Annotated in this window: 39 protein-coding genes; 23 read left to right on the top strand and 16 right to left on the bottom strand. The window is 50.8% G+C overall.

The genetic code is table 11. The features are described 5' to 3' along the window. From GX117_15295 to GX117_15285, 3 genes are all read left to right on the top strand, one after another. Positions 1-747: hypothetical protein (locus tag GX117_15295; GenBank protein ID NLO34693.1), on the top strand; the 747-nt coding region annotated here is incomplete at its 5' end. A 784-nt stretch (positions 748-1531) separates the two neighbouring features. Then, a complete protein-coding gene (locus GX117_15290; protein NLO34692.1) occupies positions 1532-2530 on the top strand; it encodes a hypothetical protein in 999 nt (332 codons plus the stop codon). 188 nt (positions 2531-2718) lie between these two features. Beyond that, positions 2719-4191, top strand: a complete 1473-nt coding sequence (locus GX117_15285) for a sulfatase-like hydrolase/transferase (protein NLO34691.1) — start codon at positions 2719-2721, stop codon at positions 4189-4191. Positions 4192-4219: 28 nt separating this feature from the next. On the opposite strand, the gene GX117_15280 is transcribed toward GX117_15285, so the two are convergent. From GX117_15280 to GX117_15270, 3 genes are all read right to left on the bottom strand, one after another. Then, positions 4220-4906, bottom strand: coding sequence for a DUF3299 domain-containing protein (locus GX117_15280; GenBank protein NLO34690.1), 687 nt, complete (start codon positions 4904-4906; stop codon positions 4220-4222). Positions 4907-5030: 124 nt separating this feature from the next. After that, positions 5031-6287 carry an ABC transporter permease gene (locus GX117_15275; protein NLO34689.1) on the bottom strand — a complete coding sequence of 419 codons (1257 nt, stop codon included), beginning with the start codon at positions 6285-6287 and terminating at the stop codon, positions 5031-5033. After that, complete coding sequence (locus GX117_15270; GenBank protein ID NLO34688.1) at positions 6284-6946, bottom strand: ABC transporter ATP-binding protein; 663 nt, start codon at positions 6944-6946, stop codon at positions 6284-6286. Before GX117_15270 ends, GX117_15275 begins: the two co-directional genes overlap by 4 nt. A gap of 328 nt (positions 6947-7274) precedes the next feature. On the opposite strand from GX117_15270, the gene GX117_15265 reads away from it, so the two are divergent. The 11 genes from GX117_15265 (at position 7275) to folE (ending at position 16957) form a co-directional block, all read left to right on the top strand. Next, positions 7275-7868, top strand: coding sequence for a DUF177 domain-containing protein (locus tag GX117_15265; GenBank protein ID NLO34687.1), 594 nt, complete (start codon positions 7275-7277; stop codon positions 7866-7868). 6 nt (positions 7869-7874) lie between these two features. After that, a complete protein-coding gene (rpmF, locus tag GX117_15260; GenBank protein ID NLO34686.1) occupies positions 7875-8057 on the top strand; it encodes a 50S ribosomal protein L32 in 183 nt (60 codons plus the stop codon). An 81-nt stretch (positions 8058-8138) separates the two neighbouring features. Continuing rightward, positions 8139-9230 (top strand): phosphate acyltransferase PlsX, encoded by a 1092-nt coding sequence (gene plsX / locus GX117_15255; protein ID NLO34685.1) that lies wholly within the window; start codon positions 8139-8141, stop codon positions 9228-9230. Positions 9231-9259: 29 nt separating this feature from the next. Then, a complete protein-coding gene (locus GX117_15250; GenBank protein NLO34684.1) occupies positions 9260-10159 on the top strand; it encodes an ACP S-malonyltransferase in 900 nt (299 codons plus the stop codon). Positions 10160-10168: 9 nt separating this feature from the next. Continuing rightward, positions 10169-10897, top strand: a complete 729-nt coding sequence (fabG, locus tag GX117_15245) for a 3-oxoacyl-[acyl-carrier-protein] reductase (protein NLO34683.1) — start codon at positions 10169-10171, stop codon at positions 10895-10897. A gap of 72 nt (positions 10898-10969) precedes the next feature. Continuing rightward, positions 10970-11950 carry a polyprenyl synthetase family protein gene (locus tag GX117_15240; GenBank protein ID NLO34682.1) on the top strand — a complete coding sequence of 327 codons (981 nt, stop codon included), beginning with the start codon at positions 10970-10972 and terminating at the stop codon, positions 11948-11950. Positions 11951-12082: 132 nt separating this feature from the next. Further along, positions 12083-14731, top strand: a complete 2649-nt coding sequence (locus GX117_15235) for a tetratricopeptide repeat protein (GenBank protein ID NLO34681.1) — start codon at positions 12083-12085, stop codon at positions 14729-14731. 13 nt (positions 14732-14744) lie between these two features. After that, a complete protein-coding gene (locus GX117_15230) occupies positions 14745-15491 on the top strand; it encodes an SDR family oxidoreductase (protein NLO34680.1) in 747 nt (248 codons plus the stop codon). Continuing rightward, positions 15484-15861 (top strand): dihydroneopterin aldolase, encoded by a 378-nt coding sequence (folB, locus tag GX117_15225; GenBank protein ID NLO34679.1) that lies wholly within the window; start codon positions 15484-15486, stop codon positions 15859-15861. The genes GX117_15230 and folB overlap by 8 nt, the downstream gene beginning before the upstream one ends. Before the next feature lie 14 nt (positions 15862-15875). Continuing rightward, positions 15876-16391 carry a 2-amino-4-hydroxy-6-hydroxymethyldihydropteridine diphosphokinase gene (gene folK / locus GX117_15220; GenBank protein NLO34678.1) on the top strand — a complete coding sequence of 172 codons (516 nt, stop codon included), beginning with the start codon at positions 15876-15878 and terminating at the stop codon, positions 16389-16391. After that, complete coding sequence (folE, locus tag GX117_15215; protein ID NLO34677.1) at positions 16388-16957, top strand: GTP cyclohydrolase I FolE; 570 nt, start codon at positions 16388-16390, stop codon at positions 16955-16957. The genes folK and folE overlap by 4 nt, the downstream gene beginning before the upstream one ends. A 2-nt stretch (positions 16958-16959) precedes the next feature. Here the strand turns inward: folE and cysA are convergent, their stop codons facing one another. The 5 genes from cysA to GX117_15190 are packed head-to-tail and all read right to left on the bottom strand — an operon-like array spanning position 16960 to position 21314. After that, on the bottom strand, positions 16960-18036 hold the full coding sequence (gene cysA, locus GX117_15210) for a sulfate ABC transporter ATP-binding protein (protein ID NLO34676.1): 1077 nt from the start codon (positions 18034-18036) through the stop codon (positions 16960-16962). Further along, entirely contained in the window at positions 18033-18899 is an 867-nt protein-coding gene (gene cysW / locus GX117_15205) for a sulfate ABC transporter permease subunit CysW (protein ID NLO34675.1), read from the bottom strand. Before cysW ends, cysA begins: the two co-directional genes overlap by 4 nt. A gap of 1 nt (position 18900) precedes the next feature. Then, positions 18901-19740, bottom strand: coding sequence for a sulfate ABC transporter permease subunit CysT (gene cysT, locus GX117_15200; GenBank protein ID NLO34674.1), 840 nt, complete (start codon positions 19738-19740; stop codon positions 18901-18903). A gap of 24 nt (positions 19741-19764) precedes the next feature. Then, positions 19765-20871, bottom strand: coding sequence for a sulfate ABC transporter substrate-binding protein (locus tag GX117_15195; GenBank protein NLO34673.1), 1107 nt, complete (start codon positions 20869-20871; stop codon positions 19765-19767). A 20-nt stretch (positions 20872-20891) separates the two neighbouring features. Further along, positions 20892-21314 carry an Rrf2 family transcriptional regulator gene (locus GX117_15190; GenBank protein ID NLO34672.1) on the bottom strand — a complete coding sequence of 141 codons (423 nt, stop codon included), beginning with the start codon at positions 21312-21314 and terminating at the stop codon, positions 20892-20894. Positions 21315-21575: 261 nt separating this feature from the next. On the opposite strand from GX117_15190, the gene GX117_15185 reads away from it, so the two are divergent. The 6 genes from GX117_15185 (at position 21576) to GX117_15160 (ending at position 30554) form a co-directional block, all read left to right on the top strand. Beyond that, positions 21576-23765: an aminotransferase class I/II-fold pyridoxal phosphate-dependent enzyme gene (locus tag GX117_15185; protein ID NLO34671.1), complete on the top strand. Its 2190-nt coding sequence runs from the start codon at positions 21576-21578 to the stop codon at positions 23763-23765. Between the two features lie 65 nt (positions 23766-23830). Then, on the top strand, positions 23831-26236 hold the full coding sequence (locus tag GX117_15180) for a hypothetical protein (GenBank protein ID NLO34670.1): 2406 nt from the start codon (positions 23831-23833) through the stop codon (positions 26234-26236). Next, positions 26229-27875, top strand: a complete 1647-nt coding sequence (locus GX117_15175; GenBank protein ID NLO34669.1) for a hypothetical protein — start codon at positions 26229-26231, stop codon at positions 27873-27875. Before GX117_15180 ends, GX117_15175 begins: the two co-directional genes overlap by 8 nt. Then, a complete protein-coding gene (smpB, locus tag GX117_15170; protein ID NLO34668.1) occupies positions 27872-28330 on the top strand; it encodes an SsrA-binding protein SmpB in 459 nt (152 codons plus the stop codon). The genes GX117_15175 and smpB overlap by 4 nt, the downstream gene beginning before the upstream one ends. A 91-nt stretch (positions 28331-28421) precedes the next feature. Beyond that, positions 28422-29792 carry a dipeptidase gene (locus GX117_15165; GenBank protein ID NLO34667.1) on the top strand — a complete coding sequence of 457 codons (1371 nt, stop codon included), beginning with the start codon at positions 28422-28424 and terminating at the stop codon, positions 29790-29792. A 45-nt stretch (positions 29793-29837) separates the two neighbouring features. Then, complete coding sequence (locus tag GX117_15160; GenBank protein ID NLO34666.1) at positions 29838-30554, top strand: TlyA family RNA methyltransferase; 717 nt, start codon at positions 29838-29840, stop codon at positions 30552-30554. Here the strand turns inward: GX117_15160 and GX117_15155 are convergent. The 7 genes from GX117_15155 to GX117_15125 form a co-directional block, all read right to left on the bottom strand. Continuing rightward, complete coding sequence (locus tag GX117_15155) at positions 30551-31039, bottom strand: hypothetical protein (GenBank protein ID NLO34665.1); 489 nt, start codon at positions 31037-31039, stop codon at positions 30551-30553. The genes GX117_15160 and GX117_15155 overlap by 4 nt on opposite strands. 198 nt (positions 31040-31237) lie before the next feature. Then, on the bottom strand, positions 31238-32359 hold the full coding sequence (locus GX117_15150) for a hypothetical protein (protein NLO34664.1): 1122 nt from the start codon (positions 32357-32359) through the stop codon (positions 31238-31240). Further along, positions 32356-32649: a hypothetical protein gene (locus GX117_15145; protein ID NLO34663.1), complete on the bottom strand. Its 294-nt coding sequence runs from the start codon at positions 32647-32649 to the stop codon at positions 32356-32358. The genes GX117_15150 and GX117_15145 overlap by 4 nt, the downstream gene beginning before the upstream one ends. Positions 32650-32725: 76 nt before the next feature. After that, positions 32726-34408, bottom strand: coding sequence for an AarF/ABC1/UbiB kinase family protein (locus tag GX117_15140; GenBank protein ID NLO34662.1), 1683 nt, complete (start codon positions 34406-34408; stop codon positions 32726-32728). Between the two features lie 80 nt (positions 34409-34488). Beyond that, positions 34489-35394, bottom strand: a complete 906-nt coding sequence (locus GX117_15135; GenBank protein ID NLO34661.1) for a hypothetical protein — start codon at positions 35392-35394, stop codon at positions 34489-34491. 189 nt (positions 35395-35583) lie between these two features. After that, positions 35584-37755, bottom strand: coding sequence for a hypothetical protein (locus tag GX117_15130; GenBank protein ID NLO34660.1), 2172 nt, complete (start codon positions 37753-37755; stop codon positions 35584-35586). A 57-nt stretch (positions 37756-37812) separates the two neighbouring features. Beyond that, complete coding sequence (locus GX117_15125; protein NLO34659.1) at positions 37813-38895, bottom strand: NAD(P)H-binding protein; 1083 nt, start codon at positions 38893-38895, stop codon at positions 37813-37815. 401 nt (positions 38896-39296) lie between these two features. Between GX117_15125 and GX117_15120 the strand changes: the two genes are divergently transcribed. From GX117_15120 to GX117_15110, 3 genes are all read left to right on the top strand, one after another. Continuing rightward, the gene (locus tag GX117_15120) at positions 39297-40619 is read left to right on the top strand and encodes a hypothetical protein (GenBank protein NLO34658.1); all 1323 of its coding nucleotides are present in this window, start codon (positions 39297-39299) and stop codon (positions 40617-40619) included. Positions 40620-40693: 74 nt separating this feature from the next. Beyond that, positions 40694-41329, top strand: a complete 636-nt coding sequence (locus GX117_15115) for a class I SAM-dependent methyltransferase (protein NLO34657.1) — start codon at positions 40694-40696, stop codon at positions 41327-41329. Positions 41330-41409: 80 nt separating this feature from the next. Continuing rightward, positions 41410-42534, top strand: a complete 1125-nt coding sequence (locus tag GX117_15110; GenBank protein ID NLO34656.1) for a DUF1624 domain-containing protein — start codon at positions 41410-41412, stop codon at positions 42532-42534. A gap of 95 nt (positions 42535-42629) precedes the next feature. On the opposite strand, the gene GX117_15105 is transcribed toward GX117_15110, so the two are convergent. Further along, entirely contained in the window at positions 42630-45533 is a 2904-nt protein-coding gene (locus GX117_15105) for a hypothetical protein (GenBank protein NLO34655.1), read from the bottom strand. Positions 45534-46725 lie beyond the last annotated feature (1192 nt).

The following is a 46725-nucleotide window of genomic DNA, read 5'->3' as shown; positions in this document are numbered from 1 at the left end:
GATAAGCCCAATGGTTTTATTATTCGCGATAGAGAGTACAAATATGAATATGATCCTATTGACGGATATGAAGCGCTTTTTCGTGTGCCTGATCGTTTGGCAAATCGTCTTGAATGCACTTCTGAAGAAAAAGATAAAGTCCACTACTTTCGTGAATTACGAAAAAATATTTTTGAGCCCCGCTGGAATGCCTATGATGCTCTGGAAAAGTTATATCATGATTTCCTTTTTACCGAATCTTTCTTATCTGCTGACCTTGCCAATGCTGACGCGGTAGAACCGGTGCCCGTAGATAATTTGACTACTGACTTGGTATGGGGCGATAAATGGAGAAAAATAAAAGCCTATCTTTGGGCTGCGCCTTGGATAAGTGAACCCAAACCCTTGCATTTCAGCTGTGAAGTGCGGCCCGGTCGATACTTGTTGGCACTGCATCTTTTTTCCAACACGGACGTTTTAGATCATCCATCCTCCATGGTGCGTGTTCGTGTTATGAAAGAGGAACACGCGCGTGATGTTCACTATACGACCGATAAAGATTGGGGTGTTCCCTATGGTCTCTCTGAAGTGGGAGTTGTAGATGTGCCTGACGGTAAATTTGAAATAGAAGTACATGCCGGTGACGCTCCTTACTGGAGTGTTATCGGCGGTTTTCGCTTGACCTTGGCAGAAACTGTTGAAGCCACGGCTGATTTGCCCGACGATGAACAGTTGCAAGATCAATTGCGCGCTTTGGGATATTTGTAAACTGTGCGGTTATCACAATTGATTTGCTATAAGTTCAATTGACAAAAATCCTAAGGAACAAGTGACCTTCATCGTTTCGTATCAGCCGTGAGGGGTTTATATGAATATTTTCTTTAAGCCATATATCATTCTTTTGCGATCAATGATTCTCCGACTCCTCTTATCCTCTTTTCTACTCTTGTCTACGTATTATTTGCTGCCATCTTCGAAGTATATTTTCGTTGTGCTTGTAGTGGTGTTGTTTTCATCAGTGTCTGTGCTTTTGCATTATACGGTGCTTCTTGTTGCTTGGATATTGCTTTGGCTTTTGCTTTCTAGTCGAGTTGCTGTTACGCCGGCGGCGCAGGGCTATATTCTCTTAGTCCTGTGGTGTTTTGCGCTATGGCTTGTCTATAGAAAAAAAGAAGTGCTCGTTGTTCGGACTTCCGAATACCCCGTTCTTTTCAACGGGATGAACATGATTGTGTATATTGTTTCTATTGCCTTGATGTTTTCTTGCTGCTTTCGCAGTACATCTCTCTTTTACGGTGGTTATGGTGTCTTATTATTTTTATATGCACGTGTGCTTCAATCTCTGTCCTTGAAATTTATTGTGAAAAAATACCTTCTCCTTGGTCTTTTTGTAGCCTTGCCCTTCCTAGTCTTTGAGGTTGGTGCTTTTTTATTTGTTTCCCCGGAACTCGGGTGGTTTGAATATGATCCTGAACTGCTCTTTCGCTTGCGACCTAGAGGATCATTTGAGGGTATATATACAGACAATTCCGGTAACATTGTAAGGTGGAATATGACAAGTTCCTCTCTGGGGATTCGTGACCGTGAAAATGGAGAGAAAAAAGAGAATGAGTATAGGATTGTGACGCTAGGTGATTCTTTTACTATGGGACAAGCCTTACAGGAAGAAGACACATTTCAAAGAGAACTGGAACGCCTGCTTCGCGTTAATAATTGCAACAAAGAAGTGCATGTAATCAATTGCGGTATTGGCGCCTATGCGCCATGGCAAGAACGGTTGTTGTTGCAAAAAGTTGGTTTTTCCCTTGACCCTGACTTGGTTGTGCTTCAGCTCTTTCCTGCCAACGACATTGAAGGCGATTATCTTGAAATCAATCGCTTCCTGCCTTGTTTTAATCGAGAAATGATGCGACAAGGGATGAGTTTTAGAAATTATGACAGATTGCCCTTTCTTTTGGATCGTTTGGTTTGGCGGTACTCATTAATCTATAGGAAATGGTGTCAAGTAACGAAGAGACGAGGCTTTGTTTCCGATGTACTGGCTGATTTGCGGTTTCTGCCTTTTGCAGATTGTAAAATGCCGGTTCCGGCGGTGGATCGCGATCCGCTTTTGGAACCGTGCCTTCGGGATTGGTATCCTGAGTTGGAGGAAGCGTGGGCGTTGTATGCCAACAGTATCCGTGGTATTCAAGAAGACTGCCAAGCCTATGGTATTCCCTTGGTTGCTTTTGTGCATGGTATGAATATTTCTTTAACGCCTGAATTTTGGGAAACCTCGAATAAGGACCATCCGAATACGCCCTATGAAATGAATAAGGATGTCAGGCTTACCCAAGAATTATTTGCTGAATTCGGTATTCCCTATGTGGATATTACGTCGGCCTTTATGGCGCAGCCCCATCGGGAGAATTTATTTTATATTCACGAAGGTCATTTTTCTCCGGAAGGGGCAAAAGTCCTAGCTTCCACCTTGGCTGATTTTTTGTTAAATAACTTTTTGGAGACAGAATTGAATTGCAACCAGAAAGATCAAGCGGTAGAAGAAATTTGAATTCTGCTGCACTTTCTTTTACATTAATTCAACGTATACAAATAAAAGAGCGTCGTAATTTGTCTATCTCATGATTTTCGGATGGGGCAGTGCTATTTGTTCCCCAGCCCTTTTTCGTAACTGTCAAGACATATAAAATTGTCGATATCTATAAAGAGCGGCTTTGTTTAGGATTTCAACTTGCTTCAATGACTACTTCTTCTTCATCCTCCAGTACTTCTTTTTCTTCGGCGTCGGGCGTGAAGCCGGTCGGCGTGTTGTTGGTTTTGGCGTTCTTGGCGGCGGCGCTCTTGATCGGTGGGCTGTGGCTGTTCTATGTGCCTGCAGCGAAAACGGGCGTGGGGTCCGTGGTTGCGCCGGACGTGAACGTGGTGCTTATCGTAATGGACGCTTTCCGCTTCGACCGCGTGGGCGCGCAGCGTAACGGCGTGGCGTTGACCCCCTTCCTGGATGAGCTCCTGGGGGAGAGCGCCTTTTTCAGCGAAGCTATGAGCAATTGCACGTGGACCCGACCGTCTATGAGCTCGCTCTTCACCTCCCTCTACGTGGACAGCCATCAGGTGATCTACGACACGCTGCCGCCGGAGGGTTCGCCTGCCTTGGCCGCCTTATCGCCCGAGCTGACGCCCATGGCGGCGGTCATGAAGGCGTGGGGCTATGGGACCATCGGCATCCAAACGAACGGCAATCTCTTGCCGGAATTCGGCTTTGACCGCGGTTTTGACGTGTACCGCGTTTCTGTGGATGATACGGGCAGCGTGGTGAGCGATTGGGCGCTGGAAGAGCTGGCGAAAGTGAAGGGCTCCTTTTTCTTGTACGCCCACTATATGGATCCCCATCTGCCCTATAATCCGCCGCCGGAATACAGAAGTATGATGGGCTATGATCGGGACGCCTTAGAGGCGGATGAAACAGCGGTCGTGGAAGATTTTTTGGACTATCTCATGGCCCATTGCAAATACAAGACCGGTCAGCTCGAAAGGCGGCCCATGGCGCCATTGTCGGAAGCGGGCCGTGAGGCGGTGCGCTGTCTCTATGATGCGTGCATCCGCTATACCGATGACCAGCTGCGCCGTTTGGTCACGGCTGTGCGCAGCCAAGCGCCGGAAACGCTCTTTGTGATTCTCGCCGATCATGGGGAACATTTCTGGGATCATGATCTGCTGGGGCACGGTCTTTCCCTCTATGAATGCGAACTGCACGTTCCTTTGCTGCTCTTTGGTCCTGCTGTGCCCAAGGGCGTATACACCCATCCTGTGCAGCTCATCGATGTGCTGCCCAGTCTGAGCCTGCTCTTGGGGACGGAAGCGTCGGATACGTGGCAGGGCAGGACGCTCTTTGACGATAGCCCGCGCCCGCTCTACGCGAAAACGCGGGGTATGACCGAGGAATGGAACACGGATTTGGAATCGGTGATCGACGGCGATCGAAAGCTGATCGTCGACCATGGCGACGGCAGCGCACAGCTCTATGCATGGCGATCGGATCCCGTGGAATCAGCGAATTTGGCGGCGTCGGAAGCCGACACCGTCAGGCGCATGCAGTCCTTGTTGGAGACGCAGTATAAGGCGAACCTCCGCGCACGCCGTGGCGTGGGGCAGGAGGTCACCATCGACGAGGAGACACGAGAACAGCTGCGCCGCTTGGGCTATATGGATTAACGACGGAGACTCTTGCCGCAGAGCGCGCTTATTCTTCGGTACTTTCGGGCGCCGTTGTCTGCAGGTTAATTTCGTAGCCGGGCAGCAACTCTTCCTCATCGTCAAGATCAAGGAGCGGCGATTCACCGCGCAGTTCTTTAAAGCCGTCGATGAGATGGAGCTTGTGTTCCTGTTCGATGACCTTATCGGTACTCTCTTCATCGGAGACGGCTTCATTCCATTTGGCGTCTTCAATGGTGTAGAAGAAGAGGGGTTTGGGCCCTTCGTGGATGCGCAGCCTGCCGCCCACCAACACCGGTTCATTAATCATGTTGGCAGGTTGCTGCAGCTTGACCTCGATGATGTCGCGCATAGGCGGCACATCACAAAAGAAACAGGTGATGGGCACGGGCAGCAGCATGAATTCGGTGACGTTGCGGAACTGATCGATGGCGTTCATGAAACCGACGATATTGACCAGGCGCCCGTCTTTTTCTTTGAGGGATTCGGGAAAGGTCGCGCCTGTGCGGCGATTGCCGACGACGGCATGCAGCTCGGTCCAGTCGATGAGTTTGACCCCTTCGCTGCGGTGTTTTTGTTCGAGGGCGGCACGCATCTTCTCGAAGTGTTCGCGCAAGCCGGCGCGGCGTAAATATCCGTTCACGCTGATGATGGATACCACAATGATGACGAGACCGAGGAGCGTCAATAAATCCCGTTTAGAACGTTTGCGCATACATGTATTCCCTTAAATGTTGTTTTGATATTCGTTGAGGTTTAGGGTATGGGATATGCGAAGCCGCCCCGTTGCAAGCACCACGTTTTAGGCTGTGCGGCGGCTCCGCCGAAGAAACAATTCCTTATAATTCTGCCAGGTCACGGGCCACATTGGTGCGGTATGCCTGCCACGCCGGCAGGATGCCCGCCACCAAGCCCATGAGCAGCACCGCAGAGTATGCGGCGACGAGATCGGCGCTCAGGGATACGGGCGGCACGTGGAAACCAATCTTCACGACGAGATAGCGATTCAAGACCATGCACACGCTGCTGCCGAGGAGCCAGCCCACGAGGATGCCGAGCAAGGTGACCCAGAACGCCTCGATGATGACAGCGCCGAAGATCTCGCCGCGCGCCGCGCCGAGTGCACGCATGATAGCAAGGTCTCGTTTGCGCTGCAAAATCGCCATATAGAGACCGATGAGTATGGACAGGGCGGAGATGGCGACGACGAGGTAGCCAATGGCGAGCAATACCAATTTCGCCGTACCCAAGAGCTGTTCATAGAGTTTTTGGATTTCCTGAATGGGTATGGCGGCCATGGCGTTGGAGCGGCGGTTGATCATGTCCTTGAACTCGAAACGGATGGCGGGCGATTCGAGTTTGACCAAGAGCGCCGTGATTTCCTTGTCATGATGATGATGGTCATCCGCTTCGTCTTCCGTCGCCGCCGCAGCTGCTGCGTCGTGCTCCTCTTCATCGCCGTGGCTGTGTACATCCCACACCGATTGGAGATCGCAGAAGATGGCGCGGTCGTTGGGTGATCCCGAACGCTGCAGGATGCCCACCACAGTGTAGGGATGATGTTCGTGTACCTCGGCATAGGGCGATGCCACCATGCCGTGGGTGCCTACAAAGCTGTCGCCCAGCTTCAAGTTGGTCGTTTCCGCCACGTTCGCGCCGATGACCGCTTCGAAGGGTTTTGTGAAATGGCTGCCTTCGGCGAGGGCGTAGGGGGTACGTCCGCCGGGCTCAAAGTCCATCAGCTCGGGGGTGACGCCAACAATGCGAAATCCGGCGTAGGTATCGCCCATGCCGACGGGGAAGAGGGCGGTCACGTCGTCATGATCTTTCAACGCCTCATAGAGCGCCCAATCCACGTTGCCTGTGGGCGCGTCGAGAAAGTAGACCGTGCTCAAGACGAGCTGCAGCGGATTGCCCTTTGCGCCAATGACGAGGTCAAAGGCTTGCCCTTCCTCTTCAAAACGGCGCTGCGTTTCGTCGCGCAGCGTGAGGATGGCGGAGATGAGTCCCACGCCGAGCGCGACCGATAGAATGGTGAGGACGGTGGTGAATTTCCGGTTCCAGAGATAACTCCATGCAATATGCCAAAGACTCATGAGGGATCCTCCTGTACCAAAGCCGAACAGTCGAAGATATGGGGGAGTCGGTCGGCGATACCCTTATCATGGGTCACGAGCAAGAGGGTGACCTTTTCTTGGGCGCATAATTCCAGCAGCAGGGTCATGACCGAATCCGCCGCTTTCGGGTCGAGGCTGCCCGTGGGCTCATCAGCAACGATGATTTTAGGCGTGTTGACCAAGGCGCGTGCAATGGCGACCCGTTGGCGCTCGCCTACGCTGAGGGTGTTGGGTTTGCTGTTGAGGCGGTGGGACAGTCCCACGCGCTCCAACATGGCATGAGCGCGGTCCTTCCATTCTTTTTGGGGAAGGACATCGGCAAAGCGCATGCCGAGCACCACATTGTTGAGCACATTAAAGGGCGCGAGTAAGTTGAAAGTTTGAAAGACAAAGCCCATACGCTCGGCGCGGAAAGCGTCCAATTTGCTTTCTGATAAATGTTGGATTTCCTGCCCGTCAACGCGGACGATACCCGAATCGGGCTTCAATAATCCGGAGATGAGATTGAGCATAGTCGATTTGCCGCAGCCGCTGGGTCCCCATAAGGCGGTGCTCGATCCCGCGTCTACTTGGAAGGTGTCGCAGTAAAAGACGACACCGGGCCCCAGTCTTCGTTTGACCTTATCCAAAAAAATCATGGCTGCGGTTCCTCATGTTCATGGCTTAAACACATTGAGATTGTAGCAGGGGACGGGCGATCAGTTGTGATGGAACGCTGCGCATAGGCGCCTGATTTGACAGGCCGTTCCCATCTGCCATCCCTTTTAGTATAGAATACCATATCAAAAAATACTATACAACATGAATTTTCAGTACCCAAGCCTTTATGCCTAAAAACAGGGCAAAAGAATTTTTATCCCCTTTGTCAGTGTTTACTTCGGATAAGGCGTTTGTATATTGAAGTCTTTACTGTGTTTTTGATACACTAACCGGCAGCGTCACGCTTCCGTAGAAAGATATGGATGCATGAATACCTTTAGGATTCCTGTTTCCTCCATAGAAGAAACAGGCTATACATTGGATGCGCGTGCGCTTGTCTCGGAGATTCAACCCGGCTCCACCAGTACCCTGCCGATCGATGAAGTATCGATATCGGGGCAGTTTGTGCCGCTCGATGACAACTATTTGTTTCGCGGCACAGTCAACGGTGTCTTCGCAGAAGCCTGTTACCGGTGCTTAGCGCCGGCGAAACAACTGGTGAAAGTGCCGGTCTCTTGGGTCTTTACCAAGGATACTTCCGGTGTGTACCGGGAGCTGGGACACAGCTCGGACGATCATGAACTTACAGCGTCTGTGCATGCCGACAATCCGCCGACCGTTGCGGATCTGACGGAAATTGATGTAGCACCCTATATGTGGGAAGAGCTGGTCCTTGCCCAGCCGACACGTATAATCTGCAACGAAACCTGTCAGGGCTTGTGCCCGCGCTGCGGAGAAAATTTGAACCTTAGCTCTTGCACCTGTCAAAGCGTACAGGAACCAGAACAACCCGGCAATTCCGGCCTTGCTAAACTTGCACAACTTTTCCCGGAATTCGACCCGAACAACAAAAAGGAATAAGTTACCATGCCAGTACCAAAAAGACGTACCGGAAGCACGAAAAAACGTATGCGCCGTTCTCATCACGGACTCACTGCGCCGAATGTCATTGAATGCCCCGACTCCGGCGAAGCCAAGCTCCCGCACCGCGTGTGCCTGAAGACCGGCTTTTACAAAGGCCGCGTTGTCGTCAAACCGGAAAATGATTAACCTTCAATTCGAGACGGTTCGTGAGCCTTATGAGCGGGTACACCCGCATCTGCGTCACACCGTCTCCGGGGAAGTGATATCGTGCGCATAGCCGTGGACACCATGGGCACTGACGCCGCGCCGGATGTTGAAATCGAAGGCGCCGTACAGGCCAGTTTACAATCGGATGTGGAAATCATCTTGGTTGGCGATGAGACCTTGCTTCGCGAGAAGCTGTCTGCCTATTCCAAGATGGGCGCCATCGAAGTGCGCCATGCTCCCGAAACGATTTTATCACACGAACAACCCGTCATGGCGGTGCGCCATAAAAAGCAATCGTCCCTCTTAGTCGCCATGCGTATGGTGAAGCAAGGGGAGGCAGACGCTGTGATCAGCGCCGGCAACACAGGCGCGGTCATGGTGGCAGCGCGTACGATTCTCGGTCCCATCCCCGGTGTGTCTCGGCCCGCCATCACGCAAATGCTGCCCACCTTGCAAGGCCGCGTCGTTTTGCTCGATCTCGGCGCCAATGTGGATTGTTCCGCCCGTCAATTGTGTCAATTCGCAGAGATGGGTGTCGCCTACTCCCGCTATGGGCTGGGCGTTGATAATCCGCGGGTCGCCCTTTTGAATATTGGCGAAGAAAACCAAAAAGGCGGGTGTATCGCACGGGAAGCCCACGCTACCTTGTCCAAATCTACCCATCTCAATTTCGTCGGCAATGTGGAGCCCCGCGCCATGACCGAGGGCAAAGCCGATGTCGTCGTCTGTGATGGTTTCATCGGAAACCTTTTCTTGAAAACTACTGAGGCAATCGCCTCCTTCATGAGCCAGCTGATCCGCGAGACTTTCGAGAGCACCTCCATGAGTAAACTCGGCGCCGTACTCGCACGCAAAGCGCTGCTCCAAATGAAGCAAAAGATGGATCCCAACGAATATCCCGGCGCGCCCTTGCTCGGCGTGGATGGGATGGTCGTGATTTTGCACGGTTCCTGTGCGTCCAAAGCCGTGGAGAACGCCATCATTGGCGCCCGCGCCGCCATCGAAACCGACCTGATCGGTCACATACATGAGAATATTCAAAGCCTGCGCGCAAGCAACGGCAATGGAAATTCATCGGTCAATGGCATCACCCCTTCAGACGCCAGCGAAAACACGCCTTTACCGACAGGGACGGATGCCCTTCCCCTGTAGTGGTACCGGTCAGGGAGGAACTCCACATAATGCCCGCATTTTTATTCCCCGGTCAAGGCAGCCAACAAGCCGGCGCCGCCGCACTTTTTCAAGATACCTGCCCGGAAAGCCATGCCCTTTTTGATATTGCCCAAAACATCCTCAGTAATGAACTGTATCACCTGATCATGGAAGGCACGCAAGAGGCGCTGCACGATACACGCGTCGCCCAGCCCGCCTTGGTCTGTGTGGAAGTGGCAGTCGCTGCCTATTTGCAGCACTTGGGTGTGGAACCCGCCGCCTGCGCCGGCCATAGCCTCGGCGAGATTTCCGCCTTGGTCGCAGCGGGAGCCATCGATTTTGCCGACGCCTTGGTCTTTGTCGTGGAGCGGGCGCGCTTGATGTCAACAGATGTGCCCGAAGGGGGCATGACGGCTGTGCTCGGATTGGCGCCGGCCGATATTGAAGCCCTCTTACCCGACGACGTACAGGTCGCCAATTACAACGGAAGTTTCCAAACCATTATCTCCGGGACAGGGGACGCCTTGAAAGAAGCAGCCCGGCGCCTGAAAGAAGGCGGCGCGAAACGACTGCTTCCTTTGTCCGTATCAGGACCTTTCCATTCGAAGTTTATGAAACCTGCTGCCGATCAACTGGCGGCCTTTCTTAAAGCCTTTCCGATCTTGCCGCCGAAGCGTCCCTTTCTTTCTTCCGTCTCGGGAGAATGGGAAACAGATCCTGAGGCGATACGCAGTCTCCTTGCGGCGCAGCTCTACCGTCCCGTGCAATGGACTCGGGTCATGGAACAGCTTGGAAAGCGCAGCGCCGTAGAAGCAGGTCCCGGCACGGTGTTGCAGGGCTTGGCGAAACGTACGCCGGACGGGCCCGTCGTCTGCGGTGGAGCAGCGCCTGAACAGTGCCGCAATTTCGCGGCACGGGAGGGGGGCTGAGCCGTGAAGCTGTTTCAAGATAAGGTTGTATTGATCACCGGCGGCACCCGCGGCATCGGCCTTGCCTGCGCCGCCTATTTCGCCAAAGAAGGCGCGCAAGTAGCCTTGTGCGGAAGGGATGCGTCTCGTGCGCAGGAAGCGGCCGAGACAATCAGCGACACTTGTTTGGGGCTCGCAGCAGACATCAGCAATCCTGATGCCGCCTCGGCCTTGGTGAAGTCGGTGACAGCGCATTTCGGAGCCCTTCACATTCTGGTCAACAACGCCGGCGTCACCCATGACGGCCTGTTGATGCGCATGACCGATGAGCAATGGCGCACGGTGATGCAAACCAACCTGGATGGCGTCTTTTATTTGACCCGAGCTGTATCGCGTGTTATGATTCGGCAGCGCTTTGGGCGTATCATCAATATCGGTTCCGTCGTAGGCTTGCACGGACAAGCCGGACAATGCAATTACGCCGCTGCGAAAGCGGGCTTGGTCGGCTTTACCAAAGCGTGCGCGCGAGAATTGGCGCCGCGCCATATCACGGTCAATCTTGTTGCGCCTGGTTTTGTGGAAACCGATATGACTGCCGCCATGACGCCTGCCATGCGCGAAGAAGCTCTGAAACGTATTCCTTTGAATCGCAGCGGACTGCCCGAAGATATCGCGCCGCTCGTTGCCTTTCTTGCCTCTGACCAAGCCGCATATATTACGGGTACTGTCATTCCCGTGGACGGCGGATTAGGGATGTGAACCCGAAAATAAAGGGATAATTAACAAGGCCTATTTGGTCTTAAAAACAATGTATGGTACAATTTTCGACTTATGAACAATAGCTCTTTAACAGACGTGTATGCGCCCATTGCGCCCGCCATGAAAGAGGTTCGGTTTACCGTGGCCGCTTTGTGGTCGGAAGTCCTCTCTTTAGTCGGCGGTTTGGCCAGTATGGGACAGGGGCAACACTTTGAAGGCAAATTGCTGCGGCCCGCATTGTGCCTGCTCAGCGCCGGTGCGCTGGGAGAGGAGGATCAAAGTGGGCTCGTTCGTCTCGCAGCCGCTTATGAAGCGATTCATATGGCGTCCCTCGCCCATGACGACGTGGTCGACCACGCGTCGCTCCGTCGCGGCAGTTCGTCTCTCAATGAATTGTGGAATGAACACGCTGCCATTTTGGGAGGCGATTATCTGGTCGCCCGTTCTTTCGAAATCTTATTGGAATATGAATGCCCCGATCTTTTGAAGGGCGCCTTGTATGCCATGCGGCGCATGGCAGGCGGCGAATTACGTTTCTTTGACCGGAACCCGCAAGAGACCGATAAAAGCGACTGTATTACCTTGGCCGATACGAAAACCGCTAGTTTGTTTGCCGCTGTCTGTGCCGGGCCTGCGTACCTTTTCGACAAAGAAAAGGTTGATACACTCTACCAATTCGGTATTGATTTGGGCATCGCTTTCCAACTCATCGATGATTTGTTGGATCTGACACAAACTGCCGCCGCCCTGGGCAAGCCGGAATGCGGCGATGTGGCGGAGGGCAAACAGACCCTTCCTCTGGTTGTGATGCGGCAACGTATGGATAACGAAGAGCGTGACCGACTGCAAGCACTGAAAGGTCAAGAGTTGGACGACGACGATTGTGAATGGATCAAGAAACAGGTTGACGCATTGGAAGTGGCGGCTTTTGTTCGCGAAGAAGCCGAAGGCTATATAGAAAAAGCGCTTCAATCAATCTCTGTGCTTCCCAGCTCCCTATACCGGCAATCTCTGGAAGGGCTTACCCACTTTGTGTTGAACCGCCTTTCTTAACAATCAAATAGAAGTCGGATGAACTCAATCAATACAGCGATTCCCCCAACAGCGGATGGATCAGACGAAGCGATAAGTGATCACCGACATGGTCTTTTTCAAAGAGCGTTCCAGTAGAGAAAGGGTTTCATTGTGAAACTCCCTAAACCCAATAATCACAGCTATAGGCTTTGGTTGGTTCTGATCTTTTTTATTGCTCTTTTGTTGCGTCTCTGGTATCTCTATAATGTCGTGCATGCTCCTGATTTTGTTGAGCTCCGTCAGGACATGTCAGTGCAGGATTATCACGCCCGTGCTATCCTTTCAGGGGATTGGACACTGCCGCCGGGACGGAATGACCCAAAGATTATCACCACGCCTTACTATCGGCCGCCTGCCTACACCTATCTCCTCGCCGCCATTTATTATGTCAGCAACGGAAGTTATTTGGCGCCCCGTATCTTTAACATCATCTTGGGCTTATCCGCCATCGTGCTTATGTTTCGTTTTGCCTCCCTTATCTTCGGACAAGGCGTTGCCCTTTTTACGAGCGCCCTCATGGCGGTTTATTGGGGCGGTATTTTTTACGAAGGCGAAGTAAACGACCCTGCTATTTTCGTTTTTTTGCTTCCTTGTCTTTTTTTGCTTCTCCATCGCTGGCAAAAAGATTTCTCTGTGAAATGGATTCTTTTTGTCGCCGTGCTCACTGGCTGTTATGCCTTGATGCGCCCCAATATCCTCCTCTATGGACCCTTTATGGCCGCCTGGCTCTTGTGGGTCGGCCGGCGTCATAAACAGCTCAAAGCTGTCGCCGCGGCGTGGCTTGCTCTTGCCGGGATTACAGCCCTTGTTATTGCTCCTGTAACCGTGCGCAACTATATGGTTTCCGGCGAATTTGTGCCGATCTCCACCTATTTCGGCGAAAATCTTCACATTGGCTACAACGAAGATGCTGATGGCTATACCTCATGGTCGCCTTATCTGCAAAAACTCGAAGGCAGCGGCCAGTTCTCGGTGTGGGAGTATGATCGTATGGTGCAGGGGCTGGGCAGGGAAGTGGGTAATCCTCGGCTAACACATTCGGAAGCCTCTTATATCTTTGCACGTAAAGCCCTTGCTTGGATCAAAGAGAATCCGGGCGCTGCGCTGCGCTTGACTTTGAAAAAGGCGCTCTTATTTTGGTCGCCTTGGGAAATCACCGAGAATAAGGTAGTCCAATATGAAAAGTATTACTACGGGCCTTTAAAATATTTGCCGGGCTTCCCCCATGTGCTGGCACTGTTTTTGTTTGGATCGATTTTGCTCATCCGAGATGGATTCAAGAAGGCATTACCTTGGCAGCAGCACGGAAGCGGATCGTCAAGATGGTCTCTGCTCGCATTGGTCTACGGACTGATCGCCGTTTATTGGATTTCCTTCTTTCCTTTCTTTGTAAATGCGCGCGCCCGACACCCGCTCTATCCTTTCCTCTTTCTGATCGGTGCATACGGTCTGTACCGATTGTGGCAGCTCCTTCTGGAAAAGAAATTTCTCTCCTTCGCCACACTTGCAGTGCTGTTTGCGGCATTTTATCTTTTATCGTCCGTGAATTTTGTTGATTATCAGCCTGATAAGGCACGGTGGCATTATGCGCGCGCTGAATCATGGCTGCGCAGCGGGGAAGTTGAAAAGGCAAAACCGGAAGCGGAACAATTGCTCCAAGAAAAGTACGCGCTCTATATGCCTTTCCGCATCGGCTATGGGATGGAACAAAAAAAAGAGTATAAGCTCGCGGAAAAATTGCTGCACGCCGCCTTGGGCAGCGGCGAACAATCACTTGTCTATCAGGAAGACCTGTATTTCAATATTGGCGGCGTGTTGATGGCGGACGGTCGTATGGAAGAAGCACGGGAAGCGTATGAAGAAGCCTTGCGCTTGAATCCGCAAGACTGCCGCGCTCACAATGATCTCGGTATACTCTTGGAACAAGAAGGAGACACTTCCGGCGCGCTGGCGTCGTATCAGGCTGCTGTGGCGGCAAATCCGGATTTCGTGCTGGCATGGAGCAATATGGGGGATCTGCTCGGGCGGCAAGGGGATCATGAGGGCGCTGTTCAGATCTTTAAAACCGCCCTTCAACACGTGAAAAATAATCCGGAATTCCTTTATAACCTTGCCGTCCATCTTAACGCGGCCGGGCGCCAAGACGAAGCGATTCTCCAATATAAGGAGGTTTTGAAATGGAAGCCCAAAGACCTGCGCGCACTCAATAATCTTGCCTTGTTGTATCAAGAAGAAGGGGATACAGAAGCGGCACTGGAACTCTTCAACCGCGCCTTAGCGTTGTCGCCGAAGTATAGTCTGGCACGGGATAATCTCGCCATCTTGTTGACGCAGTTGGGACAATTTGAGGAAAGCGTCCGTGTCTACACCGAAGGGATCGCCCTTGATCCGGAGAATGCCGATCTGTTGAATGGGCTGGGTTATCACTACGCCGTGCAAGGGGACTACCAAAAAGCTATCGATTATTATCAACAAGTGTTGCAGCGTTACCCACACTTCACCCGTGCACGGGTGAATCTGGCGCGGGCGTGGGAAGCGCTGGGGGAAAGCGGGCAAGCACTGCAGGAATGGGAAGTCTTATCGCAAGAAGACCCCGATAATTCTGCTTTTTTAATAGAACTGGGGAATGCTTGTCTTGCTATGGAGCGTTATACTCAAGCAAGACATTATTATGAACGCGTTCTCGAAGTGGATCCGGAAAATGAGGCTGCTGCAAAGAATCTAGAACTCATGGACCGGCTTGAGGTCGATTCTTTATAAAACGGGCATCAATATGGCAACGGAAAGATTAGCAGGAAAAACCGCACTGATAACAGGCGCGGGGAAGAGGCTGGGCGCGGCGATGAGTATCGCTTTGGCAAAACAGGGCGTCCGCGTACTCATCCACTATAATCACGGCGAAAAAGCGGCTGAGGAATTGGCACAGCGCCTTATCGCGGCGGGCGGAAAAGCTGCCGTCGTCCAAGGGGATCTTTCCAATGGTGATGGGGCGAAAGCGCTTATGGACAGGGCTTTCACTCAGTTTGGCGCGATCCATATCCTGATCAACAACGCTTCCATATTCCATCAAATGACTTTCATGGAAAGCACGGAAAAAGCAGTCGCAGAAAATATGGCTGTCCATGTGATTGCGCCCCTGTTGCTGGGACAGGCTTTTGCTGCACAAGGATTGTCCGGCTCCATCATTAACATGATTGATACGCGGGTTATGGATTATGATTTTAACCATGTCCCTTACCATATGAGCAAAAAAGCATTGCATAGTCTTACCAAAATGATGGCAGTCGAGTTTGCTCCGCTCCTTCGTGTGAATGCCGTTGCACCCGGGTTAATCTTACCGCCTGCCGGACAGGATGAATCTTATCTGGAACAACTTAAATCAAGCAATCCCCTCAACCGCGTGGGCAGTGCAGACGATATTGTACGGGCAGTGCTTTATTTGCTTGAATCTGATTTTGTAACGGGACAAACTCTGTTTGTTGATGGAGGAAGACATTTGAGAGGGCGCATGTATGAATGAATCATCTTGGGATCGGATTTATATACGGGACTTAAACGCGCGTTGTATACTGGGCATTTTTCCCGAAGAACGGGAAAAGCTGCAAGAGGTCTTGATTAATATCATTCTCTACACCGACATGACCAAGGCGGAAGAGAGTGATTCCATTGAAGATACCGTCGATTACAAACAGGTAAAGACCAATGTTCTTGATCTTGTACAAAGTTCATCGTGTTTCTTGGTCGAAAAACTCGCGGGAGACGTAGCGAAGCTTTGCTTAGCTACGCAGGGTGTGGAACAAGTCACGGTAACCATAGATAAACCCGGTGCTTTGCGTTTTGCCCGAAGTGTGGGCGCTGAAATCACGAGAAAACGGTCAAAAGCCGATTAGAGCGAAAGCGAATCATGCGGGATTGTTATATTTCTGCAGCCGGCAATATTCGGCCGGAAGAAAATATTTTGGAAGCACTGCTGCAATTACATAAGCTGTTTCCGATTCGTGCACTCTCCGGTTTTTACCGAACCGCCGCCATAGGACGGCCTGAACAGCCCGATTATCTGAATGGTGTCGTCTCTATCCTCTATGACGGTGATCCCAAGGGGTTGAAGTTTGAAGTGTTGCGTCCTATTGAGGCCGCGTTGGGGCGGCAACGAAGCGGAGACAGCTATGCGGCGCGGCCTGTTGATTTGGATATACTCTTGTGCGGCGATTTGGTTATAGACGACCCTGAATTGCAATTGCCGGATCCCGATATCCTGCAGCGTCCCTTTCTTGCAGCGGGACTATTGGAACTCAATGCTGATCTGGTCATGCCGGGTACGGCATCAGCGTTGAAAACCTTGATTACAAAAGTACAATTGGAAAGCTTGGAACGGGATACGCCGTTTACAAAAACTTTACACGAAAGGTTGAGCATATGAATATTGAACGTGTCAGTTCGTTGATACGGGAACTTCTCTTAGAGATTGGTGAGGATCCGGAGCGGGAAGGTCTGCTGAAAACACCCGAGCGGTATGCTAAGGCACTGCAATTTTTAACGCGCGGCTATTATCAAGACCTTGACACCATCATCAACAATGCTATTTTTCAGGCTGAATCCAATAACATGATTATCATGCGGGATATAGAACTCTATAGCCTCTGCGAACATCATATGCTTCCCTTTTTCGGCTATGCCCATGTGGGTTATATTGCACAAAAAAAAGTCATCGGACTGAGTAAAATCGCGCGGATCGTTGATTATTACGCACGCCGTCTTCAAATCCAAGAACGACTTACTGCGCAAATTGCCCGAGCCATTATGGATCATACCCAGGCTGAGGGTGTCGGCGTTGTATTGGAATGCAGACATCTTTGCACCATGATGCGTGGGGTTGAAAAACAAAATTCAATCATGACCACCTCCTCGGTTTTGGGCAGTTTTCATGATGACGCCATCACACGGCAGGAGTTCTTACAACTGCTTGACAAGTCCACGCACAAATAGTTTCAGATCATGTAATCTTCTGTAAAGATCCGAGCATTGCGCAGGTTGATGAAAACCTGTTCGCCCGGCTTGGGGCGAAGTTGTCTGTATCGTTCATGGGATAGTTCCACCAATACAGATTCGCCCGTGTCCAATTCCAATTCTACTTTCACGTGCGGGCCTGCAGATTGGATGCGCCGCACGCAGGCAAGAGCCGTCGATGCACCGTGAGACTCTTTCACGATTTCTAAATCATGGGGCCGCACAAATAGGCGTGCCGGCGAACCGTCTTCGCAAGTCAGGGAAGTGGTATGTAATTGCCAGCCTCCAAAAATCGCCTTTCCCGATTCTATACGGCCGTGAAAGAAATTGACATTCCCTAAAAACTTCATGACAAATTCGGTGGCAGGCTGGTGAAATACTTCATCGGGTGCGCCGATTTGTTCAATCTTGCCTTCATTCATCACGACTACACGGCTTGCTAGTTCCAACGCTTCCTCTTGGTCGTGGGTCACAAAAACGCTGGTCACATGAATCTCCTCGTGGAGGCGGCGAAGCCAGCGCCGCAGATCCTGCCGCACCCGTGCATCCAAAGCGCCAAAGGGTTCATCCAAGAGCAGCACACGCGGTTCGATAGCAAGGGCGCGTGCCAAAGCCACCCGCTGCCGTTGTCCTCCGGAGAGTTGCGCTGGATAGCGGTTCCCCAGATTTTCCAGCTGGATCAGTTGCAGCAGCTGCATTACTTTTTCTCGAATAGCTCCTTTGGAAGGGCGGGTACGGCGCGGCCGGGCGTGAAGTCCAAAAGCGATGTTATCAAATACGGTCATGTGTCGGAAGAGCGCATAGTGTTGAAACACAAAGCCAACGCGACGATTGCCGGGATCGCAGCGGGCTACATTTTCCTCGCTCAACATCACCTTGGCTCCCGGCGTGTCATCGGGGATATCCAGTCCGGCGATAATCCGAAGCAATGTCGTTTTGCCAGAGCCGGAAGGACCCAACAAGGCGACCAACTCTCCTGTATCAACACGGAGACTCACATTGTCCAGCGCCTTAAAATCGCCAAAGGATTTGCTGATATTCGTGACTTCGATACTCACATTAACGTTCCTTCCTGAGTTGGACCATGTTGAGCAAATCCGCGCCGCTCCCGTTGAAGACGCCATTCCAGTAAGCTTTTGATAAGGAGCGTGACCAAAGCGAGCATGGCGAGGAGCGACGCAACAGCGAAGGCAGCGCTGAAGTTGTATTCGTTATATAAAATCTCTATATGAAGGGGCATGGTAATGGTAGAGCCTCTTATGTGTCCGGAGACCACCGAGACGGCGCCAAATTCGCCCATGGCTCGTGCATTGCATAAGATAATTCCATGGAGCAGCGCCCACTTGATATTAGGCAGTGTGATGAGCCAAAAGGTTTTCAACGCGCCGGCTCCCAAGGAAATGGCAGCCTCTTCTTCATCTCTGCCTTGTTCCTGCATGAGGGGCACCAATTCACGGACAATGAAGGGGAAGGTAATAAAGAAGGTGGCAATAAAGATAGCAGGCGGCGCAAAGATAAGGGTTATATCCATTGCCTTCAGCCAAGGACCGAAGACACCATTGGAACCGAGCATCAAAATGAAGATCAGTCCCGCAATGACAGGGGGAACAACAAAGGGCAGGTCGATCAATGTGAGGAGCAGGCTTTTCCCGCGATAATCGAACTTGGTCAACGCCCAAGCGGCCATGTTGCCGAAGAAGGTATTGAGCGGCACTGTAACGGCAGCCACAAAAAGCGTGAGCAGTACAGCAGCACGGGCGTCCGCTTCTGTAATGGCGGCGATGTAGCTATTGATGCCGCCGCGAAAAGCTTCTATAAATACAAGGATAAGGGGGAGCACCAGAAATACAGAGAGAAAAACGAGGGTCACGAGGGTGCAACAATATTTGGTCCAGTGAAAACGATAACGATTAGAGCTCATATCAATCTACCTGTTGCGTTTTGCGGCTGAGACGCCACTGGAGAAGATTAACAGACAACAACATCAAAAAGGAGAGGCAGAGCGCGATGACCGCCAACGCCGTGGCACCGGCATAATCGAACTGTTCCAATTTACCCATAATCAACAAAGAAATGATCTCGGTGCGCATGGGTAGATTGCCGGAAATGAAGACAACAGAACCATATTCGCCCAGTGCCCGCGCCAATGCAAGGGTGAAGCCGGTCAGCAATGCCGGCCGTAAGGAGGGTAAATTTACGCGAATAAATAGGGTGAAGGATGACGCGCCCAGATTCCGTGCTGCCTCTTCATACTCAGGATCTAGGTCGGCTATGGCGGGCTGCAAGGTGCGCACCACGAAAGGAAGTCCGATAAAGGTAAGCGCCACGACCACGCCTGCAGGGGCGAAAGCAACCTGTATCCCCAGCATATCCAGGAAGCGGCCGATAAGACCGGTTCGTGCGAAGAGTGTTGTCAGCGCAATCCCTGACACTGCCGTAGGAAGGGCAAAGGGGATATCGACCAAGGCGTCCACAACGCGATGACCGGGGAAAGGGTAGCGGACAAGGGTCCACGCAACCACAAAGCCGAAGACAAGATTTAAGGACGCGCCTATAAAAGCGGCGGCAAAACTCAGGCGTAACGCGGCAAGGGTACGGGGATCTAAAAGAACCGTCTTAAAGGTGCTCAGCTCAAGGGACAGTGCTTTGAAACCCAAGATAGACAGGGGAAGCAAGACAAGAAGACTGAGATAGGTGATCGTATAGCCCAGACTCAATCCAAAGCCCGGAAGAAAGTGACGCCGTTTAATCGGTAATGCCATGCTGTGCTTTTCCTTGCCGAATTCTTATGGTGAAGCGCTAAACAGTGAAGAGAACAAGCCTGATTCAGAAAAATGACGGGTATGGGCTTCTTGCCAACTGCCAAAGCAGGATTCCAAGGTAAATAGTTTCACATCTACAAAGCGTGCCAAATGCTCTGCTTCCACATATTCAGGATGCCTTGGCCGAAAATAATGATTCGCAATGATCCGCTGACCTTCCGGCCCATAGAGATAGTCTAAATACGCCTTTGCAACAGTCTCCGTAGCCCGCCGCTTGGTTACCGCATCCACCCAAGCGACGGTGGGTTCTGTCAGAATGCTGATAGACGGTACAACGAGCTCTATCCCGTCGGCAATTTCCAGGTCTAAGACCAAAAACGCTTCATTTTCCCATGTCAACAACACGTCCCCAATGTTTCTTTGTAAAAAAGTGGTCGTTGCCGCCCGTGCGCCGGAATCCAATACGGGTACCTGTTGGAAGAGGCGCTTTATAAAGGCATAAGCCTGGGTTTCCGTTTCCGTTAATGCTTCTCCCGCGTGCGAAGGCGCAGGGAAACTGCCGCCGGAAGCGCGGTCGAGGGCATAGCCCCAAGCTGCTAAATAGGCCCACCGTGCGCCGCCCGAAGTGAGCGGGTTGGCGGTGATCACCTCCACGTCCGGCCGAACCAAGTCGTCCCAATCTTGGATCGATTTGGGATTTCCTTTTCTCACAAGAAACACAATAGTAGAGGTATAGGGCGCGCTGTTGAAGGGCAGACGGTTCTGCCAGTCTGAATCTATAAGCCCGCTCTTATCCACAATCCCGTCAATATCATAGGCTAGGGCAAGAGTCACCACATGGGCTTCCAAACCGTCAATCACTGACCGTGCCTGCTTGCCCGAACCGCCGTGGGATTGTCGGATAGCCACATGTTGCCCCGTTTCCTCACGCCAGGCTTGGGCAAACCAAGCGTTATAGTCTTGGTATAGTTCACGGGTGGGGTCATAGGACACATTGAGCAAATCAACGCGCAAGGGGTCATTATGATTCGAACAGGAAAAGAGCAAGGGCACACAAAGAAGAAAGAAGGCAAAAAAAGACAGAGAGAGGATTCTTCCCCAAGCTGAACCCGTATCAAGTTTAGATAGCATCCCCGACTCTTCCTTCTCAGTTACTCCACCTTGGTTTTGCCGTCAATGAGGTCGCGTAAGGTCGTACGATCCAGTAAATCAGCGGTGTAATTACGAACTTCCAACAACAGGGGCCGGAATAGGCAGGTCGTTTCTTGGCTGCACGCTTCATAATTGGTGATGGACACACAGCCTATAGGCGCTAAGACACCATCAAAAACACGAACCACTTCGCCCACGGTAATGGCATCGGCAGGGCGGGCAAGGCGCAAACCGCCATCTCTGCCCGGCTGCGTAATAATCCACCCGTGTTGTTTCAGATCAAGCACAATTTGTTGTAAAAAGCGATAGGGGATATCGTTGGCTTCGGAAAGGGCGCGTATCGAAATATATTCTTCCCTATCTTCTGCGGCAAGATAACACAAGCTTCTCAGGGCATAGTCAGTTTTCTTTGATAATTTCACGTCATTACACTTCCGTTAATTAATCACGACCAAGTAGGTATTATATTAAAGCAAAAATATAAATGCAAGATTGTGACGGCTGATAATCTCTCTTTCAAGCTGTTATCCATTGCTCATAGGCAAGTGTTATAATTCGGTTCAATGATGTGTTTTTGCGCTTTATCGCGCCGCCCCACATCTGCCAGGGCATTTGTGGTGTTCCCTTTACAATCAGCAAGACTGTTTTGATATAACCAACGATCCAAGGAGCGTTTCTATATTATGCATATTTTAGTGACAGGCGGGGGCGGTTATCTTGGGGGAGAACTGGTAGCACAGGCAATCGCTTTGGGGCACCAAGTGCGCGTGATGGATCGTTTTTGTTTTTTACCTCCGTCGCTTGAGCCTGAAAAAATGTTTGAGCCAGAATTGGCTTCCGGCCGCTTGCAGCTGATTCAAGGGGATATCCGCCGTTTACAAGAACATCCCGGCTTATTATACGGGGTGGACACCGTCATTCATTTGGCAGGCTTGTCCAGTGATCCCACCTGTGATCTCGATCCTGAAATGGACCATCAAATCAATGTTGACTGCAGCTTGGAATTGGCACGTCAAGCTATTGAAGCCAATGTAAAAGACTTTGTCTTCGCTTCCACATGCGCTGTCTACGGCAACGGCGTTTTTGAAATCTTGGATGAAGAAAGTCCTGCCAATCCCGTCTCTGTCTTTGCAGAAACCAAACTCAAGGCGGAACAAGCCTTGCTCAATATGACCTCTACTTCTTTTGCTCCGGTCGTGGCGCGTATGGGGACGCTTTTCGGTTTTTCAAAACGGATGCGCTTTGATTTGGCCGTCAATTACATGGTCGCCGCAGCCATGCGCAACAAACGGATTGTCGTGCGCGGTGGTGGTTCACAATGGCGTCCCTTTTTGCATATTCGCGATGCTGCTTCTGTTTTATTGCGCCTGGCATCCTTTTCCGATGACTTGGTTGCCGGTAAAATATTTAATGTAGGCTCAGACGCACAAAATATCCGCATTAAAGAATTGGCGCAGCTCGTCTCCGACGCTCTGGGCGGTGTAGAAATTGATCTGGCGAAAGATGATGACGATTTACGTAATTACCGGGTTCGTTTTACGAAATTGAACGCCCTTCTTGATACCCCGCCTATGCAAGGAATTTCAAAGGGTATTGAAGAGATCCAAGCTTTTCTCCGAGACGACACCCTTCAGCCCTTCGCAGAGGCCTATTTCAATGTAGATCGTATGAAACGGCTTCGCGCTACTCCTGTCGACGAAGGCGGCGAACCCGTAGCGGCTCGGTTCATTCCTTTAAGCCGCCCCAACTTAGGACCCGAAGAAGAACGTGCGGTCATTAACGCGCTTCGCAGTGGTTGGCTCACTTCAGGCCCGCAAATACGGGTATTCGAAAAGATGGTGTCCGAAGAACTCCACGCGAAGTATGCTATTGGCGTTTCTTCCTGCACGGCAGCCTTGCATTTATGTCTGGCTGCCTTGGGTGTCGGTCCCGGCGATGAGGTGATCACCACACCCATTACCTGGGCTTCCACCGCCAACACCATTGTAAACATGGGCGCTTCACTCCGTTTGGTTGATGTGGATCCCCACAGTATGAACATGGATCCTGAAGCATTGCGCGAAGCGATCAACGAAAAAACCAAGGCGATCATGCCCGTCCATATGGCGGGAATGCCCTGCGATATGGACGCTATACGGAGTATTGCCGCCGCCGCTGCTATTCCGATTGTTGAAGACTCCGCCCATGCCTTCGGCACGTGGTACAAAGATCGGCCTATCGGTTCAGAGGGCTTGAGTTGTTTCAGCTTTTATGCCACGAAAAACATTACCACCATGGAAGGCGGCGTTATTACGTTAAACGACGCTGAATTAGCAGAACATATCCGCCAACTTTCCGCCAATGGTATGATGGCAACGGCCTGGGACCGCTACGGGCGCAGTGCAGTTCCCGCACCCTCAGAGGTTGTTACGCCGGGATTTAAATATGCTTTGGGCAATGTCAATGCAGCACTGGGGATCGAGCAAATGAAAAAGTTCCCCGCTTTTGCCGCGTCCCGCAAACGGATTGCCGAGATGTACAGCACCGTATTGGCTGATGTGGATGAAATAGAATTGCCGCCCAACGTTGAAGATGGCATACACGCGTGGCATCTCTATATAATTAAATTAAACTTAGACAAATTGACCCGAGACCGAAATGAAATTGTCCAAGATTTGAGGCGCGAAAACATTGGGACAGGCGTCCATTTTTACGGACTTCATCTCCATGAATACTACGCAAAGGCGCTTCAAATAAAGCCGCAGGATTTACCGGTGGCGACCTCATTGTCGAATCGGATCATTTCGCTTCCACTGCATCCACAATTGAACGATCGACATATTAACGAAGTGGTGACAGCCTTGAAAAAGGTCTTGTCCCATCGCAGGAAGTGAGTCCGGTTACTGAATGCACTACGATCTTGTTGAATGCGGTAAAACCGCAGGGAATTTTCTGCTCCATGAACGCTTTATCTACAATTAACAAAACGAAAAAACATGCCCATCGAATGAAGAGACTCCTCTTCCTTCTTTGCTTCGTCCTGGGAGCCGTAGCGCTGCACCTGCCGGCTCAAGCTTTTGAAGCCGGCGCCGCAAAAATAGAAATTACACCACCCATCGGTACGCCTCTCAATGGCTATGGGGATCGCATGGGAAAGAATTCTACCGGTGTTCATGATCCCCTATGGGCAAGGGCGCTGTATCTGAACGACGGCAATACACAACTCTTTTGGGTGAGCCTCGATCTGGTTGCCGTAAACCCGGAACTGCGTCAGCGTGTGGAGGAATTGGTTGCCGATCTTATCAATCCGGAAAACATTATCTTGACAGCCACCCATACCCATAACGGTCATGGCGGCATGTGCCGCAACATTCCCTTCCGTTTCGTATCGGGACGCTTTATACCGGATGTCCTTGAAACTACCGCCGTGCGCATTGCGGAAGCCATGAAGAATGCCTTTTCCAAACGCCGTACCGCCGCCTTGGGTTATGCCGTGGGATACCATGACGGAATCACGGTTAATCGCCGCTATAGCGGCGGCCCGGTAGATCCGCAATTAGGCGTCATCATGATTGAGGATAGCGACGGGAATCCGATAGCCTTTCTATCCAATCTTGCTGCCCATCCTACCTCCATAGGCGATGGAGACAAGTTCAATTTTTCTGCCGATTATCCCGGGTTTTACTATGATGAAATGGATAGCTTGTTAGGCGCTGACTGTGTTTCCTTTTTCTTGAACGGTGCGGAAGGTAATCAAACCATTTCACCTCCAGGAAACAAGGGCGGATGGGAACGCACCGAAGCAATGGGCAGAGCGTTGGCGAATCAGGCTTTTGAACTGTCTCAGAGCTTGAGTTTTTCGCAGCCTACCTTGTCGTACACGCAAAAAATGGCTTCACTGCCGCCGAGCTTGGCTTCCTTTTTTCATCCAGACGAAGTGCTAATTGCATCCCTGGAAATTAACGATTTATTGATTTCCTTTTTCCCCGGAGAACCTTGCGTGGAGCTGGGGCTTAAGATGCGCAGCATCGCTTTGAATCATGGCTATGGCGCTCATTTGTCCGTTGGACTGAGCAACGATTATCTCGGGTATTTTGTCCCCAGACATCTCTACGCAGACCTGACTTACGAATCGGCCATGACCTTTTTCGGCCCGGGCACTGAAGATTGGTTCTATGAACAATTCGAATCTGTGATGACCCGTGGCGCAGCGGCACCTGATCCTGTCGAAGCATTTAAAGAAGCGCCGGTGGAGACTTTAGACGGCGGAAGCTTGGTGACCCTCAGCGGCAGTCCTCAGCACAGGGGATTGCAGCGGGGCAATCTGTTTACCGCTGATATTCAGATGCGTTATGAGCAGCGCGTTGTCCAATCTGTTGCTCAGGGCACTTGGCTGCCCGAAGGCGGCTTTTGGAAAAGCATTCCTTCCTTTGTCAATGTGCCTGTTCTCGCTCTGGCGTTCATGGGCATGGGGTCACGCAATTTGTTGAAAGACATCTCCTTGGAATTGCTGCAGGAAATGGAGGGGATGGCGACGGGAGCACGCCTGCCTTTTGACGGGCTTTGGTTGTTGCAAAATGCGCCTCTTTACGATAGTATCGATGACAAAGCACTTCTTTATGCAGCGCCGATTTGCACCATGGCTGCAGTCATTGGTAAACGGGCAGGCAAGGAAGAATTGATCATCGGTCGGAATCTGGATTGGCGTCTCCAAGAAAAAGGAGTTGTTACTAAAGTCCTTCCCGACGAGGGCCATGCCTTTCTACAGGCAGGATTTACCTGGAATGCCGGTCTGCTGACAGCAATGAATGAAAAGGGCTTGGTGCTCTGTGTAGAGCGGCTTCATCCGGAAGTGGGGCAGCTTCCCGAAAAAGCGCCCCTTGAGTTTCTCCTGCGCGATATCATTCAATATGCTGTGTCGTACGCCGATGCCATTGAAAGGCTTCAAAGGATCGACCATATCCGAAACACCCATGTGTTGGTGGCGGGTATGGAAGGTCAAAATCCCCGTGCCGCCATTGTAGAGATGGGGGAGACCGTTACGGTTCGCGAAGCTGAGGATGGCGTATTGCTGGGAGTATTACCCGAAAATGTGCAGGCATCATCCGCCACACGCAAGCGCTATGCTACGGCTCGTGAATTGCTCAATGCCCAACCGGAACTTTCCGTAGAGACGCTCAAACAGATCTTAACCGGTGCCGGTCAGCCTGCTGTCGATAATCTTGAGCGCATTTGGAACGCGCAAACGCGGCACAGTGTCGTTTTTCTGCCAAGCGCCCAAGTGATGGAAGTGGCTTTCCCTGTGCCTTCGGGTACTGTCGGCAAATTTACACGGTTAAGCCTTTCGGAGAAAAACTATGACTGAGACCTTACGTTTTTATAGCATGAAAAGGGGAACAAACCGCCGCCGCCGCCTCTTACACAGGCACAGCGTCAGTGTCGCTAAATATCTTGTCCCGCTGATTGTTCTGCTCGTCATTGTGGGGATCTGGATAACCCGAGACAATCATCCCATGGCGTCGTTCATTGGAAAAGATGCTAATTTCCAAGTGTATATCAACGATGTGGTACAGCGTCGCCAAGATGTCATCGACAGTAATCTCGCCCCCTTATTTTGGGAATCTTCCTCCTTGCGACATGTGATGGACGGCATTGCCCAAGAATTGCCCGTGCCCGAGTGGCTCTTAAAAAATCTGAACAGCGGTCTTTGCCTCGTCTCGGGAAAGAACTTTCAAGACTTCGACAATACCCTGATTGTCACCAAAATGACCCGTGTCGGCTGCATCGCCGAAAAAGCCGCCCGTTTGCTGCCTATCGTTAAAGCCGACACTGCAGGCGGACTGAAACTTCATTATCTCCCTGATGCTTCCCTTTACTACGCTGTACGCGGGCGCATGTTGCTGCTCTCCATGTCACGAGACGAATTGATCCTCGCCCTTACCTTGGAAAAAGCAAAGGCGCTGACGGAGTCGGATCTTGCGGAACGTGTCAAAGAGTCCGGCGGCGCAGATATTTACTGCCGCTTGGAACCGGAAATATTTGAAGAGTCTTTCCGTCCTTTCGAAGCCTTATCCTTTGCCTTAAAGTTTGAAAAAGAGTCTATCCGTTTTCTGGTGCAGGGAGGATTCTCCGACGCGTTCCAACAGCAATATGAAATGTTATTGCCCTCTACTACGGGACAAACGCTGCCCATTCCTTTTGATACGCTCTTTTCTGTTTCCATGGATTTTGGGAAACCCTTGTCGCAAATATTGGATGGACTGGCCAAAGTGTTTTACGAGACCAACATCTTCCCCGAATGGCTGTGGCACAGTTACAGAATGCCCGAAGACGAGACAGAAATTACGTCCTTGCAACCCTTAATTGCTTCCATGCTCCAAACCAGCGATTCACGGGTTCGTTTGGGTTGGTTCGGCATGGATTCCAACGAAATAATGCCCGTGCCACTTGTGGCAGCCACCTTTGAAGCGAATACAGATCGAATGCTTTTCCTTTTCGAAAATATACCCGCCACGCCGGAGACTGCCGATGAAATAGATTTGTGTCCGCGCCTCAATGCGGAAGAAATGCTTTGTCACGTGCCTTTCGTGGGCGGGCCCAATCTCGAACCTACATTGTTGACCTATAATGAAGGGATCTTGTTCAGCTCCAGTCTGCCTTTGGCAATCAACATGAAAAACACCTTGCCCCTCGTGCAAGGCTTTAATCAGCAGGGCAATTTGTACGCTTCGGTCAAGCCCCCTGAAGTGGCAGACACCTTGTTGGATGCAGCACGAGAATTGGCCTATTCCGGTTTATTGCGCGGATATACGCCGGAGAGCTTGGAGCTCGCCGCCAAATCATGGCAAGAATCTGCGTCACGGGTGAAAGAAGCGGCATTGCTCGCCTCTTGGAGTGAGGGACGGCTCCGCGCTGAGGTCAAGATCAATATGGCGGCTGACCTACATGCCCCAACAAATGACGAGACGGCGGACACACAAAGCACCGAATTGGGGGAATCATGAGCGGCATTAAGATTGTCACGAAAAATAGAAAGGCCTACCACGAATACCATGTATTGGAAAAGTTCGAGGCAGGCATCGCATTGCAAGGCACCGAAGTAAAGTCTATCCGCGTCAATAACGCCATCAGCCTAAAAGAATCGTATGTGGATTTGAACAAAGGTGAGGCGTGGCTGGTCGGTTCCCGTGTGAGCCCCTATTTACAAGGCAATATCAACAACCATACGCCGGAACGGCCGAGAAAGCTCTTGCTCAATAGACGTGAAATCAATAAATTAACCCGGCAAGTTCAGGAAAAAGGGATGACCGTGGTACCTCTAACCGTTTACTTCAAACGGGGGAAAGTTAAGGTGGAAATTGCCTTGTGCCGGGCCAAACATTTTTATGATAAACGCGAATCCATCAAGAAAAGAGAATCAGACCGAGAGATGGAACGCATCGTCAAACGAATAAGATAGTACATGATGCTGTCCCTATAGAACCAATAAGCGTCTTTCATACCCGGCTCCGGGTTTCTATAGACGCAATTAAAAAAAAGGCGTATTTCTTATGAATTTGGATCCTGTTTTTGCACATATTCGACAACACCGAGAATCTTATGTGAGCCGCTTTAAAGAGGCATTGGCGATACCAAGCATATCTACTTTTTCAGAAAACAAAGGGGATATGCAGGAGATGGCGACATGGTTTGCTGAACAAATGCGCGCCATGGGTCTGGAGAATGTCGCCTTGATGCCGACCAGCCATAATCCCGTCGTCTACGGTGATTGGCTCCATGCTCCGGGCAAACCCTGCTTGCTGGTTTACGGCCATTATGACGTGCAGCCTTGTGATCCTCTCCATGAATGGACGACACCGCCTTTTGACCCCGCCATACGAGATGACAACATCTATGCACGGGGCGCGTCGGACATGAAAGGGCAGATCTTTGCGCAACTCATGGCGGTTGAGAGCATGTTGCAGGTAGATGGCGAACTTCCGATAAACATAAAATATCTAATTGAGGGCGATGAGGAAGTCGGGTCTCCCGGGCTCGAAGCCTTTATTCGTGAGCATAAAGAGCTGCTCCACTGTGACGCCGTCGTCAATTGCGACTCCATCATCCATGCTGTGGATGCGCCTTCCTTAGTCTATGCCTTACGCGGTCTTGCCTGTTTTGAATTGCGGCTCTTCGGACAACCCAAAGATGTGCACAGCGGCATGTTCGGCGGTATTATCCGCAATCCATTACACGTGCTCTGTAAAGTCTTGGCGGGCATGCATGATGATCAAGGACGCATCACCTTGCCCGGTCTCTATGATACGGTACGCCCTCTTGACGACGAGGAACGGGCTGTCTTGAAAGAAGGTCCTTATGATGACGCCTATTATTTAAAGCTTTCCGGTGCTTCCAAACTCTATGGAGAATCAGGATTTACGCCTGTTGAGCGTCTCGGCGCACGCCCTTCACTGGATATTAACGGTATTTGGGGCGGCTTTCAGGGCGAAGGATCTAAAACAGTACTGCCCGCGAGCTGTGGCGCTAAATTCTCGCTGCGCCTTGTCGCCGATCAAGGGCTGGATCAGGTCGTCGAACAAGTCAAGGCGTATATGAAAGCGGCAGTGCCGCAGGGATACCGCTATGAATTAATCGTTCATTCTTTAGGTCCGGGCGCTATCATGGATCGTAAAGCGCCTGCCATGCGCGCCGCCGCCACAGCTATTGAAATGATCTTCAAGAAAAAGCCTTTCTTCAGGAGAGAGGGAGCGAGCGTTCCTGTCGTAGCATTGATGCAGCAACAGCTAGGTGTGGATTCGGTAATGCTCGGATTTGGGCTGCCCGAAGACGGTATCCATGGACCGGATGAACACCAATCGCTGCCCCTCTTATTTCAAGGCATGGAGTGTTATGCACAGTTCATGAAACTTCTGGCTCTCTAAACGCGCAGCGGGGAAGCAATGCAAAAAGAACGTTTGGATGCGATTGTGGCGAAGCGTTTTAATGTGTCACGCAGTAAAGCGCAGGGATTAATCCAGACAAATAAGATCAAGGACGGCAACGGCCAGGTATTGAACAAACAGGGGCTGCGCGTTGATCCCGCTATCGTTTTGGAACTGGTAGACGGGCCGCCTTTTGTCAGCCGCGGCGGAGAAAAACTAAAGCATGCCTTCGAACATTTTCCCATTCGTGTGCAAGGCAAAACGGTCATTGACGTAGGCGCTTCTACAGGCGGATTCACCGATTGTCTCTTACAAGAGGGGGCAGCGCAAGTCTATGCCGTAGACGTGGGCTATGGTCAACTGGTGTGGGAGTTAAGACAGAACCCCAAGGTGATCGTCCTCGAACGCTGCAACATTCGGAACTTAACACGGGAACAATTGGATGTACTTCCGTCCTTTTTCACTATTGATTGCTCTTTCATCTCCCTGACCATGGTCTTATCGGCTGTAATGGAGTTAATGGCGCCGAATCCCGAAGGGCTCGCTCTGATTAAGCCGCAATTTGAGGCGGGTAAAGAACACGTCAGCCGCGGCGGGGTCGTACGGGATGCCGCCGTTCACGCCCGGGTAATAGAGAGCGTTTCCGAATTTGCCAAAGGTCTCGGATTCAGCGCCGTTGAGGTCATTCCCTCACCGCTGCTCGGTCCGGCCGGTAACCGCGAATTCTTGGCTTGGATGCACGGCTTTAAAAAAGAAGACTAGCGGAACTCATCTTCTAAAATATGCGCGATAAAACGTTCCAGCGATATCTGGTAATAGCGGCTTTCCGGCGTAATGATCACGCCTGTAGTAATATCTTCTTTGCGCTCTAAAGCATCCAGCTCACGGCTCAGCAGATCATCCAATGTGCCTGATACGTGCGCGACCTCGAATTGTTCCAACGAACAATCTACGGGCTTATCGGGGAAGCCCAAAAACCCGAAGATACGCCCGGAAATAGCCTTGTCTACGCCGTCCTCGCCAAAGATTTCACCATATTTGGGATGGTAGTGGGTCGGCTTGATAACGAATTGAGGAGAAACATGGATCATGCCGCGGACAAGGAGGGTTCCGTCCTTTTCGTCCACCGGATTTCCTAAGCAGATATACGGAAGTTCGTGATAGCCTTTTACAATTCCGTAAGTAGGCCGTCGCACGATGATGGTACGTTCAAAAATATCGCGCATCTCATCGGGGCGTAATGACATATTATTCTCCATACAATGTGCCCTGTTTCTCACTACCATAAAGAAGACAGAAAAGATCCGTGACTACGTGCACCGACCCTTCTGCAAATCTAAGTATACTCCAACCTTGCCCTTGAAAAGAATTGAACTGTCCTTCCGCGAGCCAGCCACGAACAGCTATCCGGGAAAAGGATTGAATGGTGCTGTGCGCCGTCGCGGTCAGGGAAGATCGGTCTCCCCGTCGTCGAATTCGCTGCTGAACGCCAGTTCAACATAGAGCGCGGGATGGTCGGACGCCCATTTTTGCGCTTCTCCGTAGATATTATAATCCATGATCCACCGATTAACAGTTGCGGGAAGAGGCCCCGTTACGAAAAGATGTTCGATCGCCCGATTAAAGAAAGGAAAGTCGACCGTATTCACCGGATCCGGGGATCCGGGTACATATTCTTGCATTTCCAGACGGGGCACGAGATCAGCAGCATTTACAAAAGTCACCGTATCAGTGCCGCCCCGTTGCAGCGCAGCATAGTAATCCGTCGTAGGATTGATATTGAAATCGCCGGTGAAGAGGATGGGCAGCCGTTCCGCATGAGGGCCAAAACTGTCATGAACCAACTGACCCGTCTCCTTTTTGTTGACGCCATTATTATCGAAATGAGAGTTCAAGAATAAGAAGGTGAAGCCGTTGCTGCGGTCACGTAAACACGCCCAGCACACATAACGGGGCATACTCAACTTGAGCCATCCAAAGCCAAAGGGCAGCCCCGGTTTCGGGCTGAGCCAGAATTGACCGGAATCTAAAAGTTCATATTTGGCGTGGCGATAAAAGAGGGCGGAATCTGCATAGGTCCACGGACCAAACTCAAAAGAGACCGTACCGTAGACATCGCCTTCAGGCAGGAATTCTTGAATATCCTCCCAACCGCCCAGTTCCTGCGTGCCGATCAGATCGGGATCATATCGTTCCACCAGCCCGCGCAGATGCTCAATCCGCACAGACCACGGATCAAACTCATCTTTGACACATACACGACAAAGGACGTTATAGCTCAGGATCCGTATTGCTCCGCTATCGCAGGCAGCCGCGCCGGCACAATTTTGTTCGGGCGAATAGGGCGTATGATCAAAATAGGGGTCACGGAGCGAGCCGGTCAAGAGGGCGATTGTGTATTGAATACCTTGGAAATAGGTGAAGATGCTGAACAGCAAAACGACTACAGCCGTTATTGCCACCACCTTTAAAAAAATACGCAAAAATTTCTTCATAAAACCTTCTTCCTTTTGTACAGGAATGGGAATTTCAAAACCGCTTTCCACATTTACTGCTTGAATGTTCATGGATTCGTATCCTCTTCAAGGATTATTGCTTCTTGTTTTACCTCCCCTAGGGAAGAGGATACGGGTAAACTCACCCCATTTTCAAGACCTATTTCATTTTTGTCGAATTCATGATGGATCAACAGGATGTCCGCGTTTAATTTTTCAATTTGAAGATTTATTTCTAAAATGCTGCTCTCGAGTTCGCTAATTTCTCTGCCTCGAGAAGCGGACTGGTGCCAAAAGAAAGCCGCCAATACGCTCATAATCAAAAATAAAATCCATCCTGTCAAGGTTCTTAAGGTATCCATGCCTATTTCCTTCGTTCATAGTATACATTATACTGCCAATCTGAATCATGGGCGGGAAAACGGGAAGATTCCTAAACTAATCTTTGCCGAAGCTGCTGCGCCAAAGGATGGACAGTACCAATCCCACGCTCAGCAATCCCGACGCAATGTAGCCGATGAGTGCCAGTTCTTCCATGTGCGCATCGGCTAGGAACAGCATACTCGATCCCACAAACAAGGCGGCGGCGACAACAGCAACGGCATTTCTTTTGCTTGCCCGGTCAATGGTCACCGCCAGCGCTTCCAGATGATCATGATGAATATGAACTTTCATTTTACCTGAACGCAATTGCCGTAATAAATGAGCCACATCGGTGGGCGCTTGACGGCTAAGCCGCAGATAGCCTAAAGTGTGCGTCTTTAGTTCCTGCAACAGATGGGTGGGATGGTATCGTTTCAGGATCATGGACTCCACATAGGGGCGCACCATTTTGATCATATCCAGACTTGGATCCAGTTCCCGCCCCACAATTTCAATGGTGATCAGCGCTTTAATCAACAAGGAAAACCGGGGATTGATCTCTAAACGATGACGGCCCATAACCTGTACCATCAGCTCCAAGCCCCGCGCCACCAATCCTTGAGACAGGATGAGGGGCGCTTCAAAGGCGATAAATTCAGACAGTTCATAGCGCAATTCATCACGGGTTGCCAGGTCTTCTTTACCCGCCAAAAACAACAGAGAATTCAAGCACTGTTCCGTATCGCCGTTGAATACGGACAATAGGATATCGGAAAAGACGTATACATCAGAGAGCTCAAGATGCCCCGCCATTCCCAGATCAAGGAATGCAATGCGGTTGTCCTTTAAAAGGAATACATTGCCGGGGTGGGGATCTGCATGAAATAATTGGTGGCTAAAGATCATCTCAAAGAGCGCGTGGCATCCTACTGCCGACACAGCAGCGGGGGAGCTGTTTAGAGGCTCGTAATCCTCCATGCAATTGATGGGAACGCCTTCAACCCATTCCAAGACGAGAAGCTTGGGTGTGCACAAGTCCGGAAAAGGTCTTGGAATAACAATATCTTTTACATCAGCAAAATTTTCGGCAAAACTAAAGGCAGCCCGTGCTTCCAAAGTGAAATCCAACTCTCTCGTAATGGATCGAGAGAATTCTTCCACAATGCCTACAGGATTAATAATGAGCCGGCCTTTTTGATGTTTGGCGATCCACTCCGCAACGGTGCGCAAAAGGCTGATATCGGATTTGATGATCTGGTGAATGTCGGGGCGTTGCACCTTGACGGCCACCTCTTCGCCCGTAACGAGTACACCGTGATAAACCTGACTGAGTGAGGCGGAAGCAACGGGCTCGCAATTGATGGATTGGAAGACCGTATCAATGCTTTTGCCCAGTTCCTCTTCAATCAGCGGGCCAAAAACTGTAAAAGGATCAGGTGTAACATCATCTTGCAGGCGGCTCAGCTCCATGGCAAGGGTGGAGCCTACCAGATCGGAACGGGTACTCAAGACCTGTCCTAGTTTAATGAAGCTAGGCCCCAATTCAATCAGCGTTTCACGCAGTCTGCTGCCGAAAGTGGAGGGTTCCTCATGAGGCGTTTCCACGATCTTCATGCGCTTTAAAATTTTGCCGGGCCAGCCTTTATCCAGCCCGGCACGACACAGAATATCGGAAAAACCATGACGCAGCAACACTTGCGTTATTTCGGCAAAGCGCACTACATTAACTTTATGTCGTCCCAGTTTGCTGTAAAACATGTCCGATCCTTATAGGGATAAACATACTATACAACTTGTGTCATGGCTTGCCCAACTCTGTCCGGCGTTGAAAAGTTGTTTTACTTCGTCTCCGGCACTTCACAAAACTTCCGCAGAAGATAGGCGTATTGACCTTCCATAATCTCCGCATCAATACCGAAGCCGATGGAAAGGGGATTGCTTTCCATCGTTTCGCCGTCGGCAATCACCACAGCGGGATCATAGACCGTCTCGAAAATACCTTCCAGAGGAGCGCCGGCAGGATATTTTCTAAATTCACAGACTCCCTGACCCGTAGGGATAAAGCCCATGAGCAGCGTCACATTCCGGTCGGGATCGAAGAGGCGAATGGTGTTCACAGCACCCGTATCGCCCAGCACCGCCTTGCCATCTTCGTAGACCAGGCTGTTTGTGGAAGTCACTGCGTTCACACTGAGGTTGGGATAATTATCGGAAGAGATGATTACCGGTGAAATTTTAGCGATTTCAACAGGCGCGCCGCTCGTGTTGGTAATGGAGATAACCACACGGATGAAATTCCAGCGGCGCATGGTGATCAGGCTGTGTTTTACCGTCAGCCCTTCATAGGGAACAAATTCGACAGCGTAAGTCGTGCCTTCCCCTAAAATATCGCAGTTGTAGGCTTCCCGGTGCATCGTCGTTTCACCCGTTGCACTCAGCAGTTCATTATTTAATACGGGCCCATTTTTAACGTCAATGGAGAAGCCCACATCGCGGAGCACCAGTTTCGGATACATGCGGCTCGATTCGGAATCTTCTTCATATTCTTTGATCCGCCATTCCGCGTTATCTTTCGCATAATCTAAACGCAGCCCTTCCCCGTGAAAGGTATAGTGTTCGCGCAGGGTCCACGGCAGTTTCTCCGGGACAGGGTCCGCTTTAGCAGCAGGAGCCGCCCACACCATCATGGGCGCCATCAGCAAAAGAAGCAGCGTGTATACAAGCCAAGTTGCGTTATTCTTCATGAAAAAGATCCTTTCTGGACAGTGTGAACCAATACCTTAAACCCGAGGAGTAACAGTTTTTCCCCATCCCTTATTCCAAGCACCAAGCACGCGAAATAGGTATTCATTTCAAAACGCGTCGGTGTGGGAAGAGTATATACTATTTGCGGCTCAATTCAGGAAAAGATATGCCCCTGCAAGCGTCACGGCTCAAGTCTTCGCCTCCGCCAAAACAAGTGTAAACAGGATGTCTTGCGCCTGATTATCGAAATCCAGCCATAAGGTATTGCTATTTGCGTCCCACTGCTGATCAACAAATATACCGGGTTTTGTCTTTAAGGAAGCGGGAGCGGCAGGCAATGCGACGCGTGCCCGAGCACGTGTACCTACGGGGCCCCGCGCCACAAAGCGGAACTGCTCCTTATCTTTCTGTTCTTTCCGGATCCTGCAGGCAGCCGCCGCCACCTTGGTATCGCCGAGATGTTCCCGTGCCCAATGAAGATCATAGAGCAAGCTTCTTTCTCCCGGCCCCAAGATTTTTTCATCAATGATAGGTAATCGGGGATCCAGAATATCAATAAAGAGACCACTCAAGGTCAGCGACTCATCATCAATCGATTCATCCATCACCGACGCGATAACGTAGGGACCGCGCCGCAATTTCAGATAGTTTTGGGTCTTCAATGTTTCGCCCCGCCGCTGCAGCATCATTCTCACGAGCGCCATCAGCTCATCAGCGCCGTTTTCCTCTTTTGCCAGCTCGCTCGGAGCCTTCTTATAAATACAGACCCACCCTTTATCCACGGCCGCAGCGGTCGACGACGCGGCGTTTTGAAGCTGTAGACGATCAAGCAAATCCATGGCCGGCGTCCCTTTTGTACCGCCGTATTTATTCCACCATACCCGAACAAGATTGTACGGATCTTTCCCATCATCGATAAAAAGAAGGCTGCCGCCATCACGGACCCAGCGCTCCAAAATCTTATGATAGTCTGCTTTGAGCGGTTTTTGACCTTCATAGCTAAGCAGCAACAGCTTCATCCTGTCCAACACATTGGGCGTTTCCAAGTTTTCCATTTGAACCAGTTCCACGGGGATGCCATGTTTCACAAGGGGCATGGTCAGCCCATAAAGGTGGCTCAGATGGGCATCGCTTGACGTGGGCGCGGCACGCTGAAACATCAAACTATCCGAGACCAGCACACCAATACCCCGTGTGCCCGTCTCATATTCGACAACGTCCTGATCCATGTCATTGAGCGCATTTATAACACTCAAGATTTCTGTGGCATAGTCCATGGGGATGCCCTCACGTTCTTCGGAACTCCTGTCCCGATCGACTTTCGGATAACTGCCCTTGAAAATACGAGTAGGCCAAGGCATCACTTCAAAGCGGTGCACTTCCGGCCAAAACAAGGAGGAGATAACGGTGCACTCATAATTTAGTTTGTAGTTGTTCCAACTGTAGTTGGGATTGTCTTCGATAGGATCAGCAAGAAACCAAACTTTCCTGCCCGTGGGACGTACCATGGCGAGCATTTGGCTATATTCCAAGAAGCCGCTCTCGAAGGTACGTTCTTTCAACAAACCCCGATACACATTGGCACTCCGAGCTGTGCCCGTCCACACCTGCGCCACATAGCCGTCCATGGCTTCCAGATCCATTAAATGTGCCATAGGGCTGACAATGCGCCACTGGGCATAGCTGTTGAGGCTGTGGGTCGGCACAATACAATCCACGCTTTTGCCTTGTTCTTGGGCGCGTTCTTTGATATGACTGAAGACCTCTCGCAAGGCGTTGAAATAGAGTTCATACTTGAGTTTGCTCGCCCGGTATTGAGCGTCCACACTCGAATCAGGCGCCTGCCACGGCTCGCCAAAAAAGCGTGCCCATTCTTCTTTGAAAGCATCGCTCCAGCCTGTTTCTGCCCAATACTCCGGTTCCTCTAAAAAGATGGCTTGTACCCCCTCATCCACAGCCGTTTCCACACGCTTTTTAATATATTCGATATAGGCGTCGGTAGGGACATTGTAGCCCACCGTCGTGCTGTCGCCGTGCATATACAGCCTGCCCGATTTCGCCGTTTGCACTTCCTCTTTTTTGAAGCCCGACCCGTCGTTATAATAGTCACCATAATGGCCCCACGCGATGCCCGTCATCATGCCAATGGAATAGCCCTCTTCCCGCCACCGAGCCACCCGTTCTTTAAAGCTTTCATTCACACCATAGACCACCGCCATATCAGTGCCAATATCGATTTGCGGCGTGTAGGGACCCGCCTCTTGAAAGCAGGTATAATCAGGGCCGAAGGTATCCGCAAAAGAGAGGAGGCTAATCAACGCCAAAACGAGTAATAAGGAAAGAACAAGTCGCTGTATCATGACATCTCCTTGGAAAGGCTCCATGCACCATTATGTTTGCGCCCAGAAAGAATGCGCTCACGGAGTGCTGTTCTTTTGTTCTAAGGCGCCGCAGGCAACACCGGACAATTCTTTAATGAATTGACTGCCAAAGGCTAAGGAAGGTGTCCAAGCGCCGCCACCGACCTTGCCCGCAAGGACATGTTCCGCACAGCGTATGGCAGATTCAAAGGTGAGCGAATAGCCGTTCGGCGTGGTCATCGTCATCGAAACACGGTCGCCCGATTCATTGCTCACAAGGCCGTAAAACTCCGACGTGTCTTCCAAACGCTTGGTTTCATCAGGTCCCGAAATCATCTTGCCCACAGCCCATTTCGCCAATTGTTGTATCCATTTCTTTTGCAGCAACGAGGCATAGGCTCCCCAACGCCGCACCGTTTTATATTGTTTTTCCGATACAGCGGTAAAGACTTCAATATTGGGAATGCCCGTAGAATGGAATGCCGTAGACACATCGCCCCATGGAATGGCAATGGCAAAGTCTTCCCCGGAGGCGAAAGGGATCGTATCACTGAGCGTGCCCACCGTCAACTGTTCAAAAGCGCCGTCTCGTCTCACGGTCACGCCTTGAGCAACTCCTTCCAAAATGGTTTTGGCTGTACCCGGGCTCAAGTGTCCCGCTTTGTTCTTCAACGCAAGCCGCAGCGTAGTGGCGTCGGGCAGCGCCTCCTTCAACATCGCAGCCAAACAGTCTGAAGGCACCACATCATAGCCTACCCCCGGCAGTACGGCAATACCCGCTTGCGTCCAGCGGTCTCGCTCACGGAAAATGGTTTCGAATACGCTGATTTCTCCTGTCACGTCAAGGTAGTGTGTTTTCGAGATCACGCACGCGTCCAGCATCGGCGCCGCCGTCGCGGAAAAGGGACCGGCACAGTTCAACACAAGGGTAACATCTTCAAGCGCCCGCGCACTGGCCACCGTATCGCTCAAATTAAAGATACGCTGCGCCAAGTTCAGTTCAGCGGCAAGGGCTTCGACAGCCTCTTTATTTCTGCCCGCGAGAATGGGGCGCATGCCTCGTTCCAATGCCTCTAAAGCGCAGTGTTTGCCCGTATAACCGTTGGCGCCATAAATCATAAATACGCCGTGTTCTGTCATAGAAGCAACTCCTTTCATTTTAAAAATAAAATACGAGGACTACAGCCTTGGCAGCGCCTATGTCCGATCTGAAATGACCTTGCAAAAGGCGCGCTCCTAAAACCCTAAAAGCTTTCCCTATTCTGATGCATAAGGACTCAATTCGGACATTTCATATTCCCACATTAACACGGTCAAGTTCAATTCTCATTGACACCGGAACGCGTAAAGCGACGCTCACGCTTCAAAAACAACATCCACAGTCTATTTTTGGTATCATTTCCTATACATCAGGAGGAAATATCATGCGTCTATCTTTATCTGTCTTTGTCTCGAGTCTTTTCTGTCTCGTATCTGCCCTTGCCGCAGCCCAAGGCGCTGTCTCATCCGAGCCCGTCCAAATCAACGGCGTCTTCCCGTCCTTGACCGTCTTTGCATCCGGCGTTAACAGCCGCAGTGAGACCGGCGTAGGCGCCCTCATCCCGTGGGCAGACAAATTATGGGCGATTGGCTATGTGGCACACATCCACGGCGCCGGCATAGGGCTTTATGAAATTTCTGAGGATATGACCATGCGTCTCCATCCCGAAGCCGTCACCGGAACTTTCGCCAACCGCTTGGTTCATTGGGAAACCTCGCAGGCAGTGATCGGTCCCCACGTGATCGATGCGGAAGGAAATGTGCGCACCATTGAAGCCTTAAAGGGGCACCGCTTGACCGCCACAGCCCGCCATCTCGTGCATCCCAAAAGCATGGTTTATTTCCTGACCATGGAAGGTTTGTTTTTTGAAACTGATCTGCTGAGCCTCGAGACCACCGAACTCGCCGATTTAAAAGAGACTCTGAAAATTGACGGACAAGCCCATTTCAAAGGCTGCCACACCGCACAAGGACGGGTCGTCGTCGCCAATAATACCTATGAAGAAGAAGAGTTTCTCGGCACCAGAGCCGCCGGTTGTCTGGCGGAATGGGACGGCGAAACATGGACCGTCCTCGAACGGAACCCCTTCGTGGAGGTCTCAGGCAAACAAAATCCTATAGCGGGGCAGCGCTTCGGCAATACTCTTTTTGCCACGGGCTGGGATAAATCAAGCGCCATTCTACGAGTACTCCACGATGGGCAATGGTCGCGCTATCTGCTGCCCAAAGGCAGCCAGTCTTTTGATCACACGTGGAACACGGAATGGATGCGCATTCGTGAAGCCCAGACCGAGCGCTATATCATGGACTTGCACGGTATATTTTACGAATTGCCCGCATTAATCTATGCAGGCAGAGTGTGGGGGATACGGCCCATTTCCACCCACCTCCGTATTGTCCCTGATTATTGTCATTGGCGCGGACTCTTCGTCATGGCGTCCGACCAAACCGATAATGCCGTGGGACAGCCCCAGTCCGGATTATGGTTTGGCAATATTGATGATTTGTGGAATATGGGCAAGCCCGCAGGGTGGGGGGGACCTTGGTGGGATAGCCCCGTGCAGGCGGATGTACCTTCCGACCCTTATTTGATGACCGGCTTCGACCACAAAGTATTGCACCTCCAAAATAAGGCGGAAGAAGCCGTCACATTTACCGTTGAAGTGGATTTTCTCGGAGATGCCTCTTGGGTGACCTACGCCGCAAAAGAGCTGCAAGCTCAAGAATATCTGCACCATGAATTTCCCGCAGCCTTCTCCGCCCATTGGGTGCGGCTCCGCGCCAACAAAGATTGTCAGGCAACCGCCCATTTCATCTACCGCTGAAAACGTTGCATGACCTATTCCACTTTTGTTTAAATACACTTCTCAGGGGAGATTAAATCATAGGAACAACAGAGATGAATCCGAATACACATAAATTTGATACGGCTGCCCCACAGTGGGACAATAAAGTCCGCCGCCACACCATGGCACAAAATCTTTTCACAGCATTGGAACAGAAGATCTCTTTCCACAAAGACATGCACGTCCTCGATTTCGGATGCGGCACCGGATTGGTCACCCTCCAGATCGCCGAAAAGGTGGCGCGCATCACCGGCGCAGATACCTCCGGCGGGATGCTGGAGCAGCTGCGCCAAAAAGCTGATTTCGCCTCCTTAACCAACGTGGATACATGGAAATTGGAGACAGAAGAGCGCATCCCCGCCAAGGGCAGCTTTGACGCCATCGTCACTACCATGACCCTGCATCACGTTCAACATATTGAAGCCCTCTTCCAAGACTTGTTCTTATTGCTCCGCCCCGGCGGGAAGATAGGGCTCATCGATCTCGACACCGAAAACGGGCATTTCCACAGCGATGAAACCGCCCTCTACCATAAAGGATTTAACCGCGAACAGCTGATCCAACTCCTCGCGAAAAGCGGTTACATCAACATTGAAGCAACTACCGCCGCAGAGACAACCCGGCCCTCATCGCTCACCGGAGAAATGACCACCTTCACCATGTTTTTAATTAGCGCAGAACATCCTTAAGCCTTCCCGCAGACAGGGCGGCCTAAGCACGTCACTGCCTTAATCCAACCTACCAACCCATCCTTTAGAAAAGAGGTATCATGACATCGCAAACAGAGGCCCCGACAAAAGCCGTATCCGCCCGCATTGTCAGTGTGGATGTGTTACGTGGTTTTGACATGCTCTGGCTCGTAGGCGGAGCAGGGGTTGCCTTGGGCATCGGCAGGCTCCTCGGTTCGCCTTGGAAAGAAGGCATTCAGCGCCAATTCCAACATGCCAAGTGGGACGGCTTTTACTTCTATGATTTGATTTTTCCGCTCTTCATATTTCTCGCAGGCATGTCCATCGCCTTTTCCATGGGACGCATACTGAAGGAAGAAGGGCGCCTTGCCGCACTCAAACGACTGGGACGGCGCTGCCTCATCATGTTTTTACTCGGCATCTTCTATAACGGCGGCTTGTCGCAGCCTTGGCCCGAGGTGCGTATACTCGGCGTGTTGCAACGTATTGCCCTCTGTTGTTTCTTTGCCGGACTCCTTTTTTGTTTTATGTCGTGGCGCGGCATGTTAGCGTCCTTATTCCTAATCTTGGGCGGCTATTGGATCCTCCTCAGTTTCATCCCCGCACCCGATCTGTCGGCTGTTTCATGGGCTGAAGGTGAAAATTGGGTCTCTTGGATGGACACCGCTCTCTTACCCGGCCGAATACTCTATGACAGCTATGACCCCGAGGGAATCTTAAGTACCTTGCCCGCTGTGGGAACCTGTCTCCTGGGCGTCTTCGCAGGGCTGCTCATCAAATCGAAGAATATAATCCCAAAACGAAAGGCAGCGGCATTTTTACTGTCCGGGGTGGGCATCGTCCTCATCGGCTATCTCTGGGGATTCCAATGTCCCATCATTAAAAAAATTTGGACACCTAGTTACGTCTGTGTGTCAGGGGGATACAGCCTCATTCTCGTAGCCCTGTTTTTTACAGTCATTGATATTTTTAAAGTGCAATGGTGGATTGCGCCCTTCGTCTGGATCGGCAAAAATTCCTTGACCATCTACATTGCCCGCAGTGTAATTGATTTCTCGAAAATAGGGGATCGCTTTGTCGGCGGCAGTGTGGCGCTGTGCTTTGGCGAAGACGGCGCCTATATGCTCAAAGTCTCCGTTGCCTTAGGGCTGGCATTACTCTTTGTCTGGTTTTTAGACAAAAAACGTATCTATCTGCGCCTGTAACAGCCGCGATTCTCCTCCAAAACCATAGAGGCCTGCCGCCTTCTACAAGACGACAGGCCTATTTGTTATAAACAGCGTGTTCTTTCACCAACCTTTTAGTTTATCTTATATCCTTTCAAGATAGTCGAGATAGCATTAGGCGCGCTGGCAACAAATTCCAAAGGTTCTTCCAAAGGAATTGGATCCAGCAGATCAATGAAACTCACGCCGTTATTGACTACACCACGTCCGATAGGCCGAGGATCAGGCTTACGCGTCTGTGTAAGGTTGTCCGGTCGATACACGGTAATGATGGCGCCTTCCACCGGATATTCCAAGCTGATTGATTCGGCTACAGGCGGGCCGCCTTCCCACGGCGAAACGAGCCGGAGAAAACGATATTTTAAATTGGGGATGAGGCTTTGTTGGTACGGGTTTGAAGTCCACAATTCCAACGTTGGGTCGCCCAAACAATGCCACAGATAAAGCTGAGCCACTGATGCTGATTCTCCGATAATCGAACCAAAAGCGCCCATTCCGCTCTTCGACATCAAGTACAGCTTGCCGTGGTTCAAAATGTCGCCTAAGCGCCGTTGTGAAACATTGCTTCCGAAGGTACCCACTGCAGAGGACCAGATAGCATCAAAAAAGCCTTGGGTCAGTACTGAGTTTTCCCAGCTGGGACTATTCCGCGTGTCGCAGAGCAGCGCCACAGCGCCGCCGTCCGCTTTGCGCAGCAATTGTTCCGCAAAATAGACGCCGGAAGCACTCGTTCCATAGTCTGTGCGGGTAATGGAATCAGCAGTTTCGTTATCCCAAAAGCCGCTGGCACAGTTTACACTGAAGACCACAGGCAGCAGCGCGCCGTTCCGCAGATTGGGGATGTTCCCTACCGTAAAACGGGGGTCAGACCAGCCGTTCACCCCGCCATGATCACGGTGCATGATCAGGAAACGTCCTTCGTTCCAAGTATTTTGAATATCGGTGTAATTCGCGTTCCAACTAAAGCCGTTGCCGTATCTGAGGGCGGAAGGGAGAAGCGTTCCGTCATAGTACCGTGCCGGGATTTGGTTGCCCGTCGCAATATAGAGCCGATCAACCGTTTTGCCCGCACTGCTCATGACGTTGCGCGCGAACTCAGAGACTTCGACGAAGGTGCGCTCTTCCACACCACTTTCAGAAGCGCCCGTCCGGCAACATTGGAACTGTGCAGCAATCGCAGCCTTCTCATAGAAACTTTCCAGCCGAGGCGGCTCTTTTTCGTATTGGATAATTTTTGACACGACCGTATTCGCCTGTTCTGCCGTGTCAACCGAAATACGGCCCACAGCAAAATCAGGGATACGATCGGTCTGAGGATTACCCAAAACAGCATAGGGCCAGTCTGTACCGATGCCGTTAATATAGAAAGGCGCAATAAATTCAGCATCGCCAAAAAGCAGGACGTAGGAGGGACGCAGATAGTTTTCATTGTAACGGCGGTGAATTTCTGCCACGATACTGTTGTTGCTTCGAAAATTCGTGTCCGAACCGGTACCGCAGAGAATTACGCTCGTCCAAATGCCTTTAGACCGCTTCCAATCACGGAGACGCTCCGCGGCCGCTTGGAAATTCGGATGGGTGAAAATGATAAACTCTTCGCCAAAAGTATTGATAATCTTTCCGCCCACAAATTTGCTTAACGACTCTGTGTTTAATACAGCGCCCGTATATAGGGAAGCGTTCGATTCAAAGGGGCTCAGCATATTTTCCGTGAGGAAAACACCGTCTCCGCCTTCAAAAGAAATATGTATATCCGCCTCACCGAACAAACGTAATTTATTACTCTTCGGATAATATTGACCCGAGGCTACTTCCACCAAATAGTATTCTACATCCCGGCCGTTGCCCATATATTTGATAGACACCGCTTCAGGCGGATAGGGCTCGTCCGAATCGTAGACCGCTAGATTCTGCGTGAAGGGCGCATTCGCGAACATCGAAGGATCCGGCATATCATCGTCAAGGGGCTGAGGCTGGCAAGGATAGAGGAGCATAGAAATCTCTTCCACCACTTGCGCGGCCGATTGACGCTGATCATCAAGCGTCACTTTTGCGCCTATGGGTGCCGCAATCAGATTGCGATAAATCGGAACCGCCGGCGCGCCGGGCTCACCGTTCGCAGTCTCCGCACCGAGGATCTGTAAATCCGTGAAGATTTTACGCGACGCTCCCTCACCTTGTGCGATGCTTATAAACCGGGGCTCACCAAAAATCCCCGAAATGCTGAGCGATGCTGCACTCTCTTCTTCCACATTGGCTTCCGCCGTTAAGCCCACCCGTTTGGAGCCGGGACATTCTTCTTTCGCTTCAATGGAGGCCAAGATGTCTTGCCGAAGTGTGCGCCCTTTATTATACAGGTCTTCCGCCGTGTTCACCGCTTTATCGTGACGGAGTTCCTGAGTTTTCCGTAAGTATTTGCTATACAAAACCTCGCCGGCACCGCATAAATCGCCTCCGCGATACAGCGCTTCGGCCTCTTGCAGATGCTCTTCCAAGTCTTCTTTATCGGCTTCTTCCAGCGCTTCTTCCGGATCACTTAAGATCATGACACGGATATCTTCGTATTCTTGGAGAATACGCTCTTCCGCGCCGGCAATGGTGGGCGTCGCTTGCGCAGACACACCCTCGCTATAGTTACCGGAGGTATCGAAGGCAAAGGCGCTATAAAAATATTCTGTGCCGTTCGAAACCGTTTCGTCGACAAAGGAATTTTCAACGCCTGTATAGACCGCCGTCCCATCTTCCGGAGACGTCGGCGCACTCACATTTTTTCGAAGTATCGTCACACCTGCAAAATCACTGTCCGAGGGGTTGCTCCAGCCTAATGACACAGTGCCGTCGCCGGCAAGAGCAACAAGATTGCTGACCGGGCCCGGCGGCGTCGTGTCCACTTCGCAGCCGCTAAACAATAGGCAAGTGGAGACGGCACAGACCAGCACCGTTAGGCAGACACAAAGGTTTCGCAAAAACAGCTTCATTTCGTCATTCTCCTTGAGTAGATTTGATTCATACACACAACACGTAAATTTTAATCAAGACGAAAATATTCGGAAGGGGTAGGAGGGAGGATAAAGGTGATTTAACTATCGACCGTCTTCATAGAGATACCACACATATTTCAACGGTCAATGCTGTATCCAAACTACGAATACAACGCACAGCCATTGTCTTAAACATTCAAAAAGGGGGCTATATTTCAAAAACCGCAAATTTTTTTTCTATATACGGATCAATAAACACAGTTTACTAGTATTTATTTCTTCGAAATCACAAAAGAAAAATTGTACCGAAAAAGAGAGTGAGGAGGAGAGAAAAAGAGAGAATGCCCCGGACTTGGCGCAAGAGTATCGCAAGTGAATAGGCGTGCTTGATCCCCTAAACAAGCCTATTCTTTCCCCCTTACAAAATCAACAGCCCATCGCTGCCATAACGCTCAGAGCCCGTTCTAAAGAACGCCAGCGGATTTCAGGGAGCACGGATCTAAGTTTTGAATGGAAAAGTTTTCATAGTCAAATAGAAAATCTTAGACCGCGAGTTGCGATTAGAAGGCTTTTGGTCTTTAATAAGTGTATCACGCCGGACGCGTCCTTTTGCGCGCCGGACTTCATGGGATAAAATGCGGTCAAGAATGAAGTCGGATTCAAGATTGAAATGTAGCCGTTTCCTGGAAACAGACTTCAAAAAAAGTTAACGAGATAAACCTCAAGTATGACTTAATTATCTTCTTTTATCTTATTAATCAAAATTATAGCGCCGGAGGTCAGAGCTTCAATATTAAAATAATATCACACAATCAAAGGAAAAAAATCTGCAATACGCATAGTTTTAAGTTATCAGTTTTCGTTTTTCTTTTGGCATGTTATTAATAAGTAAATCCAACAGTTTGTCAATGTTGTAGTTGTATTCTGCAGAGTAGTAAATGGGGCTCTTGATTTTGATTCCCGTAGACTCCAAAATTCTTTTTTGCACTGAGTTTGATTTCTCTTCCAAAAAATCAACCAATCTATGTTCTGGTTTATTTTCGCTATGGTTCCAGTGATAACTGCGGTTTACCCCGAAATTAGTACCACTGTCTTAAGTGGAATCTGTATCCTTTAAATGGTCAAAAAGAAAGGATGCAGATGGGCAAGAAACGCAGACAATTCACGGATAAGTTCAAGGCCAAGCTAG

The sequence above is a fragment of the Candidatus Hydrogenedentota bacterium genome (assembly GCA_012523015.1).
In the GTDB taxonomy this organism is placed as follows: domain Bacteria; phylum Hydrogenedentota; class Hydrogenedentia; order Hydrogenedentales; family CAITNO01; genus JAAYBJ01.
Note: the sequence above shows the minus strand (reverse complement) of the source record. Positions and strands in the feature narration are given on the sequence as shown.

Coding starts and splice junctions, on each gene's coding strand:
- folE (NLO34677.1), top strand. CDS start 16,388: ATGAATATTGAACGTGTCAGTTCGTTGATACGGGAACTTCTCTTAGAG.
- GX117_15175 (NLO34669.1), top strand. CDS start 26,229: ATGACTGAGACCTTACGTTTTTATAGCATGAAAAGGGGAACAAACCGC.
- GX117_15165 (NLO34667.1), top strand. CDS start 28,422: ATGAATTTGGATCCTGTTTTTGCACATATTCGACAACACCGAGAATCT.
- GX117_15140 (NLO34662.1), bottom strand. CDS start 34,408: ATGTTTTACAGCAAACTGGGACGACATAAAGTTAATGTAGTGCGCTTT.
- folB (NLO34679.1), top strand. CDS start 15,484: ATGAATGAATCATCTTGGGATCGGATTTATATACGGGACTTAAACGCG.
- rpmF (NLO34686.1), top strand. CDS start 7,875: ATGCCAGTACCAAAAAGACGTACCGGAAGCACGAAAAAACGTATGCGC.
- GX117_15195 (NLO34673.1), bottom strand. CDS start 20,871: ATGCTATCTAAACTTGATACGGGTTCAGCTTGGGGAAGAATCCTCTCT.
- GX117_15275 (NLO34689.1), bottom strand. CDS start 6,287: ATGAGTCTTTGGCATATTGCATGGAGTTATCTCTGGAACCGGAAATTC.
- GX117_15285 (NLO34691.1), top strand. CDS start 2,719: ATGACTACTTCTTCTTCATCCTCCAGTACTTCTTTTTCTTCGGCGTCG.
- GX117_15185 (NLO34671.1), top strand. CDS start 21,576: ATGCATATTTTAGTGACAGGCGGGGGCGGTTATCTTGGGGGAGAACTG.
- folK (NLO34678.1), top strand. CDS start 15,876: ATGCGGGATTGTTATATTTCTGCAGCCGGCAATATTCGGCCGGAAGAA.
- GX117_15105 (NLO34655.1), bottom strand. CDS start 45,533: ATGAAGCTGTTTTTGCGAAACCTTTGTGTCTGCCTAACGGTGCTGGTC.
- GX117_15155 (NLO34665.1), bottom strand. CDS start 31,039: ATGTCATTACGCCCCGATGAGATGCGCGATATTTTTGAACGTACCATC.
- GX117_15180 (NLO34670.1), top strand. CDS start 23,831: ATGAACGCTTTATCTACAATTAACAAAACGAAAAAACATGCCCATCGA.
- GX117_15110 (NLO34656.1), top strand. CDS start 41,410: ATGACATCGCAAACAGAGGCCCCGACAAAAGCCGTATCCGCCCGCATT.
- GX117_15270 (NLO34688.1), bottom strand. CDS start 6,946: ATGATTTTTTTGGATAAGGTCAAACGAAGACTGGGGCCCGGTGTCGTC.
- GX117_15130 (NLO34660.1), bottom strand. CDS start 37,755: ATGATACAGCGACTTGTTCTTTCCTTATTACTCGTTTTGGCGTTGATT.
- GX117_15240 (NLO34682.1), top strand. CDS start 10,970: ATGAACAATAGCTCTTTAACAGACGTGTATGCGCCCATTGCGCCCGCC.
- GX117_15280 (NLO34690.1), bottom strand. CDS start 4,906: ATGCGCAAACGTTCTAAACGGGATTTATTGACGCTCCTCGGTCTCGTC.
- GX117_15115 (NLO34657.1), top strand. CDS start 40,694: ATGAATCCGAATACACATAAATTTGATACGGCTGCCCCACAGTGGGAC.
- GX117_15250 (NLO34684.1), top strand. CDS start 9,260: ATGCCCGCATTTTTATTCCCCGGTCAAGGCAGCCAACAAGCCGGCGCC.
- GX117_15135 (NLO34661.1), bottom strand. CDS start 35,394: ATGAAGAATAACGCAACTTGGCTTGTATACACGCTGCTTCTTTTGCTG.
- GX117_15290 (NLO34692.1), top strand. CDS start 1,532: ATGACAAGTTCCTCTCTGGGGATTCGTGACCGTGAAAATGGAGAGAAA.
- GX117_15150 (NLO34664.1), bottom strand. CDS start 32,359: ATGAACATTCAAGCAGTAAATGTGGAAAGCGGTTTTGAAATTCCCATT.
- cysW (NLO34675.1), bottom strand. CDS start 18,899: ATGAGCTCTAATCGTTATCGTTTTCACTGGACCAAATATTGTTGCACC.
- GX117_15230 (NLO34680.1), top strand. CDS start 14,745: ATGGCAACGGAAAGATTAGCAGGAAAAACCGCACTGATAACAGGCGCG.
- GX117_15145 (NLO34663.1), bottom strand. CDS start 32,649: ATGGATACCTTAAGAACCTTGACAGGATGGATTTTATTTTTGATTATG.
- smpB (NLO34668.1), top strand. CDS start 27,872: ATGAGCGGCATTAAGATTGTCACGAAAAATAGAAAGGCCTACCACGAA.
- cysT (NLO34674.1), bottom strand. CDS start 19,740: ATGGCATTACCGATTAAACGGCGTCACTTTCTTCCGGGCTTTGGATTG.
- GX117_15125 (NLO34659.1), bottom strand. CDS start 38,895: ATGACAGAACACGGCGTATTTATGATTTATGGCGCCAACGGTTATACG.
- GX117_15265 (NLO34687.1), top strand. CDS start 7,275: ATGAATACCTTTAGGATTCCTGTTTCCTCCATAGAAGAAACAGGCTAT.